The sequence below is a fragment of the Vibrio cincinnatiensis DSM 19608 genome (assembly GCF_900167345.1).
GTDB classification, from domain to species: domain Bacteria; phylum Pseudomonadota; class Gammaproteobacteria; order Enterobacterales; family Vibrionaceae; genus Vibrio; species Vibrio cincinnatiensis.
In genome coordinates this window covers 1-57671 of sequence record NZ_FUXB01000004.1, presented here as the reverse complement: position 1 = coordinate 57671, position 57671 = coordinate 1, and the positions used below count along the sequence as shown (strand labels likewise).

Here is a 57671-nt window from a genome sequence, read left to right as displayed (position 1 = left end):
TCAGGCCGTAAAAAGACAAAAAATTGTTGTCGATGCTTTTCCACGCTCACCGGCCTCATTGGCTATTAGCTCCTTAGCGAATAAAGCCTTAACTTGGCCCATTCCTCGAACGCCAAGTGGCCATTTAGAGTTTTTTGTGGAACGGTTGTTAAACCGAACAGAAATAGTAGGGGAACCCTTTGGTGAATAAAGCGCTTACTTATGATCAATACGGACATATGACGAGTCAGAAGCTGTTTCTGGACAAATATGCAGTATTGGTTAAGCGTATCGCTCATCATTTAATTGGTCGTTTACCTCCAAACGTGTTGATTGAAGACTTAATCCAGGCTGGCATGATAGGCCTGCTTGAGGCTCAAAAGAACTATGACGGAAGTAAAGGCGCAAGTTTTGAAACCTATGCTGGTATTCGCATCCGTGGTGCGATGTTAGATGATATTCGGCGTGGGGATTGGGTGCCACGCTCCGTACATAAACATAATCGGGAGATTAGCCAAGCCATTGCCATACTCGAAGGTGAGTTAGGTCGGGATCCAACGGATTCCGAAGTTGCTCGGCACATGGGGATGTCTCTTGATCATTATCACACGGTATTGACCGATATCAACTGCTCTCGAATTGTCGGGATTGAGGATCTCGGCGTATCAGATGATGCCCTCTCACCATTAGATGATGGTGAAGATAATTCTCCTTTTCAGGGAGTGGCTGACGAGGCTTTTCGTAAAGCATTGGTTGAGTCAATAAAATCACTTCCTGAACGTGAAGCTTTAGTACTTTCGCTCTATTATGATGAAGAGCTAAACTTGAAAGAAATTGGTGAAGTAATTGGCGTGAGTGAGTCCCGCGTGAGCCAAATACTAAGTCAATCCATGCAACGTCTACGAACCAAGTTAAGTTCCTGGACACAAAACGACTAAATATCACTGACTTTGAACTCAGTGGAGGCAATTTTGAATAAAAACATGAAGATCCTTATTGTTGATGATTTTTCAACAATGCGCCGTATTGTTAAAAACCTACTTCGTGATTTGGGTTTCAATAACACGCAAGAAGCAGATGATGGGTTGACGGCGTTGCCTATGCTTAAAAAAGGTGGTTTTGATTTCGTCGTCACAGACTGGAATATGCCGGGTATGCAAGGTATCGACTTACTGAGAAATATTCGTGCTGATGAAGAACTGAAACACTTGCCAGTGTTGATGATTACCGCTGAAGCGAAACGTGAACAAATTATTGAAGCGGCACAGGCCGGAGTCAATGGTTACATCGTTAAACCGTTTACGGCTGCCACATTAAAAGAGAAGCTAGAGAAGATCTTTGAGCGTCTATAACTTCCATTAATGTAGTGATAGCTATGAAGGCAAAAATTGTGAATGCCAAACGAATAAACTGTATATGCAGAAATTTGTTAGCGGTAAAGGTATCGAATTCATTACGCGAGCAAGGCTAAAACAGGATGATTTCATTAGAGCAAGCAAAAGAACTCGTTCAACTACTAGAAAACGGACAGCAAGAGAGCGCTGATCAACTGGTTAAACAGGTTTACGAATCTGAGGGTAATCCTGTATTACAGGAAATCGGCGCATTGACTCGGGATCTACATGATTCCATGCGGGACTTTCATATTGATGAACGAATGAGTCAAATTGCCAATGATGAGATTCCTGATGCTCGTGACCGATTACATTATGTCATTGATAAAACTGAAGTTGCAGCTAACAAGACGATGGATGCTGTAGAGCGTTGTATGCCAATGGCTGATCGCTTGCATGAAAGTCTGTTATCGGTTCGACCTCAGTGGAATCAATTGATGCAAGGTAGAATTGAATTAAGTGAGTTTAAAGCATTGTGCCACCGTATCGACGATCTTCTTTCTCAAGTTGAAGGTGATAGCAGTGAATTACGAGGACAACTCACCGAAATCTTAATGGCACAAGACTTTCAAGATTTAACCGGACAGATCATTCGACGTGTGATCACATTAGTGAGTGAAGTTGAAGGTCGTTTAGTGGATATTTTGACGGTATTTGGCAAGAATCAATTACAACAACAATCAGAGAAAGTTGAAAAAGCGACTTGTGAACCTGAGGGGCCGATAATGAATCCTCATGAACGCATTGATGCTGTTTCATCTCAAGACGAAGTCGATGATTTATTATCGAGTCTTGGATTTTAGGGGTAACGTATGAGCTACGATTTAGACGAAGATATTCTTCAGGACTTTTTGGTTGAAGCCGGTGAGATTTTAGAGCTGCTATCAGAGCAGTTGGTGGAGTTAGAGAATAACCCACAAGATCGAGACCTTCTTAATGCTATTTTCCGCGGTTTTCATACGGTAAAAGGTGGAGCCGGTTTCTTAGCGTTGACAGAGTTAGTTGAAACCTGTCACGGCGCTGAAAACGTGTTTGACTATCTACGTAATGGGCAACGAAGTGTTACACCCAGTTTGATGGATACCATGCTTCGTGCATTGGATACGGTTAACGAACAGTTTCGTGCAGTACAAGATCGTGAACCTTTGCAACCTGCAGACCCTCAATTAATTGAAGAGCTGCACGAGCTGTGCAAGCCTGAGTCTGAAGATGCCCCTTCTGCTAATGAACAATATGACCCCGTTGTTGAGGTTGAAGAGGTTGTCAGCACTCCGGTTGCAAAAGTCCCTGCAGATGATCCGGTTCCGGTCGAGAGTAGTAACACAATATCCAGCAGTTCAATCGATGATATTAGTGATGATGAGTTTGAAAAACTGCTGGATGAATTGCATGGCAAAGGCCGAGCACCGGGAGCGGAAACCAAAGTGGCTCCTGAGCCTGCCGCACCTGTTTCTACCCCAGTCAATAATGATGCGAATGGCGACATTACGGATGATGAGTTTGAAAAGCTGCTTGATGAGTTGCATGGTAAAGGGAAAGGACCTTCTGTGCATGACACTGCCGCGTCATCAACGCCAGCGGATAAAGCTCCTGCCAGCCCAAAAGCTGGCTCTAGTTTTAGTTCAGACAGTGATCTGATGACAGATGAAGAGTTTGAACGTTTACTTGATGAATTACATGGCAGTGGTAAAGGCCCTTCGGTTGATGAACTAGAGTTAGCGACAAAACCAGCAAGTGTAACGAACTCAGCTTCAGCGGGGTCAAGTAAACCGGCTGAGGCTAAACCAGCCGTTCAGCCGGCTGCTGGAAAACCGGCTCCTTCTGCTGCGCCTACGCCTGAAAAATCCGTTCCTGCTGTGGCAGCGGTTGAAAAACGTGAAGCAACGACAGCGGTAAGCGCTGCGAAAAAACCACAAGCAGAAGCCACCGTTCGTGTTGATACTTCAACTCTCGATACCATTATGAACATGGTGGGTGAATTGGTGTTGGTCCGTAACCGTTTGTTGAGTTTGGGCTTAAACAGCAACGATGAAGAAATGTCTAAAGCGGTATCGAACCTTGATGTCGTCACGGCTGATTTACAGGGTGCGGTGATGAAAACGCGTATGCAGCCGATTAAAAAAGTGTTTGGCCGTTTCCCTCGCGTGGTTCGTGATTTGGCTCGAACGCTTAAGAAAGATATCGTGCTGGAGTTGCGAGGTGAAGAAACTGATTTAGATAAAAACTTGGTTGAAGCGTTAGCTGATCCTCTCATTCACTTAGTTCGTAACTCTGTCGATCACGGTATAGAGATGCCGGATGATCGTGTGGCCTCAGGTAAACCTCGCACGGGTAAAGTCATTTTATCTGCCTCACAAGAAGGGGATCATATTGAACTGGCTATCGTTGATGATGGTGGTGGTATGGATCCTGATAAACTCAGAGCTATTGCGGTTAAACGAGGTATCATGGATGAAGATGCCGCATCACGTTTGAGCAACAAAGAGTGTTTTAACCTTATCTTTATGCCAGGTTTCTCCAGCAAAGAGAAAATTTCCGACATTTCTGGCCGTGGGGTCGGAATGGATGTTGTGAAAACAGCCATTAATACGCTAAATGGTTCGATTGACATTGATTCAGAGTTAGGGAAAGGAACAAAAATTACGATTAAGGTTCCGCTAACGCTTGCGATTTTACCGACCTTAATGGTAGGGGTTGCTGGACATCCTTTTGCTTTACCATTGGCGAGTGTGAATGAAATATTCCATCTTGATTTAAGTCGGACCAACGTTGTTGATGGGCAATTAACGATTATTGTTCGTGATAAGTCCATTCCTCTGTTTTATCTGCAAAACTGGTTAGCTCCACAAGCAGGTAAGGTAGAAGCTCGTAAAGGGCATGGTCACGTCGTTATTGTTCAGATAGGTAATCAGCGTGTTGGTTTTGTGGTCGATACCTTAATTGGTCAGGAAGAGGTCGTGATTAAACCGCTCGATAAATTACTTCAAGGAACGCCTGGTATGGCGGGAGCGACCATTACCAGTGATGGGCATATTGCTCTCATTCTGGATATCTCAGATTTACTGAAAAAATACGCGGCAGCATCGCGTTTTTAGTAGTGATTTCGCTACTTAATAATAAGGATAACTATGGCGATTAAAGTATTAGTTGTTGATGATTCGAGCTTTTTCCGACGTCGAGTGAGTGAGATCATCAACGCCGAATCGCGTTTAGAAGTCATTGATGTGGCGACTAATGGCCGAGAGGCCGTAGATAAAGCTCTGCGCTTAAAGCCAGATGTCATTACTATGGACATCGAGATGCCAATTATGGATGGCATAACAGCGGTACGTGAGATTATGGCGAATAATCCCACTCCTATTTTGATGTTCTCCTCGCTCACGCACGATGGAGCGAAAGCAACATTGGATGCTTTAGATGCTGGAGCTCTCGATTTTCTTCCGAAAAAGTTTGAAGACATTGCCCGTAACCGGGATGAAGCCGTGTTGCTGCTACAGCAAAAAGTCTTAGATATCGCAGGTAAGCGAACCTTTATGCGCAGGAGCTTACTGACAAAATCGCCAGTAGCACCAAGCAGTTCAACTCGTCAGGTTTCAGCTTCTACCACGAATACCTCGGCGGTTAGTCGCTCGGTTGCTCCAACGGCTCGTTTTAAAGCATCAGGAAAGAAATATCAGCTCACTGCTATCGGCACATCCACGGGGGGCCCCGTAGCTTTACAAAAAATTCTGACTAAATTGCCTGCAAATTATCCTCATCCTATTGTGCTTATTCAGCATATGCCCGCGACTTTTACGGCAGCGTTTGCTAGCCGCCTTAATTCATTATGTAAGATTGAAGTAAAAGAAGCGGAAGATGGTGATATTTTACGTCCCGGAGTGGCTTATCTCGCACCGGGGGGGAAACAGATGATGATTGATGGCCGACCAACGGCGGCACGCCTTCGGATTATTGATGGTGGCGAGCGAATGAACTATAAACCTTGTGTTGATGTCACTTTCGGTTCTGCCTCAAAAATTTTTGGTGATAAAGTTTTATCTATGGTGTTGACTGGGATGGGAGCCGATGGGCGAGAAGGGGCTCGTATGCTAAAAGCTGCGGGTTCAACGATTTGGGCGCAGGATGAAGAAAGCTGTGTTGTTTATGGTATGCCACAAGCGGTTGCGAAAGCGGGGATTTCCTCTGAAGATCTCCCTCTTGAACGTATAGCTGAGCGGATGTTAGTTGAAGTCGGTCTGAATTAAGGAAGCATCATGATTGTGTGGAGCGTTGCGAACCAGAAAGGGGGAGTCGGTAAAACGACGACGACTATCACTCTTGCAGGCTTATTAAGCAAACAAGGCAAGCGTGTATTGTTGGTGGATACCGATCCTCATGCCTCGTTAACAACGTATCTAGGTTATGATTCCGACGCGGTACCCACCAGCTTATTTGATCTTTTTCAATTACGAGAGTTTACTGAGCAGAGTGTTGAGCCGCTTATCTTGCATACGGATATTGAAGGTATCGATCTTATCCCTGCCCATATGTCATTAGCGACTTTGGATCGGGTGATGGGTAATCGCAGTGGGATGGGGCTTATCCTTAAACGTTCATTGCTGAGTTTACGTTCACGCTATGATTATGTGTTGATTGATTGTCCTCCTATTCTCGGTGTTATGATGGTCAATGCTTTGGCTGCCAGTGACCGAATCCTAATACCGGTACAAACGGAGTTTCTTGCAATGAAAGGGTTGGAGCGAATGGTCCGCACTTTGGCTATTATGCAAAAATCTCGTAGTCGTGAGTTTAAAGTGACGATAGTACCGACTATGTACGATAAACGGACTCGGGCTTCGCTGCAAACGTTGAATCAATTGAAAAAAGACTACCCTGATCAAGTATGGGCTTCGGCTATACCCATTGATACTAAATTTAGAGATGCCAGCTTAAAGCGCTTACCGGTTTCCCATTTTGCGGAAGGGTGCCGAGGTGTCTTTGCCTATAAGCAGTTACTGCTGTTTTTAGAGAGGTTAGCTATTAATGAGTAGCCCATTATTATCCAGTGAACAGGCATTAGAAGACTACTTTACTGCGTTATTAGAAGATGAATTTGATGAATCAGAGTGGCAAGTTGCTCCTGTTTCTCGTGAGGCGGATTTTCCCCTTGAGCCTCAGCTTGCTCCGGCATTTCAGGTTGAAAGTGAGGTCAGTCATACTGATCAAACTTTAGCTGAATTTGAATTACCAAATTTAGACGATGTGCAACGTTTGTTGAGTCAGTTAGAGAATCGCAACCCTGTCGATGAAGTAGGCATTGAAGCCATTTTAGAACAAAATACTCAACAGATAGCTCAATCGGTTCAAACTTCTTTTGTCGTGGAAGCGGAAGAAATTCAAGAGTGGGATGTTGAACCTTATCAGGAAGTCCCCCTTCCCAACATAACTGAAACGGTTGAAGATGAGGTGGCTGTTTCCCAAACAGACATTGTAGAAGAAGTCTCTCTCCAGACTGAAGAAACGATCTCTACCCCAGAGGTACAAGTGGAAGCTTCTGGTATCGGTCAGTGGGATTGCCCCATTCGAGAGACAAAGTTCCAAGTGTTGTACTTTGAAGTGAATGGGGTCACTTTTGCTGTTCCTCTTGATGAGCTCGGAGGGATTCATCGTAAAATGGCCCTCAACCATTTAATTGGTCGACCACCATGGTATTTAGGGTTACAAACGAGTCGAGAACATCAATTAGATGTAGTGGATACCGCTAAGTGGGTCATGGCTGAAAAGCTACGTGATGACTCATACAAAGAAGAGTATCAATATATTGTCATGCTAGATGAAAGCATGTGGGGCCTAGCGTGTACCAAGCTGCTGGGTACCGAATGGCTAAGTGGTGACAAAGTACGTTGGCGAGAGCAAGTGGGTAAACGTCCTTGGCTCGCTGGAATGGTTAAAGAAAAAATGTGTGCGCTTATTCATGTTCAAGCATTAATCGCTATGCTTAACGCAGGACTTGATGTAAAAGCACTCGATAAATAATTTATATGTTTGTCGGTAACGACTTAGAGAGGAAACGGTATGTCTGAAGTAAAAGTGAGAAAAGAACACTCAAACGATGAAGTGCTTCAGTGGGTGACATTTCAGCTAGAAGAAGAAACGTATGGTATTAATGTAATGCAAGTTCGTGAAGTTTTGCGTTACACCGAAATTGCTCCAGTCCCAGGCTCTCCAGATTATGTATTAGGTATTATTAACCTACGTGGTAATGTGGTCACTGTGATTGATACTCGCTCACGTTTTGGTCTGATGTCTGGGGAAATCACCGATAATACACGTATCATTGTTATTGAATCTGAGCGCCAAGTGATTGGTATTTTGGTAGATAGTGTCGCCGAAGTGGTTTACCTACGCTCTTCAGAAATTGATACTACACCAAGTGTCGGCACCGATGAGAGTTCTAAGTTTATTCAAGGTGTTAGCAACCGTGATGGCAAGCTGTTGATTTTGGTTGACCTGAATAAACTACTATCAGACGAAGAATGGGATGAAATGGCTCATCTATAATGGGTGATTTACTCGAATTAACGCCTCCTGTGCTTGCAGGAGGTGGGCTGTTTTTGGCTTTATTACTGATGATTGCTTTACTCTCATTGCGTCGAGCGATGCGTCGTCAAGCGGATCACTTTCGTCAGCAAACTCGCCATTTAGATAAAGAGTTACAAAAATCAACAAAACAGCTATTAGAAGTGCGTTCAGTCACGATCGGACTTGGGCAGCGAGTAACAGAGCAACAAGAGATGCTCGTACATTTGAATGAACGCCTTAAACACTTAGAAAATGCAGACACCGATGCACGTTTGTATAGCCGAGCAACAAAAATGGCGAAGCTGGGTGCTGATATTGATGAATTGATTGAAGAGTGCGAGTTACCTAAAGCTGAGGCGGAGCTGATGCTTTCGTTACAGAAAAAATTGGCAGGAAAAGAAGCGATTCCACCACTGACGAGCGATCCTGATAGATAATCGTCATATTCCGTTGGCAAAAAACGTTGAAAGATTTCTCTCTAGTGATTAAGGAAGCATAAGCTTCCTTTTTTTGTATGTATTTGATGCCTAGTTGTCCCCTAAATTACTGTTGCTGATCCTTTGTTATTTGTATATAGGTTGGGTGTGGTTTGTTTCTTTTGCTTTGTTTTTTTGTTGTATCCACTCGGGGTTAGATAAATCCGTTTGTTAAACGGCGCACACAACTTGACGGCCTTAGGTATGAATAACCTTGTAATACCAAAGGGTTAATTTGCCGTTATTTAGGGAATATTTAACAGATTCTTACGCAGTTTCGTGACCAGTAAGACCCTTATTCTATTTTGTCTATTTGTGGCTGTGTTACTATGGTCGCCCCAAAATATAGATATAGAAGCTCATGCTGGAAGCAAAAAATCTCACGGCTATTCGAGATGATCGAGTGCTCTTTGATGGCTTGTCTTTTAACATTCAAGCTGGTGAGCTAGTTCAGATTGAAGGTCGGAATGGGACAGGTAAAACTACGTTACTGAGAATGATTACTGGGTTAGGGCATCGTGATTACGGCCAAATCTTTTGGAAAGGGGAGAACATTGCTCAAGAGCGAGAGTGTTTTCACCAAGATTTACTTTTTCTTGGACACCAAACAGGAATTAAACGTGAATTAACCGCATTCGAGAATCTGTTTTTCTATCAAAAGCTGATTGGTCTCGTTTCGGAAAAGTATGAACTATACCAAGCATTGGCCAAAGTTGGACTTGCTGGGTATGAAGACGTTCAGGTGGCACAATTGTCGGCTGGTCAGCAACGTCGGGTTGCTTTAGCTCGTCTTTGGTTGAGTTCCCAGCCTTTATGGGTGTTAGATGAGCCGCTAACGGCCATTGATAAACAGGGCATTAAGGTTCTAGAACAACTGTTTTTGCAGCATACCGAAGCAGGAGGTGTGGTGATATTAACGACTCATCAAGACATGTTTGCTGAGAATACCCAATTAAGAAAAATAAAATTGGGAGAGGGGTAATGCTCTCGATTTTAACCGCCATTATTCGCCGTGAACTTCTGATCGCTTATCGCCGACAAGCCGATATTTTAAACCCTTTGTGGTTTTTTATTATCGTAATTACGCTTTTCCCTCTAAGCATTGGTCCTGAACCTGCACTTTTATCTCGAATCTCCCCCGGAATTCTTTGGGTTGCCGCGCTATTATCCGCACTACTTTCATTAGAGCGGTTGCTGCGTGATGACTTTCAAGATGGAGCTCTAGAGCAAATGATGCTTATACCGACCCCTCTTTCTTTGGTGGTGATGGCAAAAGTATTGGCTCACTGGTTGCTCACCGGTGTTCCGCTTATTTTAATTAGCCCTCTGTTGGCGGTGTTATTGTCATTGGACTTCAATACTTGGGTGGCAGCGGTCTTAACCCTCGTTTTGGGAACACCCACATTAAGTTTTATCGGTGCTATCGGTGTAGCTCTTACCGTTGGGTTACAAAAAGGAGGGGTATTGCTGAGTTTATTAGTTCTTCCGCTCTATATCCCGATTTTAATTTTTGCGACATCAGCAATTGATGCGGCAACACAAGGTATGCCTTATAACGGGCAACTGGCCATATTAGGTGCGATGTTGATGGGGGCAATAACATTAACCCCTTTAGCGATCAGTGCAGCTTTACGTGTCAGTGTGAATTAGTAATTATTTGAATAAAAACTGGACAGAAAAGATTCAGTGACAAAAGCAAGAGTGAGACAAAATCATGTGGAAATGGCTTCATCCTTATGCCAAGTCTGAAACCGTGTATCAGTTATGCGGTAAGTTTTTACCTTGGTTTTCTATAATGGCATTGCTATGCCTCGTGATCGGTACGGTTTGGGGATTGGCATTCGCACCTTCAGATTATCAGCAAGGTAATAGTTTTCGGATTATTTATATCCATGTCCCATCGGCAATTATGTCAATGGGCGTTTATCTCTCTATGGCTATTGCTGCATTTATTGGTCTTGTTTGGCAGGTTCGAGTTTCTGATATGGCCGCTTTGGCAATGGCACCGATTGGGGCGGTTTTCACCTTCATTGCGTTGATTACCGGAGCTATTTGGGGAAAGCCCATGTGGGGCGCATGGTGGGTGTGGGATGCACGTCTTACATCAGAGCTTATTTTACTTTTCCTCTATTTAGGTGTTATTGCACTGTATCAAGCGTTCGATGATCCTAAAATGGCGGCAAAAGCTGCCGGTATTTTAGCCATTGTAGGCGTAATAAATTTACCCATTATTCATTTTTCTGTGGAATGGTGGAACACCTTACATCAAGGCGCTACGATCACGAAATTTGCCAAACCTTCGATCTCATCAAATATGCTTTGGCCTTTGTTAATCTCTATTTTGGGTTTTGCCTTTTTCTTTGCGGCACTAACTTTGATTCGGTTACGTAATGAAATTATTCAAAGAGAACGTCATCGCCCTTGGGTCATACAGTTAGCCACACAATCACAGGGAGAGAAATAAATGTATTTTCATTCTTGGAGCGAGTTTTTGGCGATGGGGGGATATGCAGAATATGTTTGGAGTGCATTCGGTATTACGTTTTTTTCGATGTGGATTTTATGGGGAGTCAGCGTGCGCCGAAGTCGTCGGTTACTCAAGGACGTAAAAGAGAACGTAGAGCGTCAAGCTCGTATTGACGCCGCAAAAAAAATGGAGAATACCCTATGAACCCAAGACGAAAAAAACGGCTTACGATGATTTTGGCGATGGTTATTGGCTTAGGAGCAACCACGGGACTAATTCTTTACGCTTTAAGTCAAAATATGGATCTGTTCTACACACCAACAGAATTGGTCAATGGGAAGAATGGGAAGACGCCAGAAATCGGTCAACGATTGCGAATTGGTGGTATGGTGACGGTGGGGTCGGTTTCAAGAGATCCGAACTCACTCAAAGTCAGCTTTTTATTGCACGATGTAGGACCTGAGGTAAAAGTGGAATATGAGGGAATTCTTCCTGATTTATTTAGAGAAGGTCAAGGTATTGTGGCTCAAGGAATCCTTAAAGACGCTACCACCGTTGAGGCATTTGAAGTGTTAGCGAAGCATGACGAGAACTATATGCCAGCAGAAATTGCGGAAGCGATGCAAAAAAGTCACGCCCCTTTAACTTATACCTCTGAACAACAACAAGGAAGCCTGCAATGATCGTCGAAATTGGCCATTTTGCGCTGATACTCTCTCTTGCTTTTGCGGTCTTACTGAGCATTTTACCTATGGTTGGTGCACAAAGTGGTAATCATTTATTAATGAATAGTGCTCGTCCTCTGTCATGGGGGATGTTGGTGATGCTCGCTGTCTCTTTTGCTATTTTATTATGGGCATTTTATGTTAATGATTTTACTGTGCTGTACGTGGCCAGTAATTCTAACAGCCAATTACCTTGGTATTACCGCTTAACTGCAGCTTGGGGCGCACATGAAGGCTCTTTGCAACTATGGGCATTGATTCAGGCGGGGTGGACTGTGGCGGTGGCGAGTTTTAGCCGAGGAATGCCGCAGGAGTCAGTCGCTCGGGTGTTATCCATCATGGGAATGATCACGGTTGGCTTCTTGTTATTTATTATCGTTACCTCGAACCCTTTTATCCGTACGTTGCCACACTTTCCTATTGATGGCCGGGATCTTAATCCGCTACTGCAAGATCCGGGTTTGATTGTTCATCCTCCACTGCTGTATATGGGGTATGTTGGCTTTTCAGTCGCGTTCTCATTTGCGATAGCTTCTTTGATGATAGGGCGGTTAGACACGGCGTGGGCACGGTGGTCACGTCCTTGGACAACGGCAGCATGGCTATTTCTCACTTTAGGTATTGCCTTAGGATCATGGTGGGCTTATTACGAATTAGGCTGGGGAGGCTGGTGGTTTTGGGATCCCGTAGAAAATGCCTCTTTAATGCCATGGTTAGCCGGAACCGCTTTAATGCATTCTCTTGCCGTTACTGAGAAACGGGGGACATTCAAAGCCTGGACGGTGTTACTGGCTATTTCAGCCTTTTCTCTTAGCCTGCTAGGAACATTTTTAGTTCGTTCTGGTATTCTGGTTTCTGTCCATGCGTTTGCTTCTGATCCTGCTCGGGGAATGTTTATTCTTGCTTTTCTCGTCATTGTTATCGGTGGTTCTCTATTGTTGTATGCGCTAAAAGGAGGAACGGTACGTTCACGTGGTCATTTTGACCTGATTTCTCGTGAAAATGCTCTATTAGCGAATAACATTTTATTGATGACGGGATTAGTTGTGGTACTGATCGGGACCTTATTACCCCTGGTCCATAAACAGTTGGGGCTGGGTTCGGTCTCTATTGGTGCTCCTTTCTTTGATAGTGTTTTTGCTTGGTTAATGGTGCCTTTTGCTTTTTTCTTAGGCGTCAGCCCGTTGGTTCGTTGGAAGCGTGACTCTTTGTCTAGCCTTGTTAAACCGATTGTCGTTTCCGGGGTATTTTCCTTGTGCTTAAGCGCGATCTTTATCTCCCTCTTTACGGATGAATTTCGGGTTATGGCCTATATGGGATGGGTAATGGCTCTGTGGATCATTATCTTACATGGTGTGGAATTGTATCAACGGGCCACTCACCGACACCCCTTTTGGAGTGGAGTGAAAAAATTGCCTCGTAGCCATTGGGCGATGGTGCTTGGGCATTTAGGGATGGCGATCACTGTCATTGGGATCGCTATGGTTCAAAACTACAGTATTGAGCGAGATGTACGGCTAGCCCCAGGCGAACACTTTACCTTAAATAATTATGATTTTTATTTTAAAGGTTTAAGAGAGCGAGATGGACCCAACTATGATGGTTATATTGCCGATTTCGAAATTACCCAAGAAGGTATATATATTAATACGTTACATGCAGAAAAACGCTTCTATCGCACGGCTCGCTCTATGATGACAGAAGCCGCAATTGATCGAGGTTTTACTCGTGATTTATATATCGCCATGGGTGAACAGTTGGGCGATAGCAATGCATGGGCGGTGAGGATTTATCATAAACCTTTTGTTCGTTGGATCTGGGCGGGGAGCTTATTAATGGCATTAGGTGGAGTGTTTGCGATTAGTGATAAGCGTTATCGCTTTAGAAAGCGATCACCGCAGGAGGGAGAACATGAGTAAGAAAGTGTTATTTATCCCGTTATTGGCATTTTTGGTGCTCGTTGGTGTTTTTACCGTTCAACTAATGAAAAACTCAGCGGGAGATGATCCGACAAAGTTAGAGTCCGTCTTAATTGGCAAACAAGTCCCGAAATTTACGTTAGAAGATTTAGCGGAGCCGGGAAAATATTATGATCAATCCATCTTTACTGGTGAGCCTTTATTACTCAATGTCTGGGCAACCTGGTGCCCAACGTGTTATGCCGAACATCAGTTCTTAAATCAGTTAGCTGAACAAGGCGTGAAAATTATTGGGTTAAATTATAAAGATCAACGTGATAAAGCCGTGAAATGGTTAAATGAACTAGGGAATCCATACATCATTAGCCTTTTTGATGGACGGGGAATGTTTGGTTTAGATTTAGGGGTTTATGGTGCTCCGGAGACGTTTTTAATTGATGCTAAGGGGGTTATCCGCTATCGGCATGTCGGGGATGTGAATACCCATAATTGGGTCAACCGACTTGAGCCCATTTACCAGCAGCTTGTGCAGGAGACTCAACCATGAAATGGATTCATTGGGCCACGCTGATGACATTGATCATCTCATTATCCAGTTGGGCCGTTATTGATATTTATGATTTTGATACGCCAGAGCAAGAAAAACAGTTTCATGAGCTGAGTAATACACTCCGTTGCCCTAAGTGCCAGAATAACTCTATCGCCGATTCTAATGCTGAATTAGCTCAGGATTTACGGGAAAAAGTGTATGAAATGACCAAGCAAGGATATCAAAAGCAAGAGGTTATCGATTACATGATCGCTCGTTATGGGAATTTCGTTACCTACAAACCTCCTTTTACACTCAGTACTGCCATTTTATGGGTTGCGCCTATTTTGGTATTAATGGTGGGATTTAGTGTGATGGTTAGGCGTAGTCAACGCCATAAGAGTGCACGAGCTAAGATGGATGATTGGGATACTGAGAAAGAAGCGCGTTTAAAAGCATTACTGAACGAGGAAAGCCAAGGAGATAAGCAGGCATGATGTTATTTTGGTTATCTACGCTTATTTTAGTGGCTATAGCAAGCCTCTTTATTGTTACGCCTATTTTTAAGAAAAAAATCAATAATGACAACCAACTACGTGATGAGTTAAATAAAGCTTTTTATCAAGATCGCTTAGCGGAATTGGAAGTAGAAACACAAGAAGGATTAGTTGAAAATCCACAAGAACTGATTGCAGAGCTGAAGCAATCACTATTAGATGATATTCCTAGCCAGTCGGAGCCTGTGCGGACATCCATCATCTCCACGAAAGCTCTGTTAGCGTCTTCCATTATATTAATGATTGCGATTAGTTATGGATTTTATTCACGATATGGCGCTTACCCTCAAGTTAAGCGTTGGCAAGAGGTGAGTGCCCAGTTGCCCGAGCTCAGTAAAAAGTTGATGGCCCCCTCACCGGATGGGGTTGAGCTGACCGATCAAGAAATGAATGATCTCACTTTGGCTTTACGTACACGCTTACATTATCAGCCTGATGATGCCACAGGATGGCTATTATTAGGGCGGATAGGGATGGCTAATCGGGATATGCAAACGGCGATTGGGGCAACCAAAAAAGCGTATGAATTGAACTCTCAAGATAGTGGTATTCAATTGGGATACGCACAGGCCTTGATGCTATCTAATGATGAATGGGATCAAAATCAAGCGAGAAGCTTACTACTTACACTGGCTCAAGCAGAGTTTGTTGATCTTAGGGTGTTTTCATTATTGGCTTTTGATGCTTTTGAAAGTGGTCACTATGCTAGTGCTATCCACTATTGGCAGCAGATGCAACAGATGATTGGGCCTAATGATGCTCGTTATGATATGCTCGCTCGGAGTATTGAAAGTGCTCAACGAAATATGTCAGTAAATACAGATACCGCTCTTTCTGTTAAAGTGACCATTCATTTAGCGGATCACGTGAAAGTCCCTGAGAATGGAGTATTGATTGTCTCTGTTCATAGTGCTGACGGGGCACCTATTCCAATTGCTGCTGGGCGTTATCCTTTGAATTCATTTCCGATGACGGTTGTGCTTAATGACACAGACAGTATGTTACAAGGTAGTCAATTATCTGATTTAGAACGGTTAATTATTCGGGCTCGTTTGGATAGTGATGGTAATGTGGCAACACGCGAAGATGATTGGTTTGGGGAAAGTGCTGAAGGGGGGCTTGGCGATCATATTGACGTTATTATTGATACGCCATTTCTCTGACACTGATGTGCTAAGTTAATGTGGTGTAACAAAATTTACTTTGTTAGCATTTCTGGTTGTAGGAAAAGGCCAAGATGATCTTCTTGGCCAATAAAGATGGATGATTACCATGACAAGCCGTTTATCACGGTCTGTGACCCTTTTATTTATGTTCATTTTGGTTGGATGCAGTTCGGTACCGGATGAGTCTCGTCATCAGGGGGATCCGTTTGAAGGGTTCAACCGTACCATGTGGACCATCAATTATGATTATCTTGATCCTTACGTAGTTCGCCCTGTTTCAATCGCGTATGTTGATTATGTCCCTTCTCCGCTTCGCCGTGGTTTGGCGAATTTCTTGTCAAACTTAGATGAACCTGCCAGCATGATTAATAATTTAATTATGGGCAACGGTGAAAAAGCGCTCGATCATTTCAATCGTTTTTGGCTGAACAGTACCTTTGGTCTACTTGGGCTTTTTGATATCGCTTCTGAGGCAGGTATCAATAAACACGATGAGAAACAGTTTGGTGATGCGGTTGGGCATTATGGTGTCGGTAATGGCCCTTATGTGATGGTTCCGGGCTACGGCCCTTTCACCGTTAGAGAAACGGCGGATATGGCTGATGGATTGTATGCTCCACTTTCTTACTTAAATATATGGGCAAGTCTTGGTAAATGGGCTATCGAAGGTATGGAAACTCGTGCCGCTCTCGTACCGCAGGAGGCCATGCTAGAGAACTCTCCTGATCCCTATGCGTTAACACGAGAAGTTTATTTACAGCGTCGTGATTTTAAAGCGGAAAGAGACACGAGTGTTTATGATGAGAATGAAGAAGATTATCTGGATGATTATCTGGACGGGGGATTTTGAATGTCGACGTCAATGTGATTAAGTCGACACCACTCTGCCACTAAAATATTCATTGGCAACAATATATTCAGTATTACGAATCAACTCATCTTGCATTTCTGCCCAATGCTCAGGGGTATCTTGCTCGTCAATGATGGGGATAACGCCTCCTACCCGAATATTAAAGGGGGTCAGTTCTCTTGCCCAGCTTTGGGTAAAACCTGAAACCATAGAGTTCGCATTTTCAATGCCCGCTCTTTCCGCTAACGTCGAGTAGAAAACCATATTAATAATCACCCCTTTTGTTTGATATTGGCGCATCTTCTCTGCACATGCTTGCCCAAAAGTAAACAGCGACGTTGCCATGGTAATAATTTTCTGAATAAACAGCTCTGTTGGATGATCATCAATGACTGATGGAAAAGGAGGGGAAGGCCAGTAGTTGATCAGTACGTTAGGCGCTGTCTGATGCCTAGTTTCAATATGGGTAAATAACTGATCAATACTTGCTAGAGAATGATCGGCCAGTATGTAGTAGTGCGCATCCTTCGCCACCGACTGACACCGTTTCCAGCTCTTAATCAGTTCATGTTGATTGGTATCGCAGAGTATGATTTTCGCTCCTAATTGAGCAAAGTGAACCGCCAGTGTACTGCCTAATGATGATCCCGCTGAGGTAATTAAAACGAGTGCACCGTTAATATTCATATCATCTCTTCCTTGGTTTTTGATTCATGTAACCAATGAGTCAGAGTCAAAGCATGGTAGAAGAGTGGGAATTAGGGTGTGAATAGGTTCAAAGAAAATTTTAAAATGCCGTGTCGATGAGAGAATATTGGAGATGGTTCACGTTTTGCGTTTATGCAAAGGGAAGCTGCATTCGCTAAATTTGAACTCGCAGCTGATCATGCCGTAAAGCCATGTTGAGCTGTGGATAGAGATCCGTAGTCAGTAAGGTTTTTGACGACTTGGTAGCTAAACTTCGTCGTTCATGACCTGAAAGGTTTAAATAGACCTCTTCAGGGAAACCTTGTGTATCTTCGGGAAGATAAGTGAGGGCCTCTGGTTTGAGATAGTGTGAGAGCTTGGCACTGGCTAACCCTCCAGCATGGAAGTATCGAGCTTGTTGAGCGGATATTTGATAAGAACTTTGATCATTACGTAGCGGTTGCAGTTCAGGCAGTTCGAATCGTTGGCGAAGTAACTGCTCTGTGGTTTTTTTTTCATCAACCGGTTCTATAGGGCAGCTATCGCGCACATCATTAGAAAAGAGTGCCATGAATAAAGCAAAGTCGGCGTGGCGACCTTGCTGAACAGCTTGACTGATGCTTGAGCCAATATGCAGTTCATTAATGATTCCGGCTTTGTCTAAGGTATGTACTTGCATTATTTCTCCTCGATGCCTTTCTAATAGCGGCATTGAGGCAAAAAACTTTAATAAAAAAGCCTGCAATATGCAGGCTAAAGAGCATCATAATTTATTGATACAACATTATTTTGCTAGATTCTGAGCAACGAAGCCCCAGTTAACCAACGCCCAGAAACCATTCATATAGTCTGGACGTAAGTTACGATAATCAATGTAGTACGCGTGTTCCCATAGGTCTACGGTCAGTAGTGGGGTTACGCCCTCTTCAGTGATGGGGGTCGCTGCATTGGAAGTGTTCACGATAGCCAATGAACCGTCTGCTTTCTTAACCAACCAAGTCCAAGATGAACCAAAGTTATTAATCGCAGAATCAGTGAATTTTGCTTTAAACTCTTCAAATGAACCAAAAGCGGCATTGATGGCATCCGCCACTGCACCCGTCGGTTCACCGCCACCATTTGGGGATAAGCAGTGCCAGTAGAACGTGTGGTTCCAGACTTGAGCTGCGTTATTAAAGACACCACCCGTTGAGGTTTTGATGATTTCTTCTAACGTTTTGTTTTCAAACTCAGTTCCTGGGATCAGACCATTGAGTTTAACCACGTAAGTGTTGTGGTGTTTACCATAATGGTATTCCAATGTTTCTGCTGAGATATGTGGTTCTAGTGCATCTTTTGCGTATGGTAACGCAGGTAATTCAAATGCCATTGCTCTATTCTCCGTATTTCGAGGAAAGAAGCGGCTTAGTTGACGAGGTCGATGGAAATTAGAGCTCTCGACAGACCAATACCCTTCCTTCGATGGCTTCCAGTATTATTGTATTTCGTCGATACGACTGACTTGTTAGCTATTTTAGCAAGTTTTTACTTTATTAACACCCCATCACTAAGAAAAATTTTATTCCTAGCCTACACCTTTAGAGTTATTCATCGAAAACCATAAATATATTGTGCTTTTTATTCTGACTTAATGATTTAGAATGGGGGAATCAAACTAGCCATCCATTAAGAGGAAGCAATGGAAACCATTGACAAAATCAAACAGCAAATCGCAGAAAATCCGATTCTCCTATATATGAAAGGGTCCCCCAAACTACCAAGCTGTGGTTTCTCTTCTCAAGCCGCACAAGCGTTAATGGCGTGTGGTGAAAAATTTGCTTATGTAGATATTTTGCAAAATCCGGATATTCGAGCTGAACTACCTATTTACGCCCAGTGGCCGACTTTCCCCCAATTATGGATTGAAGGTGAGTTGATCGGTGGTTGTGACATTATTTTAGAAATGTTCCAAAAAGGTGAATTGCAACCACTTGTCAAAGAAGCGGCAGGGCGCGCATCGGATAGTCATGAGTGATACTGTATAAAATTACAGTTTTTGCTTGATTTTGTAAGGCCACATTGAGTAATGTGGCCTTAGTTTTTTTATCGATTCTGTATTATGAGCCGCTTATTTATTGCTGAAAAACCCAGTTTAGCGCGAGCGATAGCTGATGCGTTGCCTAAGCCTCACAAAAAAGAGCAAGGATTTATTCGCTGTGGTCACGGGGATATCGTGACCTGGTGTATTGGCCATTTATTAGAACAAGTCGAGCCAGATAGTTATGATGAACGTTATAAAAAATGGCACCTCGCTGACTTACCTATTGTGCCAGATCGCTGGCAACTAAGGCCAAGAAAAAGTGCCAGTAAGCAACTTTCAGTGGTTCGTAAACTGTTAAAAGAAGCGCAGGAAATTATCCATGCGGGTGACCCAGACCGCGAGGGACAATTGCTTGTTGATGAGGTGATTGACTACTGTAAGGTGGCAAAAAGTCAGCAGCAAGCCATGCAACGTTTGTTGATTAGTGATCTTAATTTACCGGCGGTTCAGCGAGCTCTGTCTTCGATGCGCAGTAATCGAGAATTTATTCCGCTATCCGTTTCTGCGTTAGCGCGTTCGCGTGCCGATTGGTTGTATGGCATGAATATGTCACGAGCTTATACGCTATTAGGTCAGAAAGCGGGATATCAAGGTGTCTTGTCGGTTGGGCGAGTACAAACGCCGGTGCTAGGGCTTGTGGTACGCCGTGATGAAGAGATCGCCCATTTTGTACCGAAAGACTACTTTACTCTGCATGCCTTAATTCCTTACCAAGATGGAGAGCATCGGTTTGATATTCGAGCGCGGTGGCAACCGAGTGAGGCGTGTAAACCTTGGCAAGATGAAGAGGGGAGAGTGCTTCACCGCCAGTTAGCTGAAAATGTGGCTAACCGTATTGCTGGGCAAGCGGCAAAGGTGATTGAGTCTGAACAAGATCAAACGAAACAAGCCGCGCCGTTGCCTTACTCTTTATCAGCGTTACAAATTGATGCGGCTAAGCGCTATCAACTCAGTGCGCAGCAGGTGTTGGATACGTGTCAATCTCTTTATGAAAAACACAAGTTGATTACCTATCCACGCTCAGATTGTCGATATCTCCCTAAAGAGCACTTTATACAGGCAAAGCAAGTCACCTCGGCTATTGCTCATAACCTGAGTGAGCTGCATCATGCTGTGGAGGGAGCGGATTTATCTCGTCAATCTAAAGCATGGAATGATAAAAAAGTTGATGCTCACCATGCCATCATTCCGACGCCGAAAACTGCTTCGGTCAATGGGCTATCTGCCACTGAACAGAAAATCTATGGCTTAATTGCTCGACAATATCTTATCCAGTTTTACCCTCCTGCTGTGTATGCTGAAGCGAAATTAGGGTTTGATATTGCGGGGGGGAAATTTGTTGCGAAAGGTCGCCAGTTAATATCTGCGGGATGGAAAATATTGATGGGGCAGAACCTACAGCAAGAAGAGGGAATTGATAGTGTGCCACCTCTTGCAATCGATCAGGTCTTGACCTGTCGAGAAGGAGAAATTAAAGCGTGTAAAACGGAGCCACCTCGTTATTTTACCGAAGCGACCTTACTGCAAGCTATGACCGGAATTGCACGATTTGTTGAAGACAAAGAGTTAAAGAAAATTCTCCGTGATACCGATGGTTTAGGCACGGAAGCAACCCGAGCAGGCATTTTAGACACATTATTTAAACGCCAACTCTTACGGCGAGAAGGCAAGGCCATTCAAAGTACCCCGGCAGGGAAAGGGCTTATCCATGCTCTGCCTGTTGAGGCGACTTACCCAGACATGACGGCGCATTGGGAGCATCAACTTCAGGCCATGGCCGAACGAGGTCAAGCCTATCAACCCTTTATGCAAGCATTAGAGCGACAGATTAATCAGTGGATGAATCAGGTTAAGACAGAACCTGTACCCAGTTCTTTATGTTCCTTACCTACAGTGAAACGAGCCCCCTTCTCCCGAAAAAAAACTCGCCGCTCTACGAAATATTCTCAGGTGTGATCTACTAAAGTGCAGAGTTATTCACTATTATGATATGAGTAGTTATGCAGTTGTTATCACTAAAAAATCAAAAAAACTCCATATAAAGTCTAATTTTTTGTTGTGCGCTCGTACAATATATTCCATAGTTAATTGATATGATGGCTCTATATCGCGGCCTGAATATATGGATTACTGAAATAAAAAACTATGAATATCATTATTATGCTTGTGCTAGGAAGGTAACATGTTAACGATACTTCGAGCGCTGAACGTGCGCCAAAAAATTCTAGTGATAGAAGTCATATCGCTAATGATCATTGTACTGATCAGTCTATATGGGGTTAATCAACTGAAGGGGATGGCATACCAAGAACGCCAGAACAGTATACAACATCAAGTGGAATCGGTCGTCAGCTTAGTGAATCACTATGCGCAGCTCTCAGGAGTTATGGGGGAAGAGCAAGCGAAACAGCAGGCTATCGAAGCAATCAAAGCTCTACGTTATGACGGAGATAATTATTTTTGGGTGATGATGCCGAACGCTCAATTAGTTTTACATCCATTTCGACCTGAAATGACAAACAAAGATATGAGCCAAGAGCGTGACGGTGCAGGACGTTTTCATTGGCAAGAGATGAGCCGAACCGTACAACGTCAGGGTTCAGGGTTTGTTGAGTACACTTTCATTTCACCTCAAGGGCAAGTGGAAGATAAGATCTCTTATGTTGCGAGCACTCGTAGTTGGAACTGGATAATCGGCACGGGTGTGATTGTGCATGATATTGATCAGGCCGTTTATCGTAGTGCTTTATTCTATGTAGGGCTGGCCTTAATCGGTGGTGTTGTTACTTTGTTCTTTTCCAGCATTATTGGAAAAAACATTACCAAACCACTGGCTTTGTTTGTGTCTAAGGTAAAACGAGCGGCAGAAGGGGATATGACCGTACGTTTTAACCCTAAAGGACGAGATGAAATCGCCAGTTTGGGGCATTCAATTAACACTATGATTGAGCATACCCATCAAGCATTATTGACGGCCAAACAATCGGCCATGAGTGCGGCGCAAATGGCATCAAGTATTGCCTCAGCCAGTGAGGAAACCGCGACCAGTACTCAGTCTCAGCGCATGCAGTTAGAGCAATTAGCGACGGCAATGAATGAAATGAACGCCACCATTCGGGATGTTGCACAAAATGCGGAGCAAACTGCCGCTTCAACGGATGATGTTGCCAATCAAGCGTTGGATTGTAATGGTATGATGGAAAATACCGAGAGAAATATAGAACTTTTATCTCAGGAAGTTTCACAAACCGATCAGTTAGTGGATGCTCTTCGTCATGATGTTGAGGGGATTAATGATATTGTGGATGTGATTCAGGCCATTTCTGAGCAGACCAACCTATTAGCCTTGAATGCCGCGATAGAAGCGGCAAGAGCTGGGGAGCAGGGGCGGGGGTTTGCTGTGGTTGCGGATGAAGTTCGTCACCTTGCTGGAAGGACTCAGCAGTCAACTCAACAAATTCAGCAAACTATAGAATCTTTGATTGGTCGAGCAGATAGTGCATCTCAAGCGATGAAACAGTGTCATACCCGAGTAACGGAAAACGTTCAAATTGCTAACCAAACTCAGAAAATGCTTAAGCAAATGGTCAGTGAGTTAACTCGGGCTAATGATATGGTGACTCAAATTGCAACGGCGGCAGAGCAACAAGATACGGTTGCTGAGGAAATGAATAGCAATGTAATTCATATTAATCTTTCTGCGGATCAGATTAGCCAGTCTTCTCAAGATCTGGCTGAACAAAGCCAACAATTGGCAGAAAGTGCCAATCAACTGGATGAGCAATTACAACACTTTAAAGTTTAGCCCTACAGGCGGCTTTTTCTGCCCCCATGAAATGAGCCACTTTATGGAGGCAGACTAAGCCGTCGCTTGAGGTATCATTCCTGATATCCCCACGAATTCCTCTTAACGTCGCATTTTGGTGAAATGAGGATTGGATTTTTGGTGTTTATTATATTAATGTTAATTAAATTAGGTAAGTCTAATTTACTATGGTTAATGTTAGGAGGATACGATGAAACCAAAAGTACATGAGTTCTTTGATCCCAATACCTTTACTTATAGCTATCTCGTGGTTGATCCAAAGACTTTACAGTGTGCGGTAGTGGATTCTGTGCTTGATTACGATCCGGCTTCAGGGCGAACCTCATATGAGTCTGCGGATAAATTGATTGCGTTTATTCATCAACATCACTTATCGGTCGCGTGGATTTTGGAAACCCACGTGCATGCTGACCATTTAAGCGCTGCGCCGTATATTAAACAGCAAGTTGGTGGCAAATTAGGTATTGGTCAGGGTATTACCGTAGTACAACATACCTTTGGCAAACTATTTAATGCAGGTTCAGACTTTTGCATGGATGGTAGTCAATTTGATCATCTCTTTACCGATCAAGAAAGCTTTATGGTTGGAACTCTTTCTGCCAAAGCGCTCCATACTCCAGGTCATACACCAGCTTGCATGACTTATGTGATTGGTGATAGTGCTTTCGTTGGGGATACTTTGTTTATGCCTGACTATGGAACAGCTCGTTGTGACTTTCCTGGTGGTGATGCTCAAACCCTTTATCAATCGATTCAAAAGCTCTTCACTCTTCCAGATGAGACAAGAGTGTTCATGTGCCATGATTATAAAGCACCCGGGCGGGAAAAATTTTTGTTTCAAACCACAATAGGTGAGGAGCGTCAGGAGAATATTCATATCAAACAGGGGATCAGCGAAGAGCAATTTGTTGCGATGAGGCAGTCAAGAGATGCCACCTTGAAAATGCCGACTCTGATTTTACCGTCGGTACAAGTTAATATGAGAGCTGGAGTTTTGCCTCCTGCTGAGGAGAATGGGGTCCAATATCTTAAAATTCCACTAAATAAAATTTAACGGATAGGAGAGCCTTATGCTGGCATTGATGGAATTAACCAGTGACGTTACTGTTGCACCACAAATTTTACCCACCGACATCCGTAATATTGCACAGTTAGGTTTTAAATCAGTGATCAATAATCGACCCGATGGGGAAGAGGAGGGGCAACCCTTAAATGAGATGATTGAGCATGAAGCTAAAATCTATGGGCTTGAATATTATCATATGCCAGTGATCTCTGGTCAGATAACGTCGCAACAAGTAGCGATGTTTACGAAATTGCTGGAAAACGCGCCTAAACCCATACTGGCTTTTTGTCGAACAGGTACGCGTTGCAGCCTGTTGTGGTCAATGGGCAGTGAAGATTTTGCTACGCTAACAGCTCGTGTTGCACGTGCGAAAGAGAAAGGATTTGATCTCAGCCGTTTGCTTGAGGCGGCTGAGTCACAATAGCCCTTTTTGAGCATGGAGTAAGGAAAAGCAATAGAATGAAAAGTTCATGGGGAAAATGGTTACCCATTCTTGAATGGTTGCCTAATTACCGCCGCCAAGAGGCAATGAAAGATATCTTAGCCGCCATCATTGTTACGCTTATGCTTATTCCTCAAAGCCTTGCCTATGCAATGGTTGCCGGTCTCCCCCCCGTGACAGGGCTTTATGCCAGTATTTTACCTCTGGTGCTTTATGCCTTATTGGGAACCAGCAAAACGCTCGCAGTTGGCCCCGTGGCGGTAATTTCTTTAATGACAGCAGAAGCCATAACACCCTTGCATGCGGTGGGTACTCCCGCCTATTTAACCACTGCGGCAACTTTGGCTTTTCTTTCTGGCATTATTTTGCTGGCGATGGCGATATTTCGTTTGGGGTTTTTAACAACATTCTTAAGCCATCCCGTGTTATCGGGTTTTATGACGGCTTCGGGTATTATTATTGTGATTGGGCAACTTAGCCCTATACTCGGTATTTCCTTGCAAGAAGAGCGTCTAGCCAATGTCTGGCTGGTGATGCAAAAAATAAATCCTTATACCATGATGATTGGTGTCGGTTCATTAGCCATTTTATTGATTGGACGACGCTATTTATCTCCTCTTCTTATTCAACTCAGATTTCCCCCTTCTTGGGCTGGGCATGCTACAAAATTGCTGCCTGTTATGGTGATGGGGGTTAGCACTCTTTTAGTCATCAGGTTCGAACTGACAGAATTGGGGGTGAGTGTTGTTGGCCAAGTTCCAAGCGGTTTACCTCATTTCTCCCTACCAATACTAGAATTAGCCCTAATACGTGATTTATTGCCCGCAGCAGTGCTTATCAGTGTCATTGGTTTTGTTGAATCAGCTTCTGTTGGTCAAACATTAGCGGCCAAACGACGCCAACGTATCGAACCCAATCAAGAGTTAGTGGCTTTAAGTGGTGCGAATATAGCTTCTGCGATGCAAGGCGGTTTTCCTGTCACCGGAGGGTTATCTCGCTCGGTAGTCAATTACGATGCAGGGGCTGAAACCCCTTTAGCTGGTGCTTTAACCGCGGTAGGGATTGCGATGACAGTCCTCTTTTTTACCTCGATCTTTACCTACCTTCCTCATGCGGTTCTTGCTGCCATTATTATTGTTGCCGTTTCTTCTCTTATTGATATTAAAGGCATCTTTTCAACGTGGCAAACCGCGAAAAGTGATGGTGTCGTGATGGTTGCTACCATTTTAGGTGTCTTAGTGTTTAATATTGAGTTGGGGATTTTATTGGGAGTGGCGTTATCTCTCGCACTCTTTTTGTGGCGGACTAGCCGTCCTCATATTGCGGTGGTGGGGCGAATTGAAGGGACTGAGCATTTTCGAAATGTACAGCGATTCCAAGTTGTAGAGAGTAAAACCGTATTGACATTGCGTATTGATGAAAGTCTCTATTTCGCTAATGCTCGTTATTTAGAAGATAAAGTCCCTGAATATTTAGCCCAATACCCCGATGCTCAATCTTTAGTCTTAATGCTTTCTGGCGTCAATAGAATTGATGCGAGTGCCTTAGAGAGCCTGAGCTTGATTGCCGAGCGGCTGAAAGAGGCGGGGGTTCAAATGCACTTGTCGGAAGTAAAAGGCCCTGTGATGGATGAAATGAAGCATTCACCGTTTTTTGCCCATTTTACGGGGAAGATCTTTATTAGTCAGTACCAAGCATTTACGGCATTAACACAATCTGAAAGCACCGAAGAGAAGACGCAATAATACCTATATATGAGACCAATGTCACAAAAATAAAGATGTTTCTAAATGTTTCATATATACTGTCGGCGACTAATCGTAGTCAGTTTGATTTAAGAGGTATTTCAAGTGGAATTTATTCGCTCCCTTTTCGTTAGAACACCAAAAGAGCGTCGTCATTATGGTGTTGCTTTGTTTATCGGTATCATCAGTGGTGTTATGTCAGCATTTGTTAAGTGGGGGGCTGAAGTCCCATTACCACCTAGAACCATTAGTGATGGCCGTGCTGAATTTAACCCACCTTATATTTTCTTAAGGGACTACCTTGGTATTGATCCCACACAGACAGTTTATACTTTTGCTGAGCACATCATTAACCCCGTTATGGTGACTCATATCATCTTTTCTCTGACTTTTGCCATTGGTTACTGTGTGATTGCTGAAATTTTTCCAAAGGTAAAAATGTGGCAAGGGGTAATGGCGGGTTTGATCGTCACCGTCTGTACGCATGGTACGGTTTTTGTCTGGCTAGGCCTGACTCCGACTTGGTCTCACCTTCCGGCTAGCGAGTATATTTCAGAGATCTTTGGCCACATTGTCTGGTTCTGGTCTATTGAAATGATTCGTGGTTATCTGCGTGAAAAAATGACAAAAGAGCCCGATCCAGAAGTGGTGCTAAGTTAAGAGAGTAGACAGAAGCGTTGTTTTTTCCTTCGCTTATTTGGCAACCTCTAGAGGCTTTTTAGAGGTTGCCAGACGTGAGCTCTCCTTTCTTATTGGGGCTGACGTGTTTTGGTATTATTTAGCACTAAATTGTCGCACTAAGCGTTGTAAGCTTTCTAAACTTCCCACCAAAGTATGTGTTCGCTCGACAGAAGAAGAAGATAATAACTTTGTCGATTGAATCGCTTCTTTCATTCTAAGAACATGTTCACTCATACCTTGAGTCACTTGTACTTGTTCCGTAATGGCTTGTGATGTTTTGGCACTTTGCTCACCAATGGAAGCTAAATCATTAACGATAGCCTCAAAAGACGCCTTACTTTTTTGAGATTTAATCACACATTGCTCAGATGATTGGATGCCGTTTTCCATTAGGTTGCCCGTCTGATTGACAGCCGTTTGCAATAATTCAATCTTTTCATGAATCTCTTCTACTGAGGCACTGGTTTTACTAGACAGAGCTCGAACTTCATCGGCGACAACCGCAAAACCTCGGCCATGTTCACCCGCTCTGGCTGCTTCAATAGCGGCATTTAGGGCCAGTAAATTAGTTTGCTCTGCAATGCCTTGAATCATCTCAAGAATAGTTTCAATGCCATTGACATCGGTATAGAGTCGCTCTAGTGCCGCTTTAGAGCTATCTAAGTGTTGACTCAGCTCAAGGACGGTTTCTACCGCTTCATCAATCGTCTGTGTGCCTTCTTGCGCTTTATGTCTGGCATGACTAACAAATTCAGCGCTTTGTTTCGCTTGCTTAGCGACTTCGTCAATGGAATTTAGCATCTCTTTTGAAGAGACCGCCATCGCATCTGTTGCGACATTCTGTTCGCCTAATTCATTATCAATCGATTGACAATTTTTCATCTCATCATTGGCCGACTGAAGTAGGCTAGTCGCAGTTTCGTTGGCTCGAGCCGTTGCTGCTCTTAATTCGGCTCGCTTCATCATCATGGCAAGTTCGATGCGTGAAACATCATCACAATAGCCAGTATAAGGTTGCTCCATTAGGGGGTTATCGTAATCATTTTTCGCTAATATATTGATCGCATTAAGGCGTTTTTGCATTACCACTAAAAAGGCAAACTGAGCAAGGGTTAACGGAATCAGTGTGCTCAGAAGAGTAATGGGAGAGGCCGATGACATGGTGAAGAGACCAAGAACGACGAGTTCTGCGATAACGACACTCAAAGAGAGTGTCATCCACTTGACTCGTCGTATGGATCCCTTTCCCTGACGAAGTTTTGCATAGAGTGAATAAGCGCGTGAAATTTGTGCATCACTTGGTTGCGTCCTGACGGATTGGTATTCAAAGACTTTACCGTCTTTACCCATGATGGGAGTCACAAAGGCTGAAACCCAGTAGTGTCCAGAGCCTTTACATTTGTTTTTGACTAATCCCATCCAGCTTTTTCCAGACTGAATGTATTGCCATAACTGACCGAACGCCGCTTTAGGCATGTCGTCATGTCGAATTACATTGTGGGGATGGTGAAGCAGTTCTTCTTCTTGGTAACCCGAAACCTTGCAAAAATCCTTATTACAATAGGTGATATGGCTATCAGGGGTTGTGGTGGATATCAGGCTATCTTTGTCTGAGTATCGTACTCTTTTATCTGCCATATTCATCTCTTTAATGCTAATTAACTAACAATGATTCATACAGGTTATCAAAGGGTGAGAATGGATACCTGTAAGATTAAGAGAACTACATTATCAGACAAAGATGACAAAAACTTGATGTGTATCATTAAGATGTTATCAAATAAGCCATGAGACCAATAAAATATCTGTATATAAAGTAAGCGATAATAATCTCGCCTCTTTCATTCGATGGGCTTTATTTTTTCATCATCTTAGCAAGATCAGCAAAAGGGTTATAGGTGGCACTTTTATGCTCGTCTAATCGGGCAACAGGATCGACGCCATAACGCTCATGTTCTGTATATTTCGAGTGCTCGTGATCGTGACAATATAAGCATAATAATTCCCAGTTACTGCCGTCTTCAGGGTTATTTGTATGATCATGATCTTTATGATGGACGGTTAATTCTCGTAAATTTGAATAAACAAATTCACGGGCACATTTGCCACACACCCAAGGATAAAGTTTTAGTGCTTTCTCGCGGTAACCACTTTCTTTACGCGCATATTCAGCGCTAGAACCATAAAAGTCGGATGCCATAATTTTTCCTCAATAAGTTTATTGAACACGACGATATTAAAGACGAAAACGCTTCGTTGAGCAAAGCTTGAATGAAAAAATTATCGAAAGGCTTTTAGATTGAGCGGTGGCTGGTTGTATGGCTATAGCGAAAAAGAAGCAAGATAGACTTATTTTTGAGTCAGTTTAGTTGGTGATTTTGCTCTGGTTGAGCGAGATAATGATTTGGCTGCTAAAACGAGAAAAGCCCTTGATAAATCAAGGGCTTGAATGTGGCGGAGAGATAGGGATTTGAACCCTAGGTACGCTATTAACGTACGCCGGTTTTCAAGACCGGTGCTTTCAACCACTCAGCCATCTCTCCGTTGTGGGCCGAATAGTAAAGGGATTCTCCCAGCTTGTAAAGTGCTCACTGTATCGTTTGCTGAATTTTTGTTCGTGTTGGGTGGTTTTGGCTGCTGATTTGAACTTATTGGTCTATTTTGTATAAAAACCTTTAAGTTTAGAGCACGGTTTACCACATTAAATCATCAGGAACCACATAGTCTGCATAAGGATCATCTTCATCAATCGTTGCTTCTGACTCACAAGGTGCATTAATTATACTCAGCTCATCCCGCTGCCAGATTTTTTGGGCCACAATATTAGGGATAATGGCATAACTTTCTTCATAACGGGCGATAGCGAGTAGCCCTTTGATCAATTGATCTCGTGTTTGAGAATCAACATAAAGGGTTTTTACTAAAGTGCCATCCGTGAAATGGTATTGGATATCTCCACTATTTAAGGGGAGTTTATTCATTTCAATCAACTGCTTGACTTGGGCTTGAATTTCTTTCGTTAATAACTGTTCTTTTTGTTGTTTATTGAGAGCTTTATCTCGCTCTTGTTGCTGCTGTTTATTGGCTTCAACGGCGGCTTTTACTTCTCTTGCTTGTACACGTGATTTTTTAGAGCCTTTCTGCGCTTTCTTTAATTTTTTTTCATTAACAAGGCCTGCTTTGAGCATCTGCTCTTGAAGTGATAATTTTGTCATGGGTTGTTCCAGTCAATAAAGAATGACTAAGTGTACCGACTCGTTGTCAGCAAGGAAAGAGGGCAGGGAAAACCGAATGAGGAGCGATAAAGCTTAGGCTAAGAGGAGTAATAAGCCACCGACTTTTGCCGCTGCGGAAAGATATTTCCCCGCGGTATAGGAGGTATCTGCCGGTTGCTTCGGTTTTTTCGGGTGATCCATACCTAATGCTCCGTGAGTAAAGGCTTCCACCTTATCACCTACGGTCTTTGATTTTAGCTGCTCAGCTTGGCTTTCTTGATCCAGTTCATTTAAGGCGGCAAGTAATGCTCTTCCTTCTTCTGATAAAGTGACTTTTGTACCTTCAGATTTCAGTGGTGGAGCATCATGTTCTACAACATCTGGGTTTTTTAGCGTTGAAGAAGGGGTCATCATACTCGGTGAATAGTGAGCGGGGATCTCTGTGCTAACAGAATTCATCAGGCTTCTCCTTCTTTAACATGGCATACCTAGGTCGGAGCATGACAACGGCATGGCCATGCTTATCCTTGGGATATTATTAATATCGACTGTTTATCTAAAAACTTGTGAATATTTTTCTGAACAATTGATTTTGACCAATATATAAGCAAAGAGTGTGCCTGAATATTTATTAAAGAGTATCGCTAGGGGGATTGTTACCCGTCCTTGTGCTCTTTTCTGTAAATACGAATCATAAAATCGGCTTCACAGGTGAATGTTGCTGCCAGCTTGAGTTCTTCTCGTAGACTTTCTGTGGCGCGCCAAGCAAAGGGGGTCATTTGAAGAAGATCAAAAGCCTCAGGGCCGGATAAGGACATGGTGTAATGCAGTGGTTGTTGGTGCTCGAGAGTAAAGCCTGTAATTTGTTCTGGCGTTTCATCATGCAATTGAACTTGCTGATAAATTTTTTCTTTTAATTGGTAGAGGTGCCGACCCGCAGGGGTCACCGTTATGATCGCTCCATTATCGGTGAGCACTCGGTCAAGTTCTTCTGCTTTACAAGGGGCATATATCCGTAAAATGGCATCCAGTGATTGGTCTGCAAAAGGAAGACGGTGACTAGAGGCAACCACAAAATTGACATTTGGGTAGCGTTTAGCGGCAAAACGAATGGCAACTTTTGAAATATCTAAGCCGTACGTTTTGGCGTGAACGGTCTGATCTTGAATGGCGGCGGCAATATGGTGAGTGTAATAACCTTCACCACATCCAATATCAAGCAATCGGTGGGAGGTATTGGTTAGAGTCTGAACGCAGAGTGTACTGACCGCCTCTCGCATTGGATGGTAATGATCGCCTTGTAAGAAACGGCGTCTTGCTTGCATCATCTCCTTATTATCACCGGGATCTTTAGAACGTTTATGATGAGCTGGCATTAAATTGACATAGCCTTCTTTGGCAACATCAAATTGATGTCGATTATCACAAAAGTAACTGTGTGCTTGTAAGTGTAGGGGGTGATGGCAAAGGGGACAGACGTAAGCCATAAGAATCCAATCATCAGAAAAAGAAGAGGCTAAGTTTAACGGTAAGCGAACGAAATAAAAAGGACAGCCGATGCTGCCCTTAAGATTATTGAGCCGATAACGTTGTAGAAAGTTGATAACGCTCACCTGGCTGTAGCGTTTTACCCTCTTCTAAACTATTGGCATGCCATGTCGATTCAACACAAAGCATGGTTTGATAGCCCTCATTGTCCATATCTGCCATTGCTTGTGCGCCTTGCGACCATGGATTCCACAAAACGGCCGAGTTATGACCGTGATTTTTAATCAGTAACGTTCGATTCAATACCGGATCTTTAACCCGAATTTGCGCTTCTGGCTGAGTGTATACTCGGTCAATTGTATCGGTGAGAACAAGGCTATTGGTACCCGCTGTTTTTTGTCCATGGTTAAGGTTGTCGAGGTATTCAAGCCCCATGCCCGTTGTTTCCGTTTGACGGATATCGCCCACATTTAGATAAGTATGTAATGCCCCAGAGAATACCCATTCTTTTTTATCCGTATTGATTATTTCAAGGGTGACCTGCAAGGTATCACGGATTTCGACCAGTAATCGAATTTGGAAATGGTGAGGCCATATTGCGAGCGTTTGTTCAGAGGTTTCCAGTCCGAGAGAAATCATCACCCCTTGTTCATTTTCTCTATGTTCAACCAATGTCCATTCTGTTGAACGAGCAAAACCGTGAGCAGGCGCTGCGATTCGTCCAAACCATGGCCAACATACCGGAATACCACCTCGCAGAGCGGCTTTGCCATCAAATAGAGTATCAGAGCTCATCCAGATTAAATCAGGCTGCCCCTTAGGTTGAAAGGAAAGGACATGGCCACCGTGCAGTGCAATACCCGCTACGGCCTTATCGTGGATAATACGAACAATTTTAACGTTATCTTTTTCAACCATGGTCACACAGTTGGAGAGTGCGGTTAAAGTAGGGAGGGTAGTTAAGTCCATGTATCGCTCCTGAAGTCTTCATTCCTAGAGTTATAGGATATTTTTCTATTCTAGATAAGCAAAAAGGCGACACAAAGGCCGCCTTTCTTCTCAACGAATTTCTTCGCTAATCGTTACATTATTTAGAAATGTGAGCGATTAGGTCTAGAACTTTGTTTGAGTAACCGATTTCGTTGTCGTACCAAGATACTACTTTAACGAATTTGTCAGTTAGTGCGATACCTGCTGCTGCATCAAAGATTGAAGTGCGAGTGTCGCCATTGAAGTCAGTTGATACTACTGCATCTTCAGTGTAGCCCAGTACGCCAGCTAGAGCACCTTCAGAAGCGGCTTTCATTGCGGCTTTGATTTCTTCATAAGAAGCAGGTTTTTCTAGGTTAACTGTTAGGTCAACAACAGAAACGTTTGCTGTTGGTACGCGGAAAGCCATACCAGTTAGTTTGCCGTTTAGTTCTGGAAGAACAACGCCTACTGCTTTAGCAGCACCAGTTGAAGATGGGATGATGTTTTGAGCCGCACCACGACCACCACGCCAGTCTTTTGCAGAAGGACCGTCAACGGTTTTTTGAGTTGCAGTTGTTGCATGAACAGTTGTCATTAGACCTGATTCGATACCGAAGTTATCGTTCAGAACTTTAGCAATAGGCGCTAGACAGTTAGTAGTACAAGAAGCGTTAGAAACGATGTCTTGACCTGCGTAAGATTCGTGGTTTACGCCCATAACGAACATAGGAGTTTTGTCTTTAGAAGGGCCAGTCAAAACTACTTTTTTCGCACCTGCAGTGATGTGAGCACGTGCAGTTTCGTCAGTTAGGAAGATACCTGTTGCTTCAGCAACAACGTCAACACCGATGGCATCCCATTTAAGGTCAGCAGGGTTACGCTCTGCCGTTACGCGAACAGTTTTACCGTTAACGATTAGGTTACCGTCTTTTACTTCAACAGTGCCGTTGAAACGACCGTGAGTTGAGTCGTATTTTAGCATGTATGCCATGTATTCAACGTCGATAAGATCGTTGATACCTACAACTTCGATGTCGTTACGCTCTTGTGCTGCACGGAATACGAAACGGCCAATACGGCCAAAACCGTTAATACCTACTTTGATAGTCATTATAGTTGCTCCACAACTTAATTTCTGATTAAAGATAACTGGTAGTAAAATTACAGAATCCAGTAAGTGTCTGCAACAGATAATCGGACTTAACTTGTTTAAAGTCAAAAAAAAGCAGCGCTTTTTTTAACAATCCGTTGCAAGTGGTTAAGATTTAGCCTGGGCGCTGCTTTTTATCTCTACCGATTGACGTAAAATATCCCCAAGTCATCAGCGTGTGATGGCTTGTTTGTTATTCCTTGTATCATGGTGAGAAAGTATGTGCTACAAAACATAAAATGCGCAAGTTTTTCATGAAAAAAGCATAAGATTCAGGGGTTATTGAGGAGAATGTCTGCATGACTGAAAAAGAAAAAAATATCGTAAAACCAGATGGATACTGGCGCGAAGTGCTCAGTGATGAAGCTTATCATGTTTGCCGTCAGCAAGGGACAGAAGCCCCATTCAGTGGCCAGTTGCTGCACAATAAACAAACCGGTTTGTACCATTGCACGTGTTGTGAAGCACCATTATTTAGTTCTGAGAGTAAGTATGATTCTGGATGTGGTTGGCCAAGTTTTGATGCGCCAATTAATGAGAATGCCATTCGTTATTTAGATGATCATAGTCACGGAATGTTACGAACTGAAATTCGTTGTGCGGTGTGTGATAGCCATTTAGGGCATGTATTCCCCGATGGCCCGCAGACCACAGGGGAACGTTTTTGTGTTAACTCTGTGTCGTTAATTTTCAACAAAAAGTGAAAAAAGCGGTGATAATTTCAGCATGTATTGTTGAAAGCTTACATTCATGCGGTGAATCATTATGAGCTTGGCACTAAACGATGGGTAAATTCCCCTTTACGAATGGCCTTTGCTAATTGATCGGCTAAACCATCGAGTTGTGAAAATTTCGCATCGGTAAAGGAATACATCAATTTTAGTTCCGATTGAGAGGCGACTGAAACACCAAATTCTTTACCTATCATGGCCCATAAATAGGCATTTTCTTTTTGGCCGAGAGTTTGATAAGTACTGGCGAGCGATTGAAAAATTTCTGGGTTGACTTGTCTGGGCGGGCTCAGTTCCAGAGCTCGTATCAATAAGTGTATGGTTTTTTCTCTATCCCGAGTGGTATAGAAGGTTGCTAAGGCATATTGCATCTCTGCATTATCCAGTTCAGGTCTTCCTTCTAATCGTAAAAATTCGCGGCGAGCTTGTTGATCTCCGGTTTGGCTCCAAAGAAAATACAGCGCTTCAGGTGTGCGCAATTGATGTAGTTCTTGGGTTAAGCGTTTTAATTCTTCACCAGAATTGATTAGCGCAGAGAATCGTCGTTGGGTCAGTTCCGCTTGATCAATCAACTGAATTTGAGCGGCGAGTTCTAAGCATTTTCGATAGGTTGTAGTTAACTGGTATTCGGTGATTTTATTTTTAACACTAGGGTTCGATAACACCTCGTAACGGTGCCAAATCAGGTCTGTACGAGCAACTCGGCATTGCCCATCATTGATATTGAGTTTTTCGCACTGCAAAGCTGGGTTGTCAGCACAGAGTTTGTCAGTGTTCTTGCGATTTTCAAGGCACCCACTGAGTAATACAACGAGCAGTAAGGTGGAGGCTTTTATCCAGTTCATAATTGCAGCTTGTGATCCGATAGACTTATTTATTTAGCAATACTTGACTCACTATGTTGGGTCGCTATGGTAGCTCCAATCTTAGTTATCAAGGAAAAAGGTCATGAATGCACATCAATTGATTGATGCTATCACCCCTGAGGCATATGAGCGTTTACTCTTCGCAGTAGAAACGGGTAAGTGGCCGGAAGGTACACCACTTTCGTCATCACAGCGAGATTATTGTATGCAAGCTGTGATGTTGTATCAATCAAAGCATAATGTTGAGGCCGACCATATGAGTATAGCGATTGGTGGCGAGATGGTTTTGAAATCGAAAGCCGAGCTTAAAAAACGCTTTCGATCTGGGCAGGAAGATATCGTACGTATTAATCCTAATCAAGAATAATCATCTAGGACTTAGGTAAGAGATTTCTGAATTTCTATAAACCATGAATGATGATACAAACCCGACAACACCTGTTGAGTATTGTCGGGAATAGACCCCGTTTTGCCTAGAGCGTGAGGTCTAGGTCATGCTCTCATAAGCTCATTTCACCCCGCAGTACTTGTTGCATTTTCTCTTTTACTTCTTGGTAAGAAAGGTTCTGGCTGAGTAAAAAATGCAATTTAGCAAGCGCGGCTTCTGGTGTCATATCATAACCACTAATCACGCCTGAATCGGCGAGAGCACAACCGGTCGCGTACCCTCCCATATTCACTTTACCTGCAAGGCATTGGGTCAGGTTGACCACAATAACTCCCCGCTGAGAGGCATCGTGTAAATGGGCTAATAGATCGGGGTTTTGTGGAGCGTTCCCAACCCCAAAAGTCAGTAAAATCATGGCATTAACAGGTTGTAGTAAGGTGTTACGAATGACTTCATGGGAAATGCCTGGGTACATAGTGATTACACCAATCGGTTGCGGCGTGATGTTATGTACAAAAAATTCACCCTGAGGTTTTTCTCCAACTTTAACATTATTGCTAATTTGTATGTTGATACCCGCTTCTAGCAATGGTGGTAAGTTTGGTGAAGTAAAGGCACTAAAACCATCCGCATGTGATTTGGTGCTTCGATTGCCTCGCATCAATTGATTATTGAAAAATAGGGTGACTTCATTGATGGGGTAATTAGCCGCAAGATGCAATGAATTCAGTAGGTTAGCTTGACCATCTGAACGGATTTCGGCGAGCGGAATTTGTGATCCTGTGACGATAACAGGTTTACCTAAGTTTTCAAACATGAACGATAAAGCTGAAGCTGTGTAAGCCATGGTATCCGTACCATGGAGTATGACAAAGCCATCGTATTTATCGTAATTATCGCGGATGTCATCCGCAATGACTTGCCAATCTTCCGGTGTCATATCGGAGGAATCAATCAAGGGATCGTATTCATGAATGGTAAACAAGGGCATTTCTGGACGGTGGAATTCAGGCATACCTGCCAGTTGTTTTTCCATAAAACCGGCCACAGGGACATAGCCATGGTCGGATTTTTTCATGCCAATAGTACCGCCAGTGTAGGCAATATAAATATGCTTTCTAGTCATAGGAGTATCGCTTATTGTAGGGAACAGGAGCAAAATTATAGCGGAAACCTCTATAATAAAAAGAGGCACAGTCCTAGAAAGTGCCTCTTAATGATGGAGTTTGTTAAAGAGTTATCCCACTCGATATTCTAGTCGCTTTGGCAAGTCAAACACAGTGCATAATATCCTTTGGGATCATTAAGTTGATTAAGCATGGAGGCATCTTGTATTAACTGTTGTGTCACTGGGTGCCACGTTGCGGGGACTAAACTAGAGATATTGACATCAAACCTAGCTTGCGCTTCACTTAGCAGATTTTGGATGAAGCGTTGAGCTGGGCTTAGCGGTTCTTCAACCCAATAAAGGTTATAGTGTTCTAGCTGTGCAAGTTGAGCGGCGATGGCGATGGCGTCATCAAAATCCCCCAGTGTATCTACGAGCCCGTACTGCTGTGCATCTTTGGCCGTCCAAACATGCCCTTGTGCAATTTTGTCAACGTCTTCAATCGTTAAGTTACGATTTTCGCTAACCAGAGAGATAAAACGTTGGTAGCCATGTTCAATACCCATTTGGATAGCATCTTTAACATTGTCGTTGAGTCCACTGGTGATCCCAACGCCAGAGAAAGGTGAAGTTCCAACCCCATCGGTATAAATGCCGAGTTTATTCAACCCTTTCTCAAAAGTGGTGATAACACTAAAAATACCAATTGAACCCGTTAGTGTGGTTGGCTGAGCGACAATTTTGTCGGCACTCATTGAAATCCAATATCCACCTGATGCTGCTAGGCTAGACATAGAAGCAACAACCGGTTTTCCAGCAGCTTTTAGTGCTTCTATTTCATTGCGAATGACCTCAGACGCAAATGCACTACCTCCTGGGCTATCGACTCGTAAAACGACCGCTTTAACGTTCGCATCTTGACGGGCTTGGCGAAGTAATCCTGCTACGGTATCTCCCCCCACATTTCCACGAGATTGGGTTCCATCCATAATTGCGCCACTTGCTACGACAATCGCAATATCATTGGCGCTAGGGGTAAAGGTGGGTTTCATCATATTGCGGTAACGGTAGTAACCCACCGCGTTATAACTGTCTTCACCATCGCTACCAAACACTTGGGCCAACTCATGGCGAACCTGCTGTCGGGTTGCGAGTTGATCGACTAATCCGAGTGAGAGTGATAACTCTGCTAAGTTACCAGAGGCATTTCTCAGTAACGCCAAAAATTCTTCCATGGTTGGATTCAACTGTTGAGGATCAAGTTGACGGTTACTGGCTACATCACCGATATAAGCTCCCCAAAGTTGACTTAGCCATTGACTTGCTGCCTCTCTGGCTTCATCGGACATATCATCACGGATAAAGGGTTCGACTGCTGACTTATAACTCCCCACTCGAAATACATGGGTATTAACATCAAGCTTTTCTAATAAACTTTTATAGTACAAGTTATAGTTACTGTAACCACGTAACATAATGCCGCCATCGGGAGCTAAGTAAATTTTATCGGCATAGCTTGCAAGGTAATATTGGCTTTGGTTATAAAAATCTCCAATCGCATAGACGGGTTTGCCTGATGATTTAAATTCATTGATGGCTTTAGCGATATAACGCAATTTCGTTAAGTTCGTTTCAGGCATTTCTCGCAAGGCGAGGACGACTCCTGTCACCTTATCATCGTTTTTTGCATAACGGAGCGTATCAACAATATCAAATAGGACATTTTCTCGTGGTAGCTCTCGACCAAACAGTGAATCACTGAGTGAATCCATCGGGTTAAGGTAAGAGCTTTGTTCAACAATGGGACCAGATAGATTAAGCACAAGGGCAGAGGCTTTATCCACAGTAGGAGCAGGAGAATCGGCATTCAGATACAAAAAGTAAACAATAGCGATGCTTAATAAAAAGATAAGGTTAGTGAGCGCTAAACGGATAAAGGTAATAACTTTCCAAAACCCTTTAAATATCAGCCCAATAAATCGAAATAGTTGTCTCATTGTTTCTCCAATGCAACCGTGGATGATGTTCTGAAAATCGTGTATCACATCCTACGTGATCTGCCATACCCAAACAACTACAAGATTGATCGGTGTTACAAAAATGTAAACACTTGTTTGATTTTTATTAATGGCAGGATTATTCTGGTCCGACCATAATGAGAACAACAAAAGTGATGTTGCTATGTACCCACATTTATTACAGCCACTAGATTTAGGATTCACCCAACTGCGTAATCGCGTGCTGATGGGGTCAATGCATACTGGCCTTGAAGAACACAAAGAGGGTTTGCATAAGCTGGCTGCCTTTTATGAAGAACGAGCTAAAGGCGGAGTTGGCTTGATTGTGACGGGGGGATTCTCCCCGAACCTACGGGGTCGATTGCATCCCTTTAGTGCCGAATTTAGTAAAGCTAAACATGCCAAAACACATCAGGTTGTGACGGAGGCGGTTCATCGTCATGGCGGAAAAATTGCGTTACAGCTACTGCACGCAGGTCGTTATGCCATGCATCCTTTTGCCCAAAGTGCGTCCGCCATTAAAGCCCCAATAGCCAAATTCTCACCTAGTGAAATGAGTGTTAGACAAATTCGCAAAACCATCGATGCTTTTGCCAACAGTGCTGAACTTGCTCAACTGGCTGGGTATGACGGTGTCGAAGTTATGGGCTCGGAAGGTTATCTCATCAACCAATTTATTTGTAAACGAACCAATGTTCGTTATGACGAATGGGGTGGAAGTTATCAAAACCGCATTCGCCTTCCCTTAGAGATTGTACGTGCTATTCGTTCTGCGGTTGGTCCAAACTTCATTATTATTTTCCGTTTATCTATGTTGGATTTAGTGGAAGAGGGCAGCACCTTTGAAGAGGTGATTGAACTGGCTAAAGCGTTAGAGCAGGCCGGCGTGACTATTATGAATACGGGTATTGGCTGGCATGAAGCTCGGATTCCTACCATTGCAACTCAAGTACCGCGAGCCGCGTTTAGCTGGGTTACCGAAAAAATCAAATCACACTTGAGTGTGCCAGTGATCACTTGTAACCGAATTAATACGCCGGATCAGGCAGAGAAAATTCTCGCCAGTGGGCAAGCCGATATGGTATCGATGGCTCGACCCTTTCTTGCGGATGCGGAATTTGTGGCGAAAGCTGAACAAGGGAAAGCGGCATTGATCAATACTTGTATTGGCTGCAATCAAGCCTGTTTAGATAATATATTTCAGGCAAAAAGAGCTTCCTGCATGGTGAACCCTCGCGCTTGCTACGAGACAGAGCTTACCGTTCAACCGACCGTGATAAAGAAAAAAGTTGCAGTCATTGGCGCGGGGCCAGCTGGACTGGCTTGTGCGACAACATTATCTGAACGTGGGCATCAGGTTGACTTATTTGAACGGCATGACCGAATTGGTGGTCAATTTCGTTTAGCTATGCAAATCCCTGGTAAGGAAGAGTTTCGAGAAACGATTCGCTATTTTGCTAACCGCATAGATCAAACCGGTGTTCACTTACACCTTGCTAGCGAAGCTACCTTTGAGATGTTAGCGGATTATGATGAGATCGTGATGGCCTCAGGAGTAGAACCAAGGCAAGTACAGCTAGATGGCATCCATGATTCTGAAAAAGTGGTGGATTATCAAACTTTCATTCGTGAGAAGCCCCCAATTGGTAACAAGGTTGCCATTATTGGTGCCGGAGGGATTGGTATTGATGTGGCGACCATGTTGACTGAGCCTGAAGAAAATAGCTTAGAAGATTGGTTGCATGAATGGGGCATTGATAAAGAGATGACGCACCCTGGTGGTTTGTACCCCTATCCTGAAGTGTTGAGTGAGCAGCAAGTCTGGTTATTGCAACGACGTAAAGGCCGAGTAGGGCGGGGGCCGGGTAAAACCACGGGATGGATCCATAAACGTACATTAGAAAAACGAGGTGTACATATGTTGGGGGGCGTGAGCTATGAAAAGGTTGATACACAGGGGCTTCATATCACGCAGGATGGAAAACCTCAGCACTTAGCCGTAGACCAGATTATTCTCTGCGCAGGTCAAGAATCGGTTCGACCATTTGAAGATAAGTGGGCTCAGTTTGGCAATAAATTACATGTTATTGGTGGTGCAGATCAGGCTGGAGAGCTGGATGCCGTGCGCGCTATTCGCCAAGGTGTAGAGTTGGCTCTGAAACTGTAGCTATTTACCATCACAGTAACGGAGCATCCCGTAAGGGCCGATAGCGAGATCGGCCCTTCATCGTTTTTAGGTCATAGGGTATGGGAAATTATAAAATGACCGTTTTATTGCCATAGACAAAAACATGATCGTTAATCACTTTATTGAGGGCTTTACTTAATACATTTTTTTCGACATCTCGACCTGCCTGTGCCATATCTTGAGCACTAAACGTGTGATCGACCGGAATAACATCTTGCTTGATGATCGGACCTTCATCCAAATCGTTGGTTACAAAGTGAGCGGTGGCACCAATGATTTTTACGCCACGTTCATAAGCCTGTTGATAGGGCTTAGCACCAATAAAAGCGGGTAAGAAGCTATGATGAATGTTAATAATCTTATGGTGAAATTTCTCTACAAACCCAGGTGTTAGAACACGCATGTATTTGGCCAGTACCAAGAAGTCAGGATGATAAGGTTCTATCGCGGCAAGCATTTTCTGTTCATGTTCTTGTCGGTTTAACCCTTCATGAGAGATATGATGGTAAGGAATATCAAACTTCTCCGTTAAATTTTGTAACTGGTCGTAGTTACCAACGACAGCTGCAATCTCAACATCTAAGCTGCCATCATAAGTTTTCATAAGAATGTCACCTAAACAGTGCGCTTCTTTGGTGACGAGAATGACAATACGCTTACGGGTTGAATCGATCAGCTTACGTTTCGCACCATTTGGAAGAGCGTTATCCAAATCGGCAAGAAACGTCGTGTCATTAAAATATCCCTCCAGTTCCGTTCGCATAAAAAAATGGCCGCTGGTGTTATCCACAAACTCATTATTATGAATAATATTGAGCTGGTGCTTGTAACAAATATTGGTGATTTTTGAGATAAGGCCTGGGGCATCAGTGCAATGCGTCAGGAGGGTTTTTCTTTCCATCAATAACTTCCGTGAATACTTTTTCGTGCAAAAATAAAGGGGGCTGCCAGAACGGTGATACAGCCCACAATGTGTCGTCTATAATTAATCTATTATCAAAGTGGATTCAACAACAATCATGGCTAGACACTCAACGGCTTTTTCTTTTTATGCTAAACAGAGCGCATTTAAGGTGGTGTTTATGGACAAAGAATTACTTGCACGCAAATTGTATGTTGAGCGAGTGCATGCTCTGATGGGAGATAACCCGATTGATGAAGCGTTGCTTGATGCCATGTGGGAAAGTAAAGCATCTCCAGTCGACGCGGCTAAAGCAATGATGTCCTCTGCCAGTGATGGCTACGATGCACCGATTTGGTTGTCTCGTTATCTGAATCGCAAATAAACCTTTACCCTAGCGAGAACGTGATTTGAGTTCGCGCTAGGGTAGCAAACCTGCCATAATCGCTAGCATTCTACCCTGCACTTATTTTTAGAATGATAGCAAAGACTTTTTCTCAACACGGGGCTTTAGGCAAAGCCATTCCCGGCTTTCAAGGTCGTCAAGCACAAGTCGATATGGCTAAAGCTGTAGCGAAGGCGATTGAGCAACAATCACAATTAGTGGTTGAAGCGGGTACCGGAACGGGAAAAACCTTCGCTTATTTAGTTCCAGCCTTACTGAGTGGCAAAAAAGTCATTATCAGTACGGGGTCTAAAAACCTGCAAGAACAACTCTTTCATCGTGATTTACCACTGATGGTGAATGCATTGGGTTTTCATGGTCAAGTGGCGTTATTAAAAGGGCGGTCCAATTACCTTTGTCTTGATAGGCTCAGCCGACAGATGGTTGAAAGCCATAATAGTGAGAGTGATCCCGCCTTACTGACTCAATTGGTGAAAGTGCGCAGTTGGTCTTCAGAAACGAAAACCGGTGATCTTGGCGAGTGTGACGCATTACCGGAAGATAGCCTTGTTATCCCCACTATTACTTCAACGAACGACAATTGTTTAGGCAAAGAGTGCCCAAGCTATCAAGATTGTTTTGTCTCTAAAGCTCGTCGTAAAGCGATGGATGCCGATGTGGTGGTGGTTAATCATCACCTTTTTCTTGCCGATTTGGCTATTAAAGAGACTGGATTTGGCGAATTGATTCCTGAAGCGGATGTGTTTATTTTTGATGAGGCCCATCAATTACCGGATATTGCTAGTCAGTATTTTGGTCAGTCAGTCTCAAGTCGACAAATTCAGGAGTTAGCGAAAGATATTGAAATTGGTTATCGCACCGAAGCCAAAGATATGCGTCAATTGCAGAAAGTCGGGGATAAGCTGCTCCAAACCGCGATGGATTTACGCCTTTTATTGGGAGACTCCAGTTTTCGAGGAAATTGGCGAGAGGCGATGGCATCGGTTGCGATAGCTCGACAAATAGAGCGATTGCAGGAAAGTTTAGATTTTGCCATCGAGGTGCTTAAGTTAGCGCTAGGGCGAAGCCAGTTACTTGACACAGCATTTGAGCGAGCTAATACCATTAAAGGGCGAATTGAGCGAGTTTGTGATGTATCGGTCACGGGGTACTCTTACTGGTTTGATACAACTCCCCGTCATTTTAGCCTGCATATTACACCACTGTCGGTTGCGGATAAATTTCAAGAGCAGATCACCCTCAAACAAGGGGCGTGGATATTTACTTCTGCAACCTTAGCGGTGAACGATGATTTTAGCCACTTTACTCAACGACTTGGTCTGGTGCCCAGTGAGCAATTTTCTCTACCGAGCCCATTTGATTACCAGAGGCAAGCGAAGCTCTGTGTGCCTCGATATTTACCTGAACCGAATAGTCCTGGGCTTGCGGATAAATTGGTACGAATGCTCGCTCCTGTGATTGAACAAAACCAAGGACGTTGCTTTTTCCTTTGTACTTCCCACAGTATGATGCGGGAGTTAGGTGAACGATTTCGTGCTTGTTTAACTTTACCTGTCTTACTGCAAGGAGAGACGAGTAAGCAGAAAACCTTAGCGGAATTTATGGAATTAGGGAATGCGCTGCTTGTCGCCACGGGGGCGTTTTGGGAAGGGATTGATGTTAGAGGCGATACCCTAAGCTGTGTTATTATCGACAAACTTCCGTTTACTGCACCGGATGACCCACTGTTAAAAGCCCGTATTGAAGATTGTCGCTTACGGGGAGGGGACCCATTTGCTCAGGTCCAATTGCCAGAGGCGGTGATTACTTTGAAGCAGGGTGTAGGACGACTAATTCGAGATCAGAAAGATAAAGGCGCATTGATCATTTGTGATAACCGCTTAGTGACACGTGACTATGGTGGCGTTTTTCTTGCCAGTTTACCACCCATTCCCCGAACACGGGATTTAGCCGTGGTAACAGACTTTCTGCAATCTCTATCTAAAACCTCAATCAATTAGAGACATTCATGAGCGCAAAAATTCTAGCTTTAGATACCGCAACAGAGGCTTGCTCTGTTGCTTTAATGGTGGGTGATGACGTTTATTCCCGTAGCGAAGTGGCTCCTCGTGATCACACCAAAAAAATTCTACCTATGGTGGATGACGTTTTACATGAAGCCGGGTTAACCTTGCAAGATCTGGATGCCTTAGCGTTTGGTCGAGGCCCAGGCAGTTTTACTGGGGTACGAATTGGCATTGGAATTGCACAAGGTTTGGCGTTTGGAGCGAATTTGCCAATGATAGGAATTTCAACCTTAGCGGCATTAGCGCAAGGCGCTTATCGGGAACAAGGGTTAACCCGAGTGGCTTGTGCCATTGATGCGCGTATGAGTGAAGTGTATTGGGCTCGCTTTGAGCGTCAATCCAATGGCACTTGGTTTGAGCTTGATGCTGAATGTGTAATAGCACCAGCGTTATTGGTAGATAAGCTGGCAAAGGAAGATGCGGATCAAACATGGGCAACCGCAGGAACGGGATGGGCAGCCTATCAAGAAAGCCTATCGACTTTCCCCTTTATTCTGCAAGACAGTGGGCTACTCTATCCCCAAGCACAAGATATGGTGGTTTTAGCGCAACAGGAATGGCAACAAGGTCGAACGCTTCCTGTTGAAGAAACAAGCCCGATTTACTTGCGTGATACTGTGGCTTGGAAAAAATTGCCGGGTCGAGAGTAATCGGCAAGTACCATCACATCTAGAATGCTGAACGGATAACAAGCTGGGCCGGTTTTGAATTATTCGTTCACTCTGTGAGTTAGGTAGGATCAGTATGGTTTCAATAAATGGATTGCCCCCCGCTCGAATATCGAATACGCATCGAGCTTCCAAAGCGAAGAAGAAAGAAGAGGCAAAAGGGCAAGCATCGGTTAGTCAAACTAGTAAAGTGGCGGATGCGGTTTCTCACTCAATTCGTCAGGTCGATCCTGCCGATATTCATCGTGCACGGCTCCAATATGATTTGCCAGAAGGTCAGGCTCGTAAAGCGTTGGAAGAATACCTTGGGGTCATGAATCAGGCGAGAAAAGAGGAACTGGCCCAAATGCTCGGTGTCGATATGTATATCTAACAAAAGGGGAATCCCATGATACATCATCTAGTTCGTCTGTTGTTACTCTCGATACTTGCGATGCTGACGGCTTGCTCTTCACTTCCTCCTCAATTAGCCAGTGATCAGGCATCGGTTATTTCAGATTACGCGCAATGGTCTCAAATGGGAGAAAATACGGAAGGGCATGTGAGGTTGGGTGGTGTCATTGCCCAAGTGACCAATCTGTCTGATAGAACGCGCATTGAGATTGTGAACTTGCCGATTGATTCCTTGGGGCGTCCTAATTTGAGTCATGAACCTCAAGGGCGCTTTGTGGGCTATGTGGATGGATTTTTGGATCCCGTCACCTTTGGTCCAGGGCGTTTGATTTCCGTAATTGGTACAACGGCTCCCTTGGAGCGAGGAAGCGTGGGTGAGTATGATTACCTATTTCCAGTCATGAACATTCATGGTTACTATTTATGGCGAGTGGAAGAGCGGATCATCGTTGATGATATGGGGCCTTATCTTTTCCCCTGTCGCAACTTTCATTGTCGTCATATGGATGACTACCCACGTAGTGGACGTGTGATTCAAGAAGTAAAGTAATGTTGCAATCTCAATTCTATCCTCTTGAATATGGGCAACTGGCCGGGCTAACTGTTGGTTGCCCGAAACAAGCGGGAGTGACCATTGTATTCTTACATGGCTGGTTAGATAATGCGGCCAGTTTTCAAACGGTGATGGACGAGTTACATTCACTCGCGCCAGACTGGCATCTTTGTGCCATCGATCTACCGGGGCATGGATTTTCCTGCCATAAACCTGCTGGTTGTTACTACCCATTTCACGACTATATTGACGATATTTACCAACTTTTGCTTACTATTTCACCGAATAGACTGGTGTTGGTAGGTCATTCACTTGGTGCTTTAATCGCAAGTTGCTATAGTGCCGCCTTTCCTGACCAAGTTGCAGGATTAGTTCAGATTGAAGGCTTGGCACCTTTGGTGGAATCTCCAGACAATAGCCTTGCACGTTTGCGAAAAGGGGTCGTTAGCCGTCATCGTTTGCGCCGTAAAGCCGAACGTTATTATTCAAGCTTAGCGGATGCTATTCAACATCGAGCCTCTGTTAATCAATTGCCAACTCACTTAATCGAGCCCATCGTTTTAAGGGGAAGTGTGCAAGTGAAAGATAAATGGCAATGGCGGTATGACAAAAAGCTAACCAGTGAGTCACTTTATCGTCCGTCATACTCTTATGCACAAAAGGTACTTGAGAGTATTGTTTGCCCTCATCAGGTGATATTGGGGGAACACGGTTTTGAATCCCTTCAGCAAGACGTAGCAAGCAATGTGCATGTAAAGATGGAAAAACATGTCATTTCAGGTGGTCATCACTGTCATCTTCAGCAGCCACTACTGGTAGCGGAACTAATATTTGGCTTAGTTAACAAAATTTAAACAAGTGTTTGAGTGTTTCGTGCTCAAGTGCTCTGGCTGTGCTGTAATAGAGATCATTTTTATAACAAAGATAATGATTATTCTGCCAGCCAATTACGAGGAGTATTACTGTGGATAAACCATGGCTTTCACGTTATCCCAACGATGTACCGGAAACCATTAATCCAGACCAATATTTATCATTGGTTGAGATGTTTGAGCAGTCCGTACACAAGTATGCGGATCAGCCTGCTTTTATGAATATGGGGTCAGTGATGACATTTCGTAAATTGGAAGAACGCAGTCGTGCGTTTGCTGCCTATTTACAAAATGAGCTTAAGTTAAAAAAAGGCGATCGAGTCGCCCTGATGATGCCTAATTTATTACAGTATCCAGTCGCTCTGTTTGGAATTTTACGCGCAGGCATGATAGCGGTTAACGTAAACCCACTTTACACCCCTCGAGAGTTAGAACATCAACTGAATGATGCTGATGTTCGCGCTATTGTGATTGTTTCTAATTTTGCGAATACGTTAGAGCAAATTGTTGCCAATACTCAAGTTAAACATGTGGTTTTAACTAGCCTTGGGCAAATGCTTCCTCGTGCAAAAGGCACCTTGGTCGATTTTGTTGTTAAGTATGTCAAAGGCATGGTGCCTAAATATGACCTTCCGGGCGCGATTTCTATGCGCAAGGCATTACATAAAGGCCGCCGTTTGCAATACGTGAAACCCTTTATGTCAGGTGAAGATATTGCGTTTTTGCAATATACGGGAGGAACGACAGGTGTTGCGAAAGGGGCAATTTTAACGCATCGCAATATGATTGCGAACGTGCTTCAAGCGAGAGGCGCTTATGGCCCAGTATTGCGTGAAGGGCGAGAGTTAGTGGTGACGGCGCTTCCTCTATACCATGTTTTTGCTTTAACGGTAAACTTATTGCTGTTTATTGAAATGGGGGGGAGTAATTTAATGATTACTAACCCACGAGACATTCCTGGTTTTATTAAAGAGCTGCAAAAATATCCCTTTACAGCCCTTACCGGGGTGAACACCTTATTTAATGCACTCGTGAATAATGAAGACTTCCATGAACTCGACTTTAGCAACATGAAGCTTTCTGTTGGCGGTGGAATGGCCGTCCAACGCGCGGTTGCGGATAAATGGAAAAAGATCACTGGTATCCATTTGCTTGAAGGCTATGGTTTGACAGAATGCTCTCCTTTAGTGACCGGAAACCCTTATGATCTTTCTGATTATTCCGGTGCCATTGGTTTACCCGTCCCTTCGACTGAAGTTCGAATTGTGGACGATGAAGGCAAAGTGTTGGGCTATGATCAAACGGGAGAGCTGCAAGTTCGCGGCCCTCAGGTCATGCAAGGATATTGGCAGCGTCCAGAAGCGACGAAAGAAGTCATCGATGAAGATGGTTGGTTATCAACGGGTGATATTGTTAAGTTTGATGAACAAGGGATGCTGTATATCGTTGATCGTAAGAAAGATATGATTCTGGTTTCTGGCTTTAACGTTTACCCAAATGAAATTGAAGACGTGGTTGCATTGCATGGCAAAGTCTTAGAAGTTGCTGCGATTGGCCAGTCCCATGAAGTCTCGGGTGAAGTCGTCAAAGTCTATATTGTGAAGCGCGATCCTAGCTTGACCAAAGACGAAGTCATCACGCATTGCCGCAAACACTTAACGGGTTATAAAGTCCCCAAACTGATTGAATTCCGTGAAGAGTTGCCAAAAACCAATGTAGGCAAAATTTTACGCCGCGTGTTACGTGAAGAAAATGATGCCCAGCAAGCGGAAAAGGCAAAATGCGCTTAGATCAACCAGTAAGTCATTGCCAATTATAATGCTACAATGCCGACCTCAATCGTCGGCATTGTTATTTTTTAAGGTTGTCGAACCTAAATAAGACAAGGCAAAGTGAGCCATTTGTGAATTATCAAATTATTGACCAACTTAATGAACTACAACGTGTGTGTGCGCTTGCTCGCCAAGCAGATGTTGTCATGCTGGATACCGAGTTTGTGCGAACTCGTACTTTTTATCCTCAATTGGGACTCATCCAATTATTTGATGGTGAAAATCTTTCGTTGATTGATCCATTAGCGATTGAGGAAATGAGCCCTTTTATTGAACTCTTGCAAGATACGTCAGTGCTCAAAGTGTTGCATGCCTGTGGTGAAGATCTGGAAGTGTTTTTGCACAGTTTCGGTTGTGTTCCTTTTCCTATGGTTGATACACAATTGATGGCGGCATTTATCGGTTATGGGCTTTCAACCGGATTTGCAGCATTAGCACAAAATTTGCTGAGTGTTGAATTAGATAAAAGTGAATCGCGTACCGATTGGCTTGCGCGTCCCTTATCAGAAAAACAGCTGGATTATGCTGCGGCAGATGTTTTTTACCTTCTGCCTATGTATGAACAACTGCTAGAGAAAGTGATGCAAGCGGGATGGTGGGAAGCGGTACAGCAAGAGTCTTTATTACAGGTAGAGAAAAGAACGCGTATTACTGATCCTGATAACGTTTACTTAGATATTAAAGGCGCTTGGCAACTGAACCCTCGTGAATTGGCGATCTTAAAGCCATTAGCGACTTGGCGTTACCGTGAAGCAGTGAAGCGAGATTTGGCGCTTAATTTTGTCATTCGAGAGCACGATTTGTTAACCATTGCACGCTTAGCGCTTCATTCTTCCAAGCAGATGGAAGAAGAAGGGATCGACCCTCATGTGATTCGCCGCCATAGCGCCAAAATTTCACTGATCGTAAAAGAGGCGAAGCAAACTCCCGCCGAGCAATATCCTGAAGCGATAGTTCCATTAATGGATTATCCAGGCTATAAGCAATTATTTAAAAAGCTGAAAGATGAAGTAAAACAGGTGTCGCATACCTCTGGGTTGGCCACTGAATTTTTAGCATCGAAGAAACAGTTGAATCAATTAGTCAATTGGGTATGGAATAAACAGCGGGATCCAGAACGTTTACCTGATCTTATGCAAAACTGGCGTTTACCGTTACTCGGTGAGCGATTAAATCAACTAATAAAGTGATATCGAAACCAATGGTTCTCTAACTTCCCTGCTATTTCCCATCATGATTACTCCCGTCTTCGTCATCCCTGCCCGCGCGGGGATGACGCTGTAAGCATGAGACTTACGGTATGGTCATTGACTCAGAAGAAAGAGCCTAACCCACATCCCATCCGCTCAAACAAGCAACGAAAGAAGAGCTGGCCGCTACTTTTCTTCGTCTGGCAACTTAACATTCAGTTCCAGAACGGAAATATCATCACCTTTATGCTCGAAGGAGAGCTCGACCATTGAAGGATCAATCGCCACATACTTGGCGATCACTTTCAATATATCTTCCTTAAGCTGAGGCAAATAAGTTGGAGCAGGATCACTTTGACTGCGACGTTCTGCCACAATGATCTGTAAGCGCTCTTTGGCTAAACTGGCAGAATTTTTTTTCTGTGGACGGAAAAACTCAAGTAATGACATAGTGTTAGCCTCCAAAAAGTCGTTTAAAGATGCCTTTTTTGGGCTCAGTTAAAAAACGAAACTCGATTTCCTGCCCTAGTAAACGTTCAACGGTATCATCATACGCTTGGCCTGCATCGGATTGGTCATCAAAAATGACGGGAACGCCTTTGTTCGAAGCATTTAATACCGCTTGGCTTTCAGGAATGACTCCAAGCAAAGGAACATGTAGAATCTCTTCCACATCTTCAACACTGAGCATTTCACCCTGATTCACACGGGCTGGATTATAACGTGTGAGTAACAGGTGCTGTTTAACCGGCTCAAGCCCTTGCTCAGCTCGTAATGATTTGGAATCAAGGATACCTAATATGCGGTCAGAGTCACGAACAGAAGAGACTTCAGGGTTTGTGGTGACAATGGCTTCATCGGCATAATACAGCGCCATCAATGCGCCTTGTTCAATCCCCGCGGGCGAGTCACATATAATGAACTCAAAGCCCATTTCATGGAGTTCATTAAGAATACGTTGTACCCCATCTTTTGTTAGGGCATCTTTATCTCGTGTTTGTGACGCGGGAAGGATAAACAAGTTTTCATTGCGTTTATCTTTGATCAACGCTTGGTTTAGCGTCGCTTCTCCGTTAAGTACATTGACAAAATCGTAGACAACGCGGCGTTCACAACCCATGATCAAATCTAGGTTACGCAAACCGATATCAAAATCGATCACCGCCGTCTTTTTTCCTTTTAAAGCCAGCCCAGACGCAATAGCGGCGCTGGAGGTGGTTTTACCCACACCGCCTTTTCCTGACGTTACAACAATAATGCGTGCCATCTAATTTGTTTCCTTTAGAATCTAAATCGTGAGTAATTCAAAATGTAGGGACTCTTCGCTTAAACTGAGCATCACTTTCTTTTGCCAAAACTCACCATTAATTTGATCGCTTAGCCAATAATTTCCTGCGATGGAAACCAGCTCTGCTTGTAAATCGTGGCAAATAATTCTTGCCTCTTTCTGTCCACTGGCACCTGCAATCGCTCGGCCTCGTAGAGTGCCATGAATATGAATCGATCCATCCGCGATCACTTCTGCCCCTGGGCTAACATGGTTTAATATGACCAAGTCGCCATCTTTTGCATACACTTGTTGCCCTGAACGAATCGGTGTTCGGACAATTTTAGTCGGCGTCATTTGGGCTGGGGCTTGTGATGGCGTATTACTGGCCGTCATCACCGCAAACCCAGCGTCAAAAGCTTGTATTTGGCAACGTTTATCTTTGCAACCAGTAATGCCTACAGGCACAAAACCTGCGTCAATAATGCCCTTTTTTAGCGTAGCAAAATCAATGTCACCCACCACGTTATCAATATTTAAAACGATGGGCGCGTTAGCAAAAAAAGCGGGCGCTTGCTCGGTTTTCTGCTTGAGAAAATCGACCGTGGTATCGATTTGGTTATCAGCAAGATGTAACACTGATAAAGTAAAACTACGGCCTTTTAGGTCAGGTATATTTGACATCGTAACGTTGACCTCAATAAACGCTTGTTCTATACCTAAGCAGGCACATTTTCGGCGCACACCTATAGCAAGGTTGCTTGGATATACAACAATTAGCGTTGTCGGAGACTATAGGTGTCATGTTATATTCAGCGCCTTGGTACAGCAAGTTATCTTGCGGTCAATTAGGTGATTTCCTCGCAATTTTAGTGGTGGTTATCCGAAATGAGAGCAAATCCACCCACAAGGTGGAGAAATTCAATGAAAAGGGTTGGCATGCTTTGTTCTATCTATAAAAGTTCAAAAAAAGAAGGTACTTATCTCTATATTCCAAAGAGAGACGATTTTTCACAGGTTCCTGACACTTTAATGCAGACCTTTGGTAAACCTATTTTTGTGATGTTGGTGAATCTGGCGAGCCGTCAGTTGGCTCTCGTCGATGTGGAAAAAGTCAAAGTGGCACTAGAACAGCCGGGTTTCTTTTTACAATTGCCGCCCCCACCAGAAAATTTACTAGAACGCTATAAAGAACAAAAAGAGCAGAATAAATAATGTTCGTGATTCGGAAGGTTTGAGGAGAGTATCTTGAAAAAAATCTTGTCAGTTGTATTAGGTTTGGCGTGTTCATGGCCGTTATGGGCGAATACAGTGAGTTTTGATCAGTATATTGAAGGGTTAAAGCAAGAAGCTCGTCAAGAGGGGATTTCTGAAGCTATCTTAACGGCAGCTTTTGCTAATGTAGAGCATCGACCTCGAGCGATCACCGCAGATCGAAATCAACCCGAAAAACGATTAACGTTGGATGAATATATTCCTCGAGCTGTGCCTAACTGGAAAGTTGAGCAAGCCCAAGCGCTATACGAAGAGCACTACGATGAACTCTCCCGTATCGGTAAAGCGTATGGCGTTCATCCTCGCTTTATTGTCGCGCTGTGGGGGGTTGAAAGTAATTTTGGGCGATTCACAGGAAACTATTCCGTCATCGATGCATTGGCAACGATGGCTTATGATGGCCGCCGTGAAGCCTTCTTTCGTAAAGAAACTATGGCGGCGTTACAGATTTTACAACAAGGGCATATTAGCGTTGAAGAGATGAAAGGCTCATGGGCAGGTGCAATGGGGCAATGCCAGTTTATGCCTAGTTCATTTTTGGCTTATGCGGCTGATGGTAACGGGGATGGGAAAAAAGATATTTGGGGGACCAAAGCCGATGTCTTTGCATCTACCGCTAATTATCTGAGCCAGTCTGGGTGGGATGACCAATACACATGGGGTCGACAAGTAAAGATACCAAAGGATTTTGATCGCAGCCTCGAAGGCCGTCAGCCGGAAAAAGGCAAGTATCTAAAAGAGTGGAGTCAGCTTGGCATTACACAGTATGACGGACAGCCTTTGCCTAAGTTGAAAGAGGATATTCAAGCATGGTTGATCATCCCCGATGATGAAAAAGGGCGAATTTATTTAGTCTATAACAACTATAACGTGCTGATGAAGTGGAACCGTTCGCATTATTTTGCACTGGCGGTTAGTCATCTTGCCGATCGAATTCAGTTTTAATTAAAGTGTGTATTGTTACTTAAAGGGCTGGTAAACAGCCCTTTTTGATCATGAAAGTAGGAGTGAATGTGTTGTCAGAACGTGCCGGACAGATGGTGATTTTTGCTGCATTAGTGAAACAACAAGGGTTTACCGCAGCAGCTAAAACACTGGGGGTTTCGGTATCTCATGTCAGCAAGCAGTTGGCACAACTGGAAGCTTCACTCGATGCAAAACTGATTCAACGTACCACTCGTAGTTTTACCATTACGGAAACGGGGCAAGCGTTTTATCGTCATTGTGCTCAACTTGTGAACATTATTGATGCCGCACAGTCGGAGTTAGAAAGCCAACGTGATGAAGTGTCTGGTTTGTTAAAGCTTGGCTTGTCACAGTCATTTGGTACTTTGCATATTCTTCCGGCTTTAGAAGCCTTGCGTCAGCAGTATCCTAAGTTGCAAGTCGAAGTGCATTTATTTGATCACAAAGTCGATATGTTACAAGAGGGGTTAGATCTCTGGATCACCAGTAATGAACATATTCCAGAAGGGTATATTGCTCAGCGCTTGGCAGACTGCCAATTTGTTGTGGCCGCTTCGCCTGATTACTTATTGCAATATTCTGCACCGAAAACCCCCCATGATTTGCTCGCGCATAATTGTTTAATTTATCGCAGTTGGGAGCGTGATTACACCCATTGGTCATTTGCGAATGCTCAACATCAACTCACTATTCAAGTATCCGGAAATTATTCTGTCGATCTTGCTGAGGCTGTGCGAGATGCCGCCGTTGCAGGGTGGGGGATTGCCTATTTAGCGACCTATTTAATCCGAGATGAATTTCGTCAAGGTAAGCTAATTCAGTTATTGCCAGATTGGCACGCTAATCAAGTTATGCCATTTTATGCCGTCTATCCGAGTCGGCAACATATGCCCAAAAAAATTACAGCGGTGATTGAGTTTATCAAAGCGAAAATTGGTTCACCTTGTTATTGGGATGCTCGCCTTGCCCCATACCTTCGTTCTGGGCTCTCCTAGCCTATTGCAAGGAAACATTATTTCCTTACTGATAAATACTATTTCTATATGGAAATAATATGATTAAGCAATCGTTTAGTTTTTTAAAATTCAATGAGTTAGCGTTTGATTGTCATGACGATGATTTTTGTTTCTACTCTATTAACATTTGCGACTTGCGCATTCTCATTTGAAGAATAGAATCCCACGCCTTCCCTTATTGATAAACTTTCGGATTCTTTTCATGAGCTCACTTCTTGGTGTTGCCGCGATTTTGTGTATCGCTTGGCTACTTTCTACAAATAGAAAAAATATTCAATTAAAAACGGTGATTCCAGCCTTTTTGCTGCAAGTCGGTTTTGCGCTGTTGGTACTGTATGTTCCGATGGGGAAAGAAGTATTAAATAAGGTGACAGGAGCGGTATCACATCTGATTGATTATGGACAAGAAGGGATCAGCTTTATCTTTGGCGGTTTAGCCAGTAGCAACATTGGATTTGTGTTTGCGATCAATGTACTGGGCATCATTATCTTTTTTTCTGCACTGATTTCTGGCCTTTATCACCTTGGGATTATGCCTAAAGTGATTAACATTATTGGAGGCGGAATTCAGAAGTGTTTAGGGACTGGGCGAGCGGAATCACTCTCTGCCACGGCTAATATTTTTGTTGGAATGATTGAAGCGCCATTGGTGGTGAAGCCTTATTTAAAACACATGAGCGATTCTCAATTTTTTGCCGTCATGACTTGTGGGTTAGCTTCTGTCGCGGGAGGCACACTGGTGGGGTATGCTTCATTAGGTGTTAACTTGAACTACCTCATCGCAGCTGCATTTATGTCTGCGCCTGCGGGCCTATTAATGGCCAAAATGTTGGTGCCCGAAACAGAGCCACATACTCTACAACAGGCGGATGATGAAGTTGATATTCCCAAAGCGACCAATGTGGTTGAAGCCGTTGCCGATGGAGCGATGTCTGGTTTAAGAATTGCTGCCGCGGTGGGAGCCACACTACTGGCCTTTGTCAGTGTGATTGCATTATTGAATGGCTTACTGGGATGGGCTGGCAGCGTAGTGGGCATAGAGCTAAGTTTTGAACTGATCTTAGGCTATTTATTTGCGCCTATCGCTTGGTTGTTGGGTATTCCATGGAATGAAGCAATCACAGCAGGGGCTTTGATTGGTAATAAAATCATCGTCAATGAATTTGTGGCGTTTATTCAGTTAATGAACGTCCAGTCTCAATTAAGTGAACATTCTCAGGCGATAGTGACTTTTGCCTTATGTGGTTTTGCAAATATTTCGACGATGGCTGTACTGATTGGTGGGCTCGGCAGCTTAGTTCCTGAGCGACGCAGTTTTATCTCTCAATACGGGTTTCGTGCCATCAGCGCTGGAGTGTTAGCCAACTTAATGAGTGCCGCTTTAGCTGGGGTAATTCTTTCTCTTTAAACACTCAAACGGCGACGCTGAAATACGGTCGCCGTTTGTTTTTTTCTCATGGCCTAGAAGAACTCGATGAGTGAATTATTGGTGGCGATCCAGAGTATGAAACTGCTCGCAAGCCATCAATGTGTTTTCAATTAAGCTGGCGACTGTCATCGGCCCTACGCCTCCTGGAACTGGCGTAATAAAGCTGGCGCGAGTACTTGCTACCTCATAATCGACATCACCCACTAACTTGCCAGTATCGAGTCGGTTAATACCTACATCAATGACGACGGCCCCTTCTTTTACCCAAGCTCCCGGAATAAAGTGAGGTTTGCCGACGGCTACCACTAAAACATCCGCTTGACGAACGTGCTGTTCTAAATCTTTGGTAAAGCGGTGGCAGGTGGTGGTGGTACAACCGGCTAATAGCAGTTCTAATGTCATTGGTCGGCCAACAATATTTGATGCGCCGACAATCACAGCGTGCTTACCACGTAGGGGAATGTTATAGCGCTCTAAAAGCGTAATGATCCCTTTAGGAGTACATGAACGTAAGGTAGGAATTCGTTGAGCCAAGCGGCCGACATTATAGGGATGAAATCCATCAACATCTTTATCTGGCAGAATACGCTCCAGTACTTGTGTGGTGTCAATACCAGCTGGCAGAGGTAACTGAACCAAAATTCCATCAATGCTAGTATCGGCATTTAAGTTATCAATTAAGGCCAATAACTCAGCTTCGCTCGTATTGGCTGGCAGGTCATAAGATTGAGACACAAAGCCGACTTCTTCACATGCACGACGTTTGCTACCGACATAAACTTGGGATGCGGGATCTTCACCAACCAGTACCACAGCAAGCCCGGGAGCTCGTCGCCCAGCATCTATCCGGGCTTTAACGCGAGCGGCGACTTCCGAACGCACCGTTTGGGAAATTAACTTTCCATCAATATTTTGAGCCGTCATGACTTTCCTTACTTACTCATTGGTAGCCAAAAATTTTGCGCGAATTGTCGCAGAAATCAAGATAAATATCCACAGGCAATCGTTTGCTTTGTTTGCGATTTCATCAATCGTGGATAATAGAATGTAAAAAGGGAGGAAGGCGGTGATAAGAAGGGCGAGTCGTACTTTTTAACTCATCAATAAAGCGGTTAAACCATAAAGAGAAGGGGGGAGATATTTAATCAATGAGTGCTGAAAGAGGAAATGAAGTGTGCGATTGCTTCTAATTTAGGCACTTAACACAAAAAACAGGATAAAGCCGTTGATTTACCGCATTGAACTCGTATAATTCCCTCCCTGTAGCGCGCCCTTAGCTCAGTTGGATAGAGCACGTGCCTTCTAAGCATGTGGTCACAGGTTCGAATCCTGTAGGGCGCGCCATTGATTCTAGGCATGAGCAAGTCACTTCTTGATCATGCCTTATTCATCTCTATCGACTCTCTTTCTTCTTTTCATCCCCATTTTTATCAATAGGCATAAGCCTTCTTCAGTTTCTCAGTCTTTCTTTGGCTTTGATGTGATGGACGCACCTCCCTTCTAGCGTCGTTGTGCCAAACTAATAGTACAACCATTAAGAGCAGGAGTAACAAGTATGTCTAT

General features: G+C 43.7%; 60 protein-coding genes and 2 tRNA genes (1 of these 62 running past the window's edge). 43 read left to right on the top strand and 19 right to left on the bottom strand.

From position 1 onward, the window contains the following. From B5D54_RS04445 to B5D54_RS04355, 20 genes are all read left to right on the top strand, one after another. A protein-coding gene (locus tag B5D54_RS04445) for a MinD/ParA family protein (RefSeq protein ID WP_078925279.1) crosses the window boundary here: on the top strand, positions 1-190 show its final stretch. Its footprint begins 698 nt before the window's first position; only the last 190 of its 888 coding nucleotides appear in the window; the start codon falls outside the window, past its left edge; it ends in the stop codon at positions 188-190. Continuing rightward, entirely contained in the window at positions 183-917 is a 735-nt protein-coding gene (locus tag B5D54_RS04440) for an RNA polymerase sigma factor FliA (RefSeq protein WP_078925278.1), read from the top strand. The genes B5D54_RS04445 and B5D54_RS04440 overlap by 8 nt, the downstream gene beginning before the upstream one ends. 45 nt (positions 918-962) lie before the next feature. Beyond that, positions 963-1331 carry a chemotaxis response regulator CheY gene (cheY, locus tag B5D54_RS04435; RefSeq protein WP_078925277.1) on the top strand — a complete coding sequence of 123 codons (369 nt, stop codon included), beginning with the start codon at positions 963-965 and terminating at the stop codon, positions 1329-1331. A gap of 125 nt (positions 1332-1456) precedes the next feature. After that, positions 1457-2176, top strand: coding sequence for a protein phosphatase CheZ (locus tag B5D54_RS04430; RefSeq protein ID WP_078925276.1), 720 nt, complete (start codon positions 1457-1459; stop codon positions 2174-2176). Between the two features lie 9 nt (positions 2177-2185). Then, a complete protein-coding gene (locus B5D54_RS04425) occupies positions 2186-4468 on the top strand; it encodes a chemotaxis protein CheA (protein WP_078925275.1) in 2283 nt (760 codons plus the stop codon). 33 nt (positions 4469-4501) lie between these two features. Further along, positions 4502-5617, top strand: a complete 1116-nt coding sequence (locus tag B5D54_RS17205; protein WP_115173975.1) for a protein-glutamate methylesterase/protein-glutamine glutaminase — start codon at positions 4502-4504, stop codon at positions 5615-5617. 9 nt (positions 5618-5626) lie between these two features. Then, positions 5627-6403, top strand: a complete 777-nt coding sequence (locus tag B5D54_RS17200) for a ParA family protein (RefSeq protein ID WP_115173976.1) — start codon at positions 5627-5629, stop codon at positions 6401-6403. Further along, on the top strand, positions 6396-7388 hold the full coding sequence (locus B5D54_RS04415; protein ID WP_078925274.1) for a chemotaxis protein CheW: 993 nt from the start codon (positions 6396-6398) through the stop codon (positions 7386-7388). The genes B5D54_RS17200 and B5D54_RS04415 overlap by 8 nt, the downstream gene beginning before the upstream one ends. A gap of 39 nt (positions 7389-7427) precedes the next feature. Then, positions 7428-7913 carry a chemotaxis protein CheW gene (locus tag B5D54_RS04410; protein WP_078925273.1) on the top strand — a complete coding sequence of 162 codons (486 nt, stop codon included), beginning with the start codon at positions 7428-7430 and terminating at the stop codon, positions 7911-7913. Next, a complete protein-coding gene (locus tag B5D54_RS04405) occupies positions 7913-8371 on the top strand; it encodes a DUF2802 domain-containing protein (protein ID WP_078925272.1) in 459 nt (152 codons plus the stop codon). Before B5D54_RS04410 ends, B5D54_RS04405 begins: the two co-directional genes overlap by 1 nt. A 400-nt stretch (positions 8372-8771) precedes the next feature. Beyond that, complete coding sequence (gene ccmA, locus B5D54_RS04400; protein WP_078925271.1) at positions 8772-9392, top strand: cytochrome c biogenesis heme-transporting ATPase CcmA; 621 nt, start codon at positions 8772-8774, stop codon at positions 9390-9392. Continuing rightward, entirely contained in the window at positions 9392-10060 is a 669-nt protein-coding gene (gene ccmB / locus B5D54_RS04395; RefSeq protein ID WP_078925270.1) for a heme exporter protein CcmB, read from the top strand. Before ccmA ends, ccmB begins: the two co-directional genes overlap by 1 nt. A gap of 64 nt (positions 10061-10124) precedes the next feature. Then, complete coding sequence (locus B5D54_RS04390) at positions 10125-10874, top strand: heme ABC transporter permease (protein ID WP_078925269.1); 750 nt, start codon at positions 10125-10127, stop codon at positions 10872-10874. After that, the gene (gene ccmD, locus B5D54_RS04385) at positions 10875-11081 is read left to right on the top strand and encodes a heme exporter protein CcmD (RefSeq protein WP_078925268.1); all 207 of its coding nucleotides are present in this window, start codon (positions 10875-10877) and stop codon (positions 11079-11081) included. Further along, positions 11078-11560, top strand: a complete 483-nt coding sequence (gene ccmE, locus B5D54_RS04380) for a cytochrome c maturation protein CcmE (RefSeq protein ID WP_078925267.1) — start codon at positions 11078-11080, stop codon at positions 11558-11560. Before ccmD ends, ccmE begins: the two co-directional genes overlap by 4 nt. Next, positions 11557-13521, top strand: coding sequence for a heme lyase CcmF/NrfE family subunit (locus B5D54_RS04375; RefSeq protein WP_078925266.1), 1965 nt, complete (start codon positions 11557-11559; stop codon positions 13519-13521). Before ccmE ends, B5D54_RS04375 begins: the two co-directional genes overlap by 4 nt. Further along, complete coding sequence (locus B5D54_RS04370; RefSeq protein ID WP_078925265.1) at positions 13514-14068, top strand: DsbE family thiol:disulfide interchange protein; 555 nt, start codon at positions 13514-13516, stop codon at positions 14066-14068. Before B5D54_RS04375 ends, B5D54_RS04370 begins: the two co-directional genes overlap by 8 nt. Before the next feature lie 29 nt (positions 14069-14097). Then, the gene (locus tag B5D54_RS04365; protein WP_172459896.1) at positions 14098-14547 is read left to right on the top strand and encodes a cytochrome c-type biogenesis protein; all 450 of its coding nucleotides are present in this window, start codon (positions 14098-14100) and stop codon (positions 14545-14547) included. Further along, on the top strand, positions 14544-15770 hold the full coding sequence (ccmI, locus tag B5D54_RS04360; protein WP_078925263.1) for a c-type cytochrome biogenesis protein CcmI: 1227 nt from the start codon (positions 14544-14546) through the stop codon (positions 15768-15770). Before B5D54_RS04365 ends, ccmI begins: the two co-directional genes overlap by 4 nt. 109 nt (positions 15771-15879) lie before the next feature. Further along, complete coding sequence (locus B5D54_RS04355) at positions 15880-16623, top strand: MlaA family lipoprotein (protein ID WP_078925262.1); 744 nt, start codon at positions 15880-15882, stop codon at positions 16621-16623. Between the two features lie 18 nt (positions 16624-16641). On the opposite strand, the gene B5D54_RS04350 is transcribed toward B5D54_RS04355, so the two are convergent. The 3 genes from B5D54_RS04350 to sodB form a co-directional block, all read right to left on the bottom strand. Beyond that, positions 16642-17310, bottom strand: coding sequence for an SDR family oxidoreductase (locus B5D54_RS04350; RefSeq protein ID WP_078925261.1), 669 nt, complete (start codon positions 17308-17310; stop codon positions 16642-16644). Between the two features lie 175 nt (positions 17311-17485). After that, on the bottom strand, positions 17486-17989 hold the full coding sequence (locus B5D54_RS04345; RefSeq protein ID WP_078925260.1) for a VC2046/SO_2500 family protein: 504 nt from the start codon (positions 17987-17989) through the stop codon (positions 17486-17488). 105 nt (positions 17990-18094) lie between these two features. Next, the gene (sodB, locus tag B5D54_RS04340) at positions 18095-18679 is read right to left on the bottom strand and encodes a superoxide dismutase [Fe] (RefSeq protein ID WP_078925259.1); all 585 of its coding nucleotides are present in this window, start codon (positions 18677-18679) and stop codon (positions 18095-18097) included. A gap of 309 nt (positions 18680-18988) precedes the next feature. Between sodB and B5D54_RS04335 the strand changes: the two genes are divergently transcribed. The 7 genes from B5D54_RS04335 to B5D54_RS04305 all read left to right on the top strand — a co-directional run bounded on the left by B5D54_RS04335 (position 18989) and on the right by B5D54_RS04305 (position 27129). Beyond that, positions 18989-19324, top strand: a complete 336-nt coding sequence (locus B5D54_RS04335) for a Grx4 family monothiol glutaredoxin (RefSeq protein WP_078925258.1) — start codon at positions 18989-18991, stop codon at positions 19322-19324. Between the two features lie 84 nt (positions 19325-19408). Further along, positions 19409-21346 (top strand): DNA topoisomerase III, encoded by a 1938-nt coding sequence (locus tag B5D54_RS04330; RefSeq protein ID WP_078925257.1) that lies wholly within the window; start codon positions 19409-19411, stop codon positions 21344-21346. A 226-nt stretch (positions 21347-21572) separates the two neighbouring features. After that, on the top strand, positions 21573-23195 hold the full coding sequence (locus tag B5D54_RS04325) for a methyl-accepting chemotaxis protein (protein WP_078925256.1): 1623 nt from the start codon (positions 21573-21575) through the stop codon (positions 23193-23195). 211 nt (positions 23196-23406) lie between these two features. Further along, positions 23407-24270, top strand: coding sequence for an MBL fold metallo-hydrolase (locus tag B5D54_RS04320; protein WP_078925255.1), 864 nt, complete (start codon positions 23407-23409; stop codon positions 24268-24270). A 16-nt stretch (positions 24271-24286) separates the two neighbouring features. Continuing rightward, positions 24287-24706, top strand: a complete 420-nt coding sequence (locus B5D54_RS04315) for a protein tyrosine phosphatase family protein (protein ID WP_078925254.1) — start codon at positions 24287-24289, stop codon at positions 24704-24706. Positions 24707-24741: 35 nt separating this feature from the next. Further along, the gene (locus tag B5D54_RS04310) at positions 24742-26469 is read left to right on the top strand and encodes a SulP family inorganic anion transporter (protein WP_078925253.1); all 1728 of its coding nucleotides are present in this window, start codon (positions 24742-24744) and stop codon (positions 26467-26469) included. 105 nt (positions 26470-26574) lie between these two features. Continuing rightward, positions 26575-27129 (top strand): YagU family protein, encoded by a 555-nt coding sequence (locus B5D54_RS04305; protein ID WP_229601049.1) that lies wholly within the window; start codon positions 26575-26577, stop codon positions 27127-27129. Positions 27130-27243: 114 nt separating this feature from the next. Here B5D54_RS04305 and B5D54_RS04300 read toward each other — a convergent pair whose 3' ends face one another. The 8 genes from B5D54_RS04300 to gap all read right to left on the bottom strand — a co-directional run bounded on the left by B5D54_RS04300 (position 27244) and on the right by gap (position 33936). Continuing rightward, positions 27244-28788, bottom strand: coding sequence for a methyl-accepting chemotaxis protein (locus B5D54_RS04300; RefSeq protein ID WP_238843272.1), 1545 nt, complete (start codon positions 28786-28788; stop codon positions 27244-27246). Positions 28789-29005: 217 nt separating this feature from the next. Beyond that, on the bottom strand, positions 29006-29350 hold the full coding sequence (locus B5D54_RS04295; protein WP_078925251.1) for a YajD family HNH nuclease: 345 nt from the start codon (positions 29348-29350) through the stop codon (positions 29006-29008). A gap of 252 nt (positions 29351-29602) precedes the next feature. Continuing rightward, positions 29603-29693, bottom strand: a tRNA-Ser gene (locus B5D54_RS04290). A gap of 150 nt (positions 29694-29843) precedes the next feature. After that, positions 29844-30365: a DUF2058 domain-containing protein gene (locus B5D54_RS04285; RefSeq protein WP_078925250.1), complete on the bottom strand. Its 522-nt coding sequence runs from the start codon at positions 30363-30365 to the stop codon at positions 29844-29846. A gap of 93 nt (positions 30366-30458) precedes the next feature. After that, on the bottom strand, positions 30459-30824 hold the full coding sequence (locus B5D54_RS04280) for a hypothetical protein (RefSeq protein WP_078925249.1): 366 nt from the start codon (positions 30822-30824) through the stop codon (positions 30459-30461). A gap of 197 nt (positions 30825-31021) precedes the next feature. Beyond that, on the bottom strand, positions 31022-31852 hold the full coding sequence (rlmA, locus tag B5D54_RS04275) for a 23S rRNA (guanine(745)-N(1))-methyltransferase (RefSeq protein ID WP_078925248.1): 831 nt from the start codon (positions 31850-31852) through the stop codon (positions 31022-31024). An 85-nt stretch (positions 31853-31937) separates the two neighbouring features. Further along, the gene (locus B5D54_RS04270; protein ID WP_078925247.1) at positions 31938-32822 is read right to left on the bottom strand and encodes a D-hexose-6-phosphate mutarotase; all 885 of its coding nucleotides are present in this window, start codon (positions 32820-32822) and stop codon (positions 31938-31940) included. 118 nt (positions 32823-32940) lie between these two features. Then, positions 32941-33936, bottom strand: coding sequence for a type I glyceraldehyde-3-phosphate dehydrogenase (gap, locus tag B5D54_RS04265; RefSeq protein ID WP_078925246.1), 996 nt, complete (start codon positions 33934-33936; stop codon positions 32941-32943). A 338-nt stretch (positions 33937-34274) separates the two neighbouring features. Here gap and msrB point away from each other — a divergent pair, with 338 nt between their 5' ends. After that, on the top strand, positions 34275-34679 hold the full coding sequence (gene msrB / locus B5D54_RS04260; RefSeq protein WP_078925245.1) for a peptide-methionine (R)-S-oxide reductase MsrB: 405 nt from the start codon (positions 34275-34277) through the stop codon (positions 34677-34679). Positions 34680-34738: 59 nt separating this feature from the next. On the opposite strand, the gene B5D54_RS04255 is transcribed toward msrB, so the two are convergent. Further along, positions 34739-35551 carry a DUF2989 domain-containing protein gene (locus tag B5D54_RS04255; protein ID WP_078925244.1) on the bottom strand — a complete coding sequence of 271 codons (813 nt, stop codon included), beginning with the start codon at positions 35549-35551 and terminating at the stop codon, positions 34739-34741. A 103-nt stretch (positions 35552-35654) separates the two neighbouring features. On the opposite strand from B5D54_RS04255, the gene B5D54_RS04250 reads away from it, so the two are divergent. Next, a complete protein-coding gene (locus B5D54_RS04250) occupies positions 35655-35939 on the top strand; it encodes a YeaC family protein (RefSeq protein ID WP_078925243.1) in 285 nt (94 codons plus the stop codon). Positions 35940-36072: 133 nt separating this feature from the next. Here the strand turns inward: B5D54_RS04250 and ansA are convergent, their stop codons facing one another. Together ansA and sppA are read right to left on the bottom strand one after the other, a co-directional pair. Then, positions 36073-37086, bottom strand: a complete 1014-nt coding sequence (gene ansA, locus B5D54_RS04245; RefSeq protein ID WP_078925242.1) for an asparaginase — start codon at positions 37084-37086, stop codon at positions 36073-36075. A 128-nt stretch (positions 37087-37214) separates the two neighbouring features. Continuing rightward, entirely contained in the window at positions 37215-39065 is a 1851-nt protein-coding gene (sppA, locus tag B5D54_RS04240) for a signal peptide peptidase SppA (protein ID WP_078925241.1), read from the bottom strand. 184 nt (positions 39066-39249) lie between these two features. On the opposite strand from sppA, the gene B5D54_RS04235 reads away from it, so the two are divergent. Then, the gene (locus B5D54_RS04235) at positions 39250-41253 is read left to right on the top strand and encodes an NADPH-dependent 2,4-dienoyl-CoA reductase (protein ID WP_078925240.1); all 2004 of its coding nucleotides are present in this window, start codon (positions 39250-39252) and stop codon (positions 41251-41253) included. Between the two features lie 88 nt (positions 41254-41341). Here B5D54_RS04235 and purU read toward each other — a convergent pair whose 3' ends face one another. Further along, positions 41342-42175 carry a formyltetrahydrofolate deformylase gene (gene purU / locus B5D54_RS04230; RefSeq protein ID WP_078925239.1) on the bottom strand — a complete coding sequence of 278 codons (834 nt, stop codon included), beginning with the start codon at positions 42173-42175 and terminating at the stop codon, positions 41342-41344. A gap of 181 nt (positions 42176-42356) precedes the next feature. On the opposite strand from purU, the gene B5D54_RS04225 reads away from it, so the two are divergent. The 8 genes from B5D54_RS04225 (at position 42357) to rnd (ending at position 50155) form a co-directional block, all read left to right on the top strand. Continuing rightward, a complete protein-coding gene (locus B5D54_RS04225; RefSeq protein ID WP_078925238.1) occupies positions 42357-42560 on the top strand; it encodes a hypothetical protein in 204 nt (67 codons plus the stop codon). 92 nt (positions 42561-42652) lie between these two features. Continuing rightward, a complete protein-coding gene (gene yoaA, locus B5D54_RS04220; RefSeq protein WP_078925237.1) occupies positions 42653-44581 on the top strand; it encodes a DNA repair helicase YoaA in 1929 nt (642 codons plus the stop codon). Between the two features lie 8 nt (positions 44582-44589). After that, positions 44590-45297, top strand: coding sequence for a tRNA (adenosine(37)-N6)-threonylcarbamoyltransferase complex dimerization subunit type 1 TsaB (gene tsaB / locus B5D54_RS04215; RefSeq protein ID WP_078925236.1), 708 nt, complete (start codon positions 44590-44592; stop codon positions 45295-45297). Between the two features lie 94 nt (positions 45298-45391). Continuing rightward, positions 45392-45688 (top strand): chromosome partitioning protein ParA, encoded by a 297-nt coding sequence (locus B5D54_RS04210; RefSeq protein ID WP_078925235.1) that lies wholly within the window; start codon positions 45392-45394, stop codon positions 45686-45688. Positions 45689-45703: 15 nt separating this feature from the next. After that, complete coding sequence (locus B5D54_RS04205) at positions 45704-46258, top strand: Slp family lipoprotein (protein ID WP_078925234.1); 555 nt, start codon at positions 45704-45706, stop codon at positions 46256-46258. Then, positions 46258-47115, top strand: coding sequence for an alpha/beta fold hydrolase (locus tag B5D54_RS04200; RefSeq protein WP_078925233.1), 858 nt, complete (start codon positions 46258-46260; stop codon positions 47113-47115). Before B5D54_RS04205 ends, B5D54_RS04200 begins: the two co-directional genes overlap by 1 nt. Before the next feature lie 110 nt (positions 47116-47225). Beyond that, the gene (gene fadD / locus B5D54_RS04195) at positions 47226-48923 is read left to right on the top strand and encodes a long-chain-fatty-acid--CoA ligase FadD (protein WP_078925232.1); all 1698 of its coding nucleotides are present in this window, start codon (positions 47226-47228) and stop codon (positions 48921-48923) included. A 113-nt stretch (positions 48924-49036) separates the two neighbouring features. After that, positions 49037-50155 carry a ribonuclease D gene (gene rnd, locus B5D54_RS04190; protein WP_078925231.1) on the top strand — a complete coding sequence of 373 codons (1119 nt, stop codon included), beginning with the start codon at positions 49037-49039 and terminating at the stop codon, positions 50153-50155. Between the two features lie 186 nt (positions 50156-50341). On the opposite strand, the gene minE is transcribed toward rnd, so the two are convergent. The 3 genes from minE to minC are packed head-to-tail and all read right to left on the bottom strand — an operon-like array spanning position 50342 to position 52106. Further along, entirely contained in the window at positions 50342-50605 is a 264-nt protein-coding gene (gene minE / locus B5D54_RS04185) for a cell division topological specificity factor MinE (protein ID WP_078925230.1), read from the bottom strand. Between the two features lie 4 nt (positions 50606-50609). After that, positions 50610-51422, bottom strand: coding sequence for a septum site-determining protein MinD (gene minD, locus B5D54_RS04180; protein WP_078925229.1), 813 nt, complete (start codon positions 51420-51422; stop codon positions 50610-50612). A 21-nt stretch (positions 51423-51443) separates the two neighbouring features. Continuing rightward, entirely contained in the window at positions 51444-52106 is a 663-nt protein-coding gene (gene minC, locus B5D54_RS04175) for a septum site-determining protein MinC (RefSeq protein WP_078925228.1), read from the bottom strand. Positions 52107-52361: 255 nt separating this feature from the next. On the opposite strand from minC, the gene B5D54_RS04170 reads away from it, so the two are divergent. The 4 genes from B5D54_RS04170 (at position 52362) to B5D54_RS04155 (ending at position 56087) form a co-directional block, all read left to right on the top strand. Then, positions 52362-52637, top strand: a complete 276-nt coding sequence (locus B5D54_RS04170; RefSeq protein ID WP_078925524.1) for a YcgL domain-containing protein — start codon at positions 52362-52364, stop codon at positions 52635-52637. A gap of 33 nt (positions 52638-52670) precedes the next feature. Then, a complete protein-coding gene (locus B5D54_RS04165; protein WP_078925227.1) occupies positions 52671-53642 on the top strand; it encodes a lytic murein transglycosylase in 972 nt (323 codons plus the stop codon). Positions 53643-53710: 68 nt separating this feature from the next. Further along, positions 53711-54658 carry a LysR family transcriptional regulator gene (locus B5D54_RS04160; protein WP_078925226.1) on the top strand — a complete coding sequence of 316 codons (948 nt, stop codon included), beginning with the start codon at positions 53711-53713 and terminating at the stop codon, positions 54656-54658. A 223-nt stretch (positions 54659-54881) separates the two neighbouring features. Then, the gene (locus B5D54_RS04155) at positions 54882-56087 is read left to right on the top strand and encodes a NupC/NupG family nucleoside CNT transporter (RefSeq protein ID WP_078925225.1); all 1206 of its coding nucleotides are present in this window, start codon (positions 54882-54884) and stop codon (positions 56085-56087) included. 75 nt (positions 56088-56162) lie between these two features. Here B5D54_RS04155 and folD read toward each other — a convergent pair whose 3' ends face one another. Then, a complete protein-coding gene (folD, locus tag B5D54_RS04150; RefSeq protein WP_078925224.1) occupies positions 56163-57032 on the bottom strand; it encodes a bifunctional methylenetetrahydrofolate dehydrogenase/methenyltetrahydrofolate cyclohydrolase FolD in 870 nt (289 codons plus the stop codon). A 343-nt stretch (positions 57033-57375) separates the two neighbouring features. On the opposite strand from folD, the gene B5D54_RS04145 reads away from it, so the two are divergent. Then, positions 57376-57452: transfer RNA gene (locus B5D54_RS04145), tRNA-Arg, on the top strand. Positions 57453-57671 lie beyond the last annotated feature (219 nt).

What these genes read in the sequence shown, in the direction of transcription:
- B5D54_RS04320 (WP_078925255.1), top strand. Translation starts at nt 23,407, where the DNA reads ATGAAACCAAAAGTACATGAGTTCTTTGATCCCAATACCTTTACTTAT.
- B5D54_RS04235 (WP_078925240.1), top strand. Translation starts at nt 39,250, where the DNA reads ATGTACCCACATTTATTACAGCCACTAGATTTAGGATTCACCCAACTG.
- B5D54_RS04405 (WP_078925272.1), top strand. Translation starts at nt 7,913, where the DNA reads ATGGGTGATTTACTCGAATTAACGCCTCCTGTGCTTGCAGGAGGTGGG.
- B5D54_RS04415 (WP_078925274.1), top strand. Translation starts at nt 6,396, where the DNA reads ATGAGTAGCCCATTATTATCCAGTGAACAGGCATTAGAAGACTACTTT.
- ansA (WP_078925242.1), bottom strand. Translation starts at nt 37,086, where the DNA reads ATGACTAGAAAGCATATTTATATTGCCTACACTGGCGGTACTATTGGC.
- B5D54_RS04250 (WP_078925243.1), top strand. Translation starts at nt 35,655, where the DNA reads ATGAATGCACATCAATTGATTGATGCTATCACCCCTGAGGCATATGAG.
- B5D54_RS04425 (WP_078925275.1), top strand. Translation starts at nt 2,186, where the DNA reads ATGAGCTACGATTTAGACGAAGATATTCTTCAGGACTTTTTGGTTGAA.
- cheY (WP_078925277.1), top strand. Translation starts at nt 963, where the DNA reads ATGAAGATCCTTATTGTTGATGATTTTTCAACAATGCGCCGTATTGTT.
- minC (WP_078925228.1), bottom strand. Translation starts at nt 52,106, where the DNA reads ATGTCAAATATACCTGACCTAAAAGGCCGTAGTTTTACTTTATCAGTG.
- B5D54_RS04225 (WP_078925238.1), top strand. Translation starts at nt 42,357, where the DNA reads ATGGACAAAGAATTACTTGCACGCAAATTGTATGTTGAGCGAGTGCAT.
- B5D54_RS04315 (WP_078925254.1), top strand. Translation starts at nt 24,287, where the DNA reads ATGCTGGCATTGATGGAATTAACCAGTGACGTTACTGTTGCACCACAA.
- B5D54_RS04370 (WP_078925265.1), top strand. Translation starts at nt 13,514, where the DNA reads ATGAGTAAGAAAGTGTTATTTATCCCGTTATTGGCATTTTTGGTGCTC.
- B5D54_RS04155 (WP_078925225.1), top strand. Translation starts at nt 54,882, where the DNA reads ATGAGCTCACTTCTTGGTGTTGCCGCGATTTTGTGTATCGCTTGGCTA.
- ccmA (WP_078925271.1), top strand. Translation starts at nt 8,772, where the DNA reads ATGCTGGAAGCAAAAAATCTCACGGCTATTCGAGATGATCGAGTGCTC.
- sppA (WP_078925241.1), bottom strand. Translation starts at nt 39,065, where the DNA reads ATGAGACAACTATTTCGATTTATTGGGCTGATATTTAAAGGGTTTTGG.
- ccmD (WP_078925268.1), top strand. Translation starts at nt 10,875, where the DNA reads ATGTATTTTCATTCTTGGAGCGAGTTTTTGGCGATGGGGGGATATGCA.
- rlmA (WP_078925248.1), bottom strand. Translation starts at nt 31,852, where the DNA reads ATGGCTTACGTCTGTCCCCTTTGCCATCACCCCCTACACTTACAAGCA.
- B5D54_RS04325 (WP_078925256.1), top strand. Translation starts at nt 21,573, where the DNA reads ATGTTAACGATACTTCGAGCGCTGAACGTGCGCCAAAAAATTCTAGTG.
- B5D54_RS04335 (WP_078925258.1), top strand. Translation starts at nt 18,989, where the DNA reads ATGGAAACCATTGACAAAATCAAACAGCAAATCGCAGAAAATCCGATT.
- B5D54_RS04170 (WP_078925524.1), top strand. Translation starts at nt 52,362, where the DNA reads ATGCTTTGTTCTATCTATAAAAGTTCAAAAAAAGAAGGTACTTATCTC.
- ccmB (WP_078925270.1), top strand. Translation starts at nt 9,392, where the DNA reads ATGCTCTCGATTTTAACCGCCATTATTCGCCGTGAACTTCTGATCGCT.
- B5D54_RS04375 (WP_078925266.1), top strand. Translation starts at nt 11,557, where the DNA reads ATGATCGTCGAAATTGGCCATTTTGCGCTGATACTCTCTCTTGCTTTT.
- B5D54_RS04355 (WP_078925262.1), top strand. Translation starts at nt 15,880, where the DNA reads ATGACAAGCCGTTTATCACGGTCTGTGACCCTTTTATTTATGTTCATT.
- minE (WP_078925230.1), bottom strand. Translation starts at nt 50,605, where the DNA reads ATGTCATTACTTGAGTTTTTCCGTCCACAGAAAAAAAATTCTGCCAGT.
- msrB (WP_078925245.1), top strand. Translation starts at nt 34,275, where the DNA reads ATGACTGAAAAAGAAAAAAATATCGTAAAACCAGATGGATACTGGCGC.
- ccmE (WP_078925267.1), top strand. Translation starts at nt 11,078, where the DNA reads ATGAACCCAAGACGAAAAAAACGGCTTACGATGATTTTGGCGATGGTT.
- purU (WP_078925239.1), bottom strand. Translation starts at nt 42,175, where the DNA reads ATGGAAAGAAAAACCCTCCTGACGCATTGCACTGATGCCCCAGGCCTT.
- B5D54_RS04350 (WP_078925261.1), bottom strand. Translation starts at nt 17,310, where the DNA reads ATGAATATTAACGGTGCACTCGTTTTAATTACCTCAGCGGGATCATCA.
- ccmI (WP_078925263.1), top strand. Translation starts at nt 14,544, where the DNA reads ATGATGTTATTTTGGTTATCTACGCTTATTTTAGTGGCTATAGCAAGC.
- gap (WP_078925246.1), bottom strand. Translation starts at nt 33,936, where the DNA reads ATGACTATCAAAGTAGGTATTAACGGTTTTGGCCGTATTGGCCGTTTC.
- tsaB (WP_078925236.1), top strand. Translation starts at nt 44,590, where the DNA reads ATGAGCGCAAAAATTCTAGCTTTAGATACCGCAACAGAGGCTTGCTCT.
- B5D54_RS04310 (WP_078925253.1), top strand. Translation starts at nt 24,742, where the DNA reads ATGAAAAGTTCATGGGGAAAATGGTTACCCATTCTTGAATGGTTGCCT.
- B5D54_RS04410 (WP_078925273.1), top strand. Translation starts at nt 7,428, where the DNA reads ATGTCTGAAGTAAAAGTGAGAAAAGAACACTCAAACGATGAAGTGCTT.
- B5D54_RS17205 (WP_115173975.1), top strand. Translation starts at nt 4,502, where the DNA reads ATGGCGATTAAAGTATTAGTTGTTGATGATTCGAGCTTTTTCCGACGT.
- minD (WP_078925229.1), bottom strand. Translation starts at nt 51,422, where the DNA reads ATGGCACGCATTATTGTTGTAACGTCAGGAAAAGGCGGTGTGGGTAAA.
- yoaA (WP_078925237.1), top strand. Translation starts at nt 42,653, where the DNA reads ATGATAGCAAAGACTTTTTCTCAACACGGGGCTTTAGGCAAAGCCATT.
- B5D54_RS04300 (WP_238843272.1), bottom strand. Translation starts at nt 28,788, where the DNA reads ATGGCAGATAAAAGAGTACGATACTCAGACAAAGATAGCCTGATATCC.
- B5D54_RS04270 (WP_078925247.1), bottom strand. Translation starts at nt 32,822, where the DNA reads ATGGACTTAACTACCCTCCCTACTTTAACCGCACTCTCCAACTGTGTG.
- B5D54_RS04200 (WP_078925233.1), top strand. Translation starts at nt 46,258, where the DNA reads ATGTTGCAATCTCAATTCTATCCTCTTGAATATGGGCAACTGGCCGGG.
- B5D54_RS04210 (WP_078925235.1), top strand. Translation starts at nt 45,392, where the DNA reads ATGGTTTCAATAAATGGATTGCCCCCCGCTCGAATATCGAATACGCAT.
- B5D54_RS04205 (WP_078925234.1), top strand. Translation starts at nt 45,704, where the DNA reads ATGATACATCATCTAGTTCGTCTGTTGTTACTCTCGATACTTGCGATG.
- B5D54_RS04430 (WP_078925276.1), top strand. Translation starts at nt 1,457, where the DNA reads ATGATTTCATTAGAGCAAGCAAAAGAACTCGTTCAACTACTAGAAAAC.
- folD (WP_078925224.1), bottom strand. Translation starts at nt 57,032, where the DNA reads ATGACGGCTCAAAATATTGATGGAAAGTTAATTTCCCAAACGGTGCGT.
- B5D54_RS04345 (WP_078925260.1), bottom strand. Translation starts at nt 17,989, where the DNA reads ATGCAAGTACATACCTTAGACAAAGCCGGAATCATTAATGAACTGCAT.
- B5D54_RS04295 (WP_078925251.1), bottom strand. Translation starts at nt 29,350, where the DNA reads ATGGCATCCGACTTTTATGGTTCTAGCGCTGAATATGCGCGTAAAGAA.
- B5D54_RS04285 (WP_078925250.1), bottom strand. Translation starts at nt 30,365, where the DNA reads ATGACAAAATTATCACTTCAAGAGCAGATGCTCAAAGCAGGCCTTGTT.
- B5D54_RS04255 (WP_078925244.1), bottom strand. Translation starts at nt 35,551, where the DNA reads ATGAACTGGATAAAAGCCTCCACCTTACTGCTCGTTGTATTACTCAGT.
- sodB (WP_078925259.1), bottom strand. Translation starts at nt 18,679, where the DNA reads ATGGCATTTGAATTACCTGCGTTACCATACGCAAAAGATGCACTAGAA.
- B5D54_RS04330 (WP_078925257.1), top strand. Translation starts at nt 19,409, where the DNA reads ATGAGCCGCTTATTTATTGCTGAAAAACCCAGTTTAGCGCGAGCGATA.
- B5D54_RS04280 (WP_078925249.1), bottom strand. Translation starts at nt 30,824, where the DNA reads ATGAATTCTGTTAGCACAGAGATCCCCGCTCACTATTCACCGAGTATG.
- B5D54_RS04390 (WP_078925269.1), top strand. Translation starts at nt 10,125, where the DNA reads ATGTGGAAATGGCTTCATCCTTATGCCAAGTCTGAAACCGTGTATCAG.
- B5D54_RS17200 (WP_115173976.1), top strand. Translation starts at nt 5,627, where the DNA reads ATGATTGTGTGGAGCGTTGCGAACCAGAAAGGGGGAGTCGGTAAAACG.